Consider the following 57,671-nt stretch of genomic DNA (forward strand, 5'->3'; position numbering starts at 1 on the left):
ACGCCGGAGCACGCTCCCGCAGTACGTCGATCCCGCGTTCCAGGCGGGCGGTGAACTGCCCGGCGCCGGTGCCGATGCGCATGACACCCGCCTGCGCCCGCGCCACGACCCGGACCCGGTCGGCGGCCGCGAGCGCGGCCCGCGCCGCGTCGAGCACCCCGTGCCCGGCGGGGGTGAGCCGGACCCGTCGGGGTGAGCGGTCGAACAGCTGGACGCCGAGCTCGCGTTCCAGCCGCGCGATCTGCCTGCTGACCGCCGGCTGGGCGATATGCAGCCGCTCGGCGGCACGGCCGAAGTGCAGTTCGTCGGCGACCGTGACGAAGTACCGCAGTGCCCGTAGTTCCACCGGCCCTCCCTGCGACGATGCCGCCAGGTTATCGCAGCGCGTCGGCCCTGGCGCTGGTTCACCGCGGGCTGCCGTGCTGGAGTCCAGGCATGACAGTCGACCTCGGCCTGCTCGGCGCCCATCTGCGTGAGCATCAGGTGAACCCGGAAGTGGCGGCGGAAATGGAGCGGGCCGGATACGGCACGCTGTGGCTGGACGCCTCCCCGGCGGCCGACCTCGCCCTCGCGGAGCGGCTGCTCGACGTGACCACCCGGCTGGCCGTCGCGACGAGCGCGGTGAACGTCTGGACCGCCGACGCGGACACGGTCGCCGCCGCGTACCACCGGATCGAAGCCAAGCATCCCGGCCGGTTCCTGCTCGGGGTCGGGATCGGCCACCGCGAGGTTCACGCCGAGTACGCCTCACCGTACGACACGCTGGCGTCCTATCTGGACAGACTGGCCGGTGCGGGGGTCCCGGCCGGCCGCACGGTGGTGGCCGCGCTCGGGCCGAGGATGTTGCGCCTGGCCCGGGACCGCACCGCGGGAGCCGTTCCGTGCATGGTGCCTCCGGCGCACACCCGGCGGGCACGCTCGATCCTCGGCGCGGGCAGACTGCTGCTGCCCGGGCATTTCGCGCTCGCCGAGCCCGACGCCGGACGGGCTCGCGCGGTCGCCCGGTCCGCACCGCCGGGAACAGCACTGCGGGTCACCAACTACGCGAACAACCTCAGGCGGCTCGGCTTCACCGAGGACGACCTCTCCGGCGCGGGCAGCGACCGCCTCATCGACGCGCTCGTCGCCCACGGCGACCCGGCCACCACCGCGACGCGGCTGCTGGCCCACCGGGACGCCGGCGCGGACCACGTCGGCGTCTACCCCCTCGGTGACGACCCGGTCGGAACCCTTCGCACGGTCGCCGAAGCGGTGCCGCTTCCGGCTCGCCGGGTTACCGCGGACCGTTCCGGGTAACACCGGGGGCATGGACACGTTGCTCGGGATCTACCTCAACGACCAGCTGGCCATGGGACTGGTATGGCGTGAGCTGGCGCGCCGGGCCGCCCGCAACAACCGCGACACCGGGTTCGAGGCACCGTTGCGGGAGGTGGCGTCGGCGATCGCGGAGGACGTGGAAACCTACCGGGACATCATGCGCGCGGTGGCGGTGCGGGTGAACCCGGTCAAGGCAGGCGCCGCGGTCGTCGCCGAACGGCTGGGCCGGTTGAAGCCGAACGGCCGGCTGACCTCGTACTCGCCGTTGAGCCGGTTCTGGGAACTCGAGGCCCTGGTCATGGGGATCGAGGGCAAGAAGGTCCTGTGGACCACCCTGCGCGACGCGGCGGGGCTGGGTGCGCGGTTGCCCGAGGTGGACTTCGACCGGCTCATCACGCGTGCGGACCGGCAGCGTTCGCTGCTGGAGCCGGCACGGCTGCGCGCCGGCGAGGAGGCCTTCGCGGCTGCGGGCCGCTGACCGGCGCCCGGCCGTTGTCACCCGTGCAGGTGGTGGTTCCCGGGGGTGAAGCCGCGCCCGTGGCTGCCCGCGAGCGGAGGCTCTAGATTCGACGCAGCTGGCGAGGAGGCGGTGTGTCGTGCCGGAGGTACTGGTCGCCGGAGGCTGGGGACTGCTGGCCGGTTCCGCTCTGGTCGTCGGTGCTCTCGCCGGCTACCTCGCCCGGATCCCTGGCGTGGTCGTCGCGGGGGTGATGGCCTTCGGCAGCGGCGTGCTGCTGTCCGCGGTGTCGTTCGAGTTGATCGCCGAGGCCCACGAACGCGGTGGCCTGCTGCCGACCGCCGGGGGAGCGGTGGCCGGCGCCGTCGTGTACACGCTGGCGAACATCGCCCTGGCCCGCAGGGGCGCCCGCCATCGCAAGCGGTCCGGTGACCAGCAGCCCTCCGAATCCGAGCAGTCCGGTTCCGGAACCGCGATCGCGCTGGGGGCGCTGCTGGACGGGGTGCCCGAGTCGATCGTGATCGGCGCCAGCCTGCTCGGCGGTGGCGGGGTCAGCGTCGTCACGGTGGCCGCGGTGTTCGTCAGCAACGTCCCGGAAGGGCTGTCGAGCGCGTCCGGGATGCGCAACGCCGGCCGGAGCCGCCGGTACGTCTTCACCCTGTGGGGCGGCATCGCGGTGGCGAGCGCGCTGGCGGCGATGGCGGGCTACGGCGTGCTCGGCGGCGCGCCCGGCGAGGTCCTCGCGGCGATCACCGCACTCGCGGGCGGTGCGATCCTGGCCATGGTCGCCGACACCATGATCCCCGAGGCGTTCTCCGACGCCCGGCTGTGGACCGGGCTGATCACCGTCACCGGCTTCCTGACCGCCTTCTGGCTGTCCAGTCTCCAGGCGTGAGGGCCAGCGGCTACCTCGGCGGCGTGGTGCCGGCCATGCCGACCCGGCCGCGAGTCACTCCAGGACGGCGAGCAGGTCGACGATCGCGTCCCGGACGGCGTTCGGGTGTTCCTGCGGAATGGCGTGCCCGATGCCCTCGACGACGATGACGTCGCCTCGCGGGACGGCGGCCATGAGTTCGGCCGCCGTCCGGTTGAACAGCGGGCGGACCTTGGCGGTGCCCCGGTCCAGGCGCCCGGCCTGCAGGCAGACGGTCGGCACGTCGGGTGTCCCGGCGGCCTGGAGGCGGCGCAGCAGCGGCAGGCTGGGCACGATCTGCCTGGCCTCCCGCCTGCCCGCCCGCATGGCCCGGACGCACGCGTGGTCGCGCAGCAGGATGGCGCGGTCCTCTGCGCTGATGTCCGGGGAGAACCCCTGGGGCAGGGTCGCCCGCTCGATCAGCCGGGTCGCACCGATCCTCGCCAGCCCCGCGTGGAGCCGGAACGAGGCCGCGACCACGCGCGCGAGCGCGGGGGACATGACCTCGGCGAGCGTCGCGTCGACGAAAACCAGGCCGGCGACGCGCCGCGGATGGTGGTGGGCGAAAGTCCGCAGGATCGGCCCGCCCCAGCTGTGGCCGACGAGGACCACGGGTTCGGTCTCGCCCAGCGCGTCGAGCAGGGCGGCCAGGTCGCCTGCGAGGTGGTCGAGTGAGCGGTCGTCGTCGGCGTCATCGCTGCCGCCGTAGCCGGCGCGGTCGTAGCTGAGCGTGCGGGCGCGCTCGCTGATCTGCCGCTGGGTGTGCACCCATTCCGCGGCGGGCGCGCTCATGCCTGCCTCGAAGACGACGAGCGGACCGGGTGCGTCACCGGCCACGACCGCACGCAGGCGCCGTCCGCCGGGAAGCTCGACCAGCCGCTCGGTCAGGCCGGCGCCCGGGTCGAGCCGCGGGGGCACGCCGCGGGGGAATCCGTTGACTGCCATGATGATCGGCCTTTCACTGGTGCCAGCAGGGCGGGTGGGCGTCGGCCCACAGGCCGGCGCGTTCGAGCTGGGCGGCGAGCGCGAGCAGCGGGCCGTCGTGCCGGGGACGCCCGACGAGCTGCACCCCGACGGGCAGCCCGCCGCTGTCCTGGTGCGACGGGAGCGCGACGGCCGGGGCCCCGGTGAAGTTCGCCCACGGCGTGTGACAGGACCAGGCCAGCATCCGGTCGGGAACCTGCTCGACACCGTCCGAGAGATAGTGGCCGATCGGCACGGCCGGACCGTTGGTCGTCGGCGTCAGTGCGACGTCGAACCCGGCGAGTGCGTCGAGGAAGGTGCTGGCGTACTGGGCGAGGGCCGCCTGCCCGAGTTCGACGTCGGTGCCGGAGCGCGTCCGGCCGGCCGCGAGCAGATACCGCGTGTACGGCATGAGCAGGTCCTGTCGCCCGGGCGGGACGAGAGCGGGAACCATGGCCGCGGTGCGCACCTCGAACCACAGCACGATCGCCCGCCGCACCGGCTCGGTGTAGCGGGCCGGGATCGGGATCTCCTGTACGTCGTGCCCGAGTTCGCGGAGCAGGTTCGCGGCGCGCTCGGCGGCCCGGACCGCCTCCGGATGCGGGTCGATCCCGTCCATCCCGGTCTCTGTCCACATCGCGATCCGCAGCCCCCCGGACGGGCTGCGCCGGATCGTGTCGGCGAAGCTCTGCCCGGGATGCCAGCCGTGCAGATCGCCCGGCCACGGCTGAGCCATGACGTCCAGCAGCAAGGCCGCGTCGGGCACCGTACGCGCGATCGGTGTCTCGATGCCGGGGCTGAAGAAGGACGTCACCGGGGCCAGGCTCACCAGTCCCCGGCTCGGCTTCACCGCGACGAGATGGCAGGTGGCGGCAGGCGTCCGGCCCGAGCCGGCACCGTCGCTTCCGTGCGCGACGGGCAGCATCCCGGCCGCCACGGCGGTGGCCGCACCGCCGCTGGAGCCGCTCGAGTACCGGCTCGGGTCGTACGGCGTGACCGCGGGCCGGCCGGTGACGTTGTTCTCGGTGAAACAGGTGACGCCGAACTCCGGCACGTTGGTCTTGCCGACGACGACCGCGCCGGCCCGCCGCAGCAGCCCCACGGTCCACGCGTCCTGGGCGGGCACGTGGTCGTCGAGCGCGGCCGAGCCCGACGTGGTCCGGATACCCGCGGTCGCGTTGAGGTCCTTGATACCGAGGGGCAGCCCGAGCAGCGGTGACCGGTCGCCGCGGGCGAGCAGCCGATCGGCGCGGGCGGCTTCGCCGATGGCGAGTTCCGGGGTGACGGTGACGAAGGCGCCGAGCGCGCCGTCGAGTTCGCCGATGCGGGTCAGGTAGTGCCGCGTCAGTTCGAGCGAGGAGATCTCCCCGCTGCGTAACGCACGCAGCTGCTCGGCCGCGGACAGTTCGTGTGGCTCGGTCATGGGACGACCAGCGTCCTGGTGAGCAACCGGTACGCGGACAGCGCGATGAGGTCGAGATCCTCGGACGTGATCGGCCGCCGCGCGATCATCTGGCGGTGCATCAGCGGACCCTCCAGCAGATCACCGGGAAGGTACGGATTGACCGGCTCGGTGATCTCACCGCGTCGCACGGCACGGTCGATCGCCGCCGCGAGAATCCGCCGCCTCCTGCTCGCCATGGCCTGGAACGCCGCGTCGGCCTCGGGGTCGCGGCGCAGGTCTGCCAGCAGGCCCAGCAGCCCGTCCATCCACGGCGCCGACCACGACGTCGCCAGGCCGTCCAGGTTCGCCCGCAGATCGTGGTAGAGCGAGCCGGTGTCCGTCTCCGGGATCGGCGGCAGATGCTGGGCCAGCGCCGCCGTGACCAGTTGTGCCTTGGTCTGCCATCGCCGGTAGACGTCGCTGCGGTGGGCGTTCGCCTCGGCAGCGACCCGGGCCATGGTGAGCGCGTCGTAGCCGGAACTGGTCAGCAGCAGCCATGTCGCGGAGAGCAGCCGCTGCTCGAGTTCCGGATCGCGTGGGCGTCCTGCCATGGCACCGTCCCTAGTTACGCATCAGCTTGTAGCGATATACGCTAGCCCGACGGTGCTGCGACGGCAAGCACGTCTTTCGTGTTCGCACCGAATATCGGGGTCCCAGGTGGACTCGCGCCCATCACGGTCAGCGCGACAGGGTGTCGTCGAAAACCGGGACGGCATCGCTGGCCCCGGCTGGCAGCGGCGGCGGATGGAGAACTTCCTCAACATCGTTGCCGGCGGTCCGGACCCCGGCCCCTGCATGGCTTCTACAGCGATGGCTTCCCGAACAACCTTCTGACCCGCGGCATCTAGTTGTACTGACCACGGAGGTTGAGTCTGGGGCGACACGGGATCGGATGATCTTGGTATGAGGGAGGGCCTCCGAGTTCGGTGTGGATTGCGACGTCTACCCCGAACCGCCGGAGGCCCTCATGCCCCACCGTAATGCTCCGTTGACCGAGGCGGGCAGGCTGCGCCTGGCTCGCTGTGTCGTTGAGGACGGGTGGTCACCCGGACGTGCCGCGGAGCGGTTCCAGGTCGCGGTCACCACAGCCCGACGCTGGGCCCAGCGGTATCGCGCCGAGGGCGAGGCGGGTATGGCCGACCGGTCCAGCCGCCCGCACCACAGCCCGCGACGGACCCCGACCCGCACCGAACGACGGATCATCAAACTCCGCGTGGTGCGCCGTTGGGGACCAGCGCGTATCGCCGGCCTGCTGGGCCTGCACGCCTCTACTGTGCATCGCGTCCTGCCGGTATCGGCCAGCCGGTCGGCTGGAAGCACCCGCCGACAGGACGGGCACGAACCAGCGGCTCGGCTGGCTAGTCCTGCATGACGCGGTTTTCCCATGCCCAGGCGGCGATCCCGACCCGGTTGCGTACCCCGAGTTTCGTCTGGATCCCGGACAGGTGGCTCTTGACGGTGCTCAGCGAGATGAACAGCCCGGCGGCGATCTCGGCGTTGGTGAGGCCCCTGGCGATGGCCCGGACGACCTCGAGTTCCCGTTTGGACAGTGGCCGGGCCGGTGCGCCGGCGGCCGGTTCCGCGTGGGTTTCGGTCAGGTGGCGGAGCAGCCGCATGGTGATCGACGGGGAGACCAGGGAGTCGCCGGCGTTCGCCGCCCGGACGGCTTCGGCGAGCAGGGCGGGGCCGGCGTCCTTGAGGACGAAGCCTGCCGCGCCGCCGCGGAGTGCGCCGTAGACGTACTCGTCGAGGTCGAAGGTGGTGACAACGACCACCCGCAGCGGGTCCCGCACGCCGGGGCCGGCCAGCGCCCTGGTGACCTCGATGCCGTCGAGGCGGGGCATGCGGATGTCCACGAGGCACACGTCCGGGCGAATCCGGCGGGCCAGCTCGACCGCCTCGACGCCGTCCGACGCTTCCGCGACCACGCTGATGTCGGGCTCGCCGGACAGGACGAGCCGCAGGCCGCTGCGGACCATGGCCTGGTCGTCGGCCAGCAGCACGCTGATCGTCACCGGCGCTCCTCGATGGGCAGGGTCGCGTGCACCGTCCAGCCGGCGCCGGTGCGGGGACCGGCCCGCAGTGTGCCACCGAGCGCCTCGACGCGTTCACGCATGCCGACCAGGCCGTATCCGCCGCGGCGGTGGTACCTGGCCGGGGCCGGCGGGGCGTCGTCGGTCACCGCGACGGTGACGGCGTGCCGGTCCTGGGTGACCTCGACGGTGACCGAGCCCGCGTGCGCGGCGTGCCGGGCGATGTTGGTCAGCGACTCCTGGACGATCCGGTAGACGGTGCTGGTCACCTCTTGCGGCCAGCCGGGTTCGCCATCGGGCAGCCACAGCTTCACCGGTGGACCGGTGAAGCGGGCGACCAGTTCGCCGAGCTGCTCCGGTCCGGGGGTGGCGGGTGCCGCGTCCTCGGCGTCACGCAGCAGGCCGACGACGCGGCGCATCGCGGTCAGCGCTTCGGAGCTGGCGGTCTCGATGCCGTCCAGCGACTCGTCGAGCTGGTCCGGGTCCCTGCGCCGGACGATCCGGGCGGCCTGTGCGTGGAGCACGATGCCGGTGATGTGGTGGGCGACGATGTCGTGCAGTTCCCTGGCCAGCTCCAGCCGCTCGTCGCGGCGTACCTGTTCGGCCACCACGCGACGGCGGAGGTCGAGCAGCCGCAGGCCAAGCCCGGTCCCGATGGCGGCGAGCCAGGCCATGCTGTTCAGCACCGCGACGGTCGTGCCCGTGCCGGTGAGCCAGGTGCCGGCGACCACGGCGAGCCCGCCGGCCGCGGCAGCGACCGCCCACGGAGGCGGGAGGGTTCTGGTCGCGGAGCCGACGAGCACGGACAGGCCCAACGCCGTGGCGGGGCTGGGCTCGGCGGGAAGATGGCCGATCTGGGCGACGAGAACGGTGATGGCCGCGATGCCCAGTCCCGCGGCCACGGCCCAGACCCGGTGCCGGGCGGTCACGGCGAGTCCGGCCACGACAGCTCCGGTGACGCAGCCGAACACCCAGTAACCACCGCCCCAGGTGTCCGCGATCGCGTACGCCGTGACGGCGAGCACCGCGGCGAACACGACACCGAGAACGGCGTTGACCGCGATGCCGACCGGACGGTCTCGCATGGACAGGGTGTTCAGGTTAAGCATCCTTCCCGCCGGCCAGCCGTGGCCACAACCCGATCACGAGTGCGGCGAGCCAGCCGACACTGTTCAGCATCGCCACGGCCGTGGCGCCGTCGGTGAGCCAGGTGCCGGCAACTATGGCAAGGCCGCCGGCCGCGACGGCGGTGGCCCCGGGGGCGCCGAGGGTTCTGATCGCGGAGCCGACGAGGACGGACAGGCCCAGCGCCGTGCCGGGGCCTGGCTCGGCCGGAAGCCCGGCGACCGAGGCGACCGGGATCGCGGTCGCCGCGACCACCAGGCCCGCCGGCGCCGCCCACATCCGGTGCCGCCACGTCATGGCGAGCACACACACCACCGCTCCCGTGGTGCAGCCGAACACCCAGTAGCCGCCGCCCCAGCTGTCCGCGAGCAGGTACGCCGTGACGGCGAGCGCCATGGCGAACACGACACCCATACCGACGTCGACGGGCCGGGTGGCGATCTTCGCGCTGTTCATGCGGGTCAGGCTAGGAAGCATCGTCCACGCGGAGAATCGGTCAAAAGTACGGTAGTCGCGGGCATGAACCGTTCTTCTGTCCGATGAGGGCACCGCGGGCAGCCGCACAGGATGAGCCCCATGCCATTTCACGTCCTGCGTCGCGGCCTGGCCGTCGCGACCGTGCTGCTCACCGCCGGGATCGCCGCTCCACGCGCGGCCGCGGCCGAGACCGCCGCGCCGTACCTGCCAGCGCCCACCGGTGCGCACCCGGTCGGCACCACATCCCTGTACCTGAAGGACGTTTCCCGCCCAGATCCCTGGGTGCCTTCGGCGAACGCGCGGGAGGTGATGGTCTCCCTCTGGTACCCGGCGACGTCAGCGGGATCGCAGCGGGCGCGGTACCTGACACCGAAGGAGTCGGAGCTGCTCCTGACCAGCTCGGAGATCACCAGCGTGCCGCCGGACATCCTGAGCAGGACCCGGACCAACGCGTACACCGATGCGGAGCCGGCGGGCGGCAGGCGGCCGCTCGTGGTGCTCTCGCCTGGGTTCCCCTGGCCGCGCAGCTCGCTCACCGCGCTGGCCGAGGAACTCGCGAGCCACGGTCACCTGGTGGCCGCGATCGACCACACCTACGAGAACCACGGCATGACCTTCCCCGACGGGCGGGTCGTCACCTGCGCCGCGTGCGGGCGGCCCGATGCCGGCGACTTCGAGAAGACGGTCGTGCAGAGCCGGGCACGTGACGTCCCCTTCGTGCTCGACGAACTGACCAGGAAATATCCGACGCGGATCGACCGGTCCCGGATCGCGATGGCGGGTATGTCCATGGGCGGCGCGAGCGTCGGCGAGACCATGCTGGCCGACCCGCGGGTGCGGGCCGGGATCAACCTCGACGGCAGGATGTTCAAGGACCTGCCCGGGAGCGGCCTGTCGCGGCCGTTCCTGATATTCGGCGCCGAAGGTGCCGAAGCCTCCTGGGACCGCAACTGGCCACACCTGACCGGGTGGAAGCGGCGGCTCACGGTGGCCGGGTCGATACACCCGTCCTTCACCGACTACGACATGTTGACCCGGCAGATCGGCGTCCCCTTCGGCGGCAAGCTCGCGGGAACCCGCTCCGTGGAGATCACCCGCCGCTACGTCCGCGCCTTCCTCGACCTGCACCTGCGCGGCGGACCACAGCCCCTGCTGGACCGGCCGTCGCGGCGGTACCCCGAAGTCAGGTTCTGCGCACCGGAGACCTGCCGATGAGAAAGGAACCGCCGATGACTCCGGTGCTGCGAGCCGACAACCTGACCAAGCGGTACGGCAAGCGCGCGGCCCTGACCGGCTGCACGCTGAGTGTTCCCCGTGGCCGGGTCATCGGCCTGGTCGGTCCCAACGGGGCAGGCAAGTCCACCCTGCTGCAGCTGGCCTGTGGGCTGATCACACCGACCGCGGGCACGCTCACCGTGCTCGGATCCCGGCCCGCCGCGAACGCGACCCATCTGGCCAAGGTCGGCTTCGTCGCCCAGGACACCCCCGTCTACGCCTCGCTGACCGTCGCCGACCACCTCCGCATGGGCGCCCGGCTCAACCCGTCCTGGGACGCGGACCTCGCGCACAGGCGGCTCGCGGAGACCGGCCTGGATCCCACCCAGAAGGCCGGCCGGCTCTCCGGCGGGCAGCGCGCCCAGCTCGCCATGACCGTCGCCGCCGCGAAACGGCCGGAGCTGCTCATCTTCGACGAACCGGCGGCCGCCCTCGATCCGCTGGCGCGCAAAGGGTTCCTGCAGAACCTGGTGGCGTTCATCGCCGAGCTCGGCGCCAGCGCCGTGCTTTCCTCGCACCTTCTCGCCGACGTCGAACGGGTCTGCGACTACCTCATCGTGCTGTGCGCATCCCGCATCCAGCTCGCCGGCGACGTCAACCACCTGCTCGCCACCCACCACCGCCTGGTCACACACGGCGGGCTACCACCGGGGGTCGAGGTCATCTCCACCGAACACGGCACCGCGATCGTCCGGGCCGACGGTCCACTTCCCGCCGGCCCATGGAGGGTCGAGCCCATCCGGCTCGAGGAACTGGTTCTGGGCTACCTGACCCGGGCGGCCGCGCGATGATCTGGATGAGCTGGCGGCAGTTCCGTGCCCAGGCACTGGTCGCCGCGGCGGGCCTGGTCGTGATCGCGGCCGGACTGGTCGTCCTGGGAATGGACATCCGCGACACCTACGACAGCTATCTCGCGCGGTGCCAGGGCGACTGTGCCGACGCGATGAGACAGTTCACGAACGAGTACCGGAACCTGCTCCTGTTCCTCGACGCCGGGTTCATCCTCGTCCCCGGACTGCTCGGGATGTTCTGGGGCGCGCCACTGGTCGCGCGGGAACTGGAGAGCGGCACACACCGGCTGGTGTGGAACCAGAGCGTCCCCCGGCGCCGGTGGCTGGTGGTCAAGCTGCTGTTCGCCGGGCTGGCCGCGATGGCCGCGGCCGGCGTGGTCAGCCTTCTGCTGACGTGGGCGGCCGGCCCGGCCGACCAGATGGCGAACGACCGGTTCGAGGCCATCGTGTTCAGCGCACGCCACGTCGCACCCGTTGCCTACGCGGCCTTCGCCGTCGTGCTCGGCGCGGTCATCGGGCTGCTGATCCGCCGCACCCTGCCGGCCATGGCCCTCACCCTCCTGGTCTTCATCGCGATCCAGGTCGCGGTGCCGAACCTGGTGCGCCCGTATCTGATGCCGCCGATCACCATCTCGACACCGATGACCAGCGAGGCGATCAACGAGCTACGCAACCTCGGCGGCCTGACGGACCGGCCGACGATCGGCGGCCTGACCATTCCGGACGCCTGGGTGACCGACACCAGCGAACTGCTCACCGCCGACGGCCGGCCACTCGACGTCGCCCAGTTCAACAAATGCATCGAGCCGGGCGGGTCCCACGATTCGCGGCGGGAGGGCGGCGGGACGTTCGGCGCGGCGGCACAGTGCCTCGGCGACCTCGACCTGCACGTCACAGCGTCCTACCAACCGAACCACCGCTACTGGCCGTTCCAGTGGCTCGAGTCGGCGATCTACCTCACCCTCAGTGCCCTGCTCGCGGTACTCGGCAGATGGCGGATCCAGCGCCGTATCACCTAGTGACCTGCACCGGAAGTCCGGAGCACAAGTCGGCGGGTCCAGGTTTCCGCTGGCAAGGCCCCTCGCCGGGGCGCCCGTGCGTCACGCGGTGTGCCGAGACGCATAGAGTCGCGGTATGCCGGGCGCTGAGCGGGTTGACATGGACGTGTGGCGGGGGCTGACCGCGGAGGAGGTGTCGCTGCGGGTCGCCGAGGGCAGGACCAACGACGTGCCGAGCCGGGCGAGCCGGAGTGCCTGGGACATCGTCCGGGGCAACGTGTTCACCCGGATCAACGCGCTGCTGGGCATCCTGTTCCTGATCATTCTGTCCACGGGCTACCTGCTGGACGGGCTGTTCGGCCTGCTCATCGTGGCGAACAGCCTGACCGGCATGGTGCAGGAACTGCGGGCGAAGCGGACCCTGGACCAGCTGTCCATCGTCGGGCAGGCGAAGCCGAGGGTCCGCCGGGACGGCGAGAGCCGGGAGGTCGCGCCGAACGAGGTGGTGGCCGACGACGTCATCGAGATGGGCGCGGGCGACCAGATCGTGGTCGATGGCGAGGCGCTCGCGGGCGAGGCACTGGAGGTGGACGAGTCGCTGCTGACCGGCGAGTCGGACCCGATCGTGAAGCAACCGGGTGACGCGGTGCTGTCCGGTAGTTTCGTGGTCGCCGGTACCGGCGTCTACCGGGCCACCAGGGTGGGGCGTGAGGCGTACGCGGCGCAGCTCGCCGAGGAGGCGAGCAAGTTCACCCTGGTCAACTCCGAGCTGCGTAACGGCATCGACAAGATCCTCAAGCTCATCACCTATCTGCTGATCCCCGCGGGTGCGCTGTCGATCTACAACCAGCTCTCCGGAAACCAGGAGTTGCCCGAGGCGCTGCGTGGCATGGTGGCGGCGTTGGTGCCGATGGTGCCGGAGGGACTTGTACTGCTCACCTCGATCGCGTTCGCGGTCGGCGTGATCCGGCTCGGTAAGCGGCAGTGCCTGGTCAACGAACTGCCGGCGATCGAGGGACTGGCCCGGGTGGACGTGGTGTGCGCCGACAAGACGGGCACGCTCACCGAGAACGCGATGCGGGTGGCCGAGGTGCGTTCCCTCGGCGACGGGCAGCGTAGTCCCGAGCAGGTGCTGGCGGCGCTGGCGGCTGCCGACGAGCGGCCGAACGCGAGTCTGCAGGCGATCGCCGAGGCCTGTCCGGACGCCCCCGGGTGGCGGGTCACGGCGGTGGCGCCGTTCTCCTCGGCGCGCAAGTGGAGCGGCGCGAGCTTCGCAGGCGAGGGCAACTGGGTGCTCGGCGCGCCGGACGTGCTGCTGGCCGCCGGCAGCGCGGAGCGCGCCGAGGCCGAGCGGATCGGCTCGGCGGGTCTGCGGGTGCTGCTGCTCGGCCACAGCGAACACCCCGTCGACGCGCCGGATGCGCCTGGCGAGGTCACCCCGGCGGCGCTGGTCGTGCTGGAGCAGCGGATCCGTCCGGACGCCAGGGACACCCTGGACTACTTCGCCGCGCAGGATGTGACGGTGAAGGTGATCTCCGGGGACAACGCGGTCTCGGTCGGCGCGGTCGCGAGAACGCTGGAACTGCCCCAGGCCGGCAATCCGGTGGACGCGCGGACGCTGCCGGAGGACCGCGAACAGCTGGCGGAAACCCTGCGGACCGCTTCGGTGTTCGGCCGGGTCACCCCCGCGCAGAAGCGGTCGATGGTCGGTGCGCTGCAGTCACGGGGGCACACCGTGGCGATGACCGGTGACGGCGTGAACGACGTACTCGCGCTCAAGGACGCCGACATCGGCGTGGCGATGGGAGCGGGCAGCCCGGCGACCCGGTCGGTGGCGCAGATCGTGTTGCTGGACAACAAGTTCGCCACTCTGCCGCACGTGGTGGGCGAGGGCAGGCGGGTGATCGGCAACATCGAGCGGGTCGCCAACCTGTTTCTCACCAAGACGGTGTACTCGGTGCTGCTGGCGCTGCTGGTCGGGATTCCGGGGCTGATCGGCTTCGACGCACTGCCGTACCCGTTCCTGCCCCGCCACGTGACGATCGTCGGCTGGTTCACCATCGGCGTGCCGGCGTTCGTGCTGTCCCTGGCGCCGAACAACGAACGGGCGCGAACGGGATTCGTCGGCAGAGTGATGCGGATGGCGATCCCGGCGGGGATCGTGATCTCGGTGGCGAGTTTCGTGTCGTACCTGCTCGTCTACGACGGCCACCTGTCCAGCCAGACCGAGCAGGTGCAGGCCAGCACGACGGCCCTGATCACCCTGATCGCCATCGCACTCTGGGTGCTCGCCATCGTCGCCCGTCCCTACACCTGGTGGCGCCTGGCGCTGCTGGCGGTCATGGTCGCGCTGTCCGCCCTGATGTTCGTGGTACCGCTGACCCAGGAGCTGTTCCTGCTCGACCCCGGCAACACCGCGTTCACCCTCACCGGCCTCACCTGCGCCGCCGTCGGCATCGCCCTGGTCGAACTGGCCCACCGCCTGACGAGCAAGCGCCGGACCCCGCTGAACGCACCGGCGCACGTGGCCTGATCCTCGGTTGACTGGCGTCAGGGTGGGTGTGGCATGCCCAGGTACCGTACGGCCTGGTTGTGTCGTCGTGTGGTGCCGATCATGGAGAAAACACCATGATCGGATAAATGGACGATGAAGCACACTAGGCGCGGCTTCGGTGCGATCGCCATCGCGAGCGGTCTGGTACTCGGGAGCACGAGCACCGCGGCCGCGACCAGGCAAGCGCCCGTGAAGACGACGGGTGACGTGGTCGTCGCCCAGTTCACCGGTGACGCTGTGGCTCTGGACGGGCTGCCTTACCGCAACGATTACTGCTGGGTCCTCACCTTCCGCCGGGGCCTGGTTGTCCGAGCGCACGCCTATCTGGACATGGTGGCGGTCGGTGAGCTTGTCGACAGGGTAGGCCGGCCGTCGTGATCCTGGGGTTGCTGACCTCGGCCAAATGAGTTGCCGGGACGACCGGTGCAGGCAAAGATGTCGCTGCTCCGATGCAAGGTCGAGGATGGGCGGGATCGTGTTTGTCGTGAACTTGGCTGAACGGCCGGATCTACTGGAGCCGGCGCTCGCGCTGGGTGACATCGGGGCCGAGTTCATGCGGCACGACCAGATCGGTGCGCTGACAAGGGCTCGCCGGCTCGCCGCCCGCTGGCCCGAGTACTTCCTGGTCGTTCTCGACGGCGACGTTCCTGTCGCCCGGGCGGTGAGCGTGCCGCTCGTCTTTCCCGACGCCGAGCGGCCGGAGCTCCCGGATCAGGGCTGGGACGGGATCATCATCTGGGCGATCGAGGACGCACTGGATGAACGACCCCCGACGTGTGTGGCGGCGCTCGACGTGCAGGTCGCCAGTGACCGGCGAGGCGAAGGGATCGCCGCGCAAGCGCTGACGTTCCTGCGGCAGTCGGTTCGCGAGCGTGGTCTGAGCCGGCTTGTCATCCCGGTTCGCCCGACGACGAAGGATCAGCTCCCGTCGTTGCCGATGGAGCGGTTTCTCGCCAGGCGGCGTCCGGACGGGGCATCGGCCGACCCGTGGGTTCGTGTTCATGAACGTCTGGGCGGGCAATTCGTCAAGGTGGCGCCGTTTTCCATGACCATCGTCGGCTCTCTCGCCCAGTGGCAGTCGTGGACAGGCAGCTCGCTGGATGACGGGGCGAACGTGGTCGACGGCGCTTTGGTGCCGGTGCTGGCGTCGACGGAGTTGGATGTCGGTGTCTATGTGGAACCGAACGTCTGGATGGAGCACGCGGTTGGCCGGCCGGAAGCAGCTGATGATGGGTCATGAGTCCGATCTGTCACGTTCGTTGCGGGGAAGCTGACAGAGTGTTAGCGGGTCCGCAGGCCGTTGTTCCTGATGACGGCCGCGTACTGGCGTGCGCTCAGTTTCGGTGTCCGGCGCTGGGTCGGGTAGTCGATGTGAACGAGGCCGAACCGTTTGGCGTAGCCCTCGGCCCATTCGAAGTTGTCCAGCAGTGACCAGTAGAAGTAGCCACGCAGGTCGACGCCGCGGGTGATGGCCTCGTGTGCCGCCGCCAGATGGCTCAGCAGGAAGTTCACCCGGTCGTGGTCGTCGACCGCGCCGTCGGGGCCGACCACGTCGGGGTAGGCGGCGCCGTTCTCGGTGACGTACAGCGGCAGCCCCGGGTAGCGGTGGTGCAGGTCGAGCAGCAGCGCGGTGAGCTGGCCGGGGTTGGTCTCCCAGCCGGAGTCGGTGCGCGGCAGCCCGCGGGCGGGGAAGGAGGTGTGCTCGGCGCCGACCCACTCCGAGGGCGGGCCGGAGTTCTCGTCGGGGTGCCCGGACACGTGGTGGTCGCGGTAGTAGTTGACGCCCAGCATGTCCAGCGGGGCGGCGATGGTGGCCAGGTCGTCCGCGCCGATCAGCTCGCCGAGCCCGTAGGGGGCGAGGTCGGCCAGTACGTCCGCGGGGTAGTGCCCGCGCAGCAGCGGTTCGAGGAAGATCCGGTTCTGCAGGCCGTCCACCCGTCGCGCGGCCTCGACGTCGGCGGGGTCGGCGGGGTCGGCCGGGTGCACGGGGAACAGGTTGAGCGTGATGCCCGCGGTGTGCCTGCCGTGGGCCCGGATCGCCTGCGTGGCCAGGCCGTGCCCGAGCAGCAGGTGGTGGGTGGCGGCGACGGCCGCGGCCGGCTCGGTGCGTCCCGGTGCGTGCCTGCCGGAGGCGTAGCCGGCGAAGGCGGTGCACCACGGCTCGTTCAGCGTCGTCCAGGTGTGCACCCGGTCGGCGAGGGCGCCTGCGACGGCGTCGGCGTAGTCGGCGAACCGGTACGCCGTCTCCCGTGCCGCCCAGCCGCCCCGGTCCTCCAGCGACTGCGGCAGATCCCAGTGGTAGAGCGTCGGCCACGGGGTGATGCCGTGTTCCAGCAGGGTGTCCACGAGGCGCCGGTAGAAGTCCAGTCCGGCCTGATTCGGTGCCGACGGGTCGGTGCCGATCCGGGGCCAGGCGACCGAGAACCGGTAGGCACCCAGCCCCAGCTCCGCCATCAGGGCGACGTCGGACTCCATGCGACGGTAGTGGTCGGCTGCCGGTTCCCCGGTGTCGCCGCCGCGGACGGCACCGGGGCGGGCGCAGAAGGTGTCCCAGATGGACGGAACCCGCCCGTCGGCGGCGACGGAGCCCTCCACCTGGAACGCCGCCGTCGCCGCGCCCCACAGGAAACCCTCGGGGAAGCGCAGCGCCGGCCCGGTGGCGAGTTCACGGGGAATGGTCGACATGGATCACCCTTTCACAGCACCCTGCATGATCCCGGCCACGATCTGGCGGCCGAGGAGAAGGAAGACGATCAAGATGGGAATGGTCGCCAGCGTCGTGCCGGCCAGGACCAGCGAGTAGTCGACGTAGTAGCCGCTCTGCAGCTTCTCCAGCGCCAGCTGGACGGTCGGGTTGCCCGCGTCCAGCACGATCAGCGGCCAGAGGAAGTCGTTCCACGACGTCATGAACGTGAACATCGCCAGCACCGCCGCCGCGGGCCGGACCGCGGGAAGGCAGACGTGCCAGAAGATGCGGATCATGCTGCACCCGTCGATCCTGGCGGCCTCGATCAGCTCGTACGGCAGTGCGTCCACTGTGTACTGACGCATCCAGAACACGCCGAAGGCGGTGACCAGGTTCGGCACGATGACCGCGGCCAGCCCGCCTGCCCAGCCGAGTTCGGACATGGCGATGAACAGCGGGATCACGCCGAGCTGGGTCGGCACGGCCAGCGTCACCACGATGAACACGAACAGTGGATCACGGCCGCGGAAGCGCAGCTTGGCGAACGCGAACCCGGCCAGCGCGGAGAACAGCACGGTGGTCAGCGTGACCGTGCCCGCCACGACGACGCTGTTGCCCAGCGCCTTCCAGAACGGCACCGAGTCGAACACCCTGGCCGCGTTGGCGAGGAAGTTCCCGCCGGGCAGCAGCGGCGGCACGCCCTCGGCGAGGATGCCGCTGTCCCTGCTGGCGACCAGGAACGACCAGTAGAAGGGAAACAGCGACCCCAGCACGAACGCGATCAGCGTGGCGTAGCCGAAGAACCCGGGCCGGCCGCGTGCCCTCATCGTGGACCTCCGCCGGTGCCGGCGAGGCGGCGGGTGATCAGGAAGTTGACGAACGCGAACACCAGGATGATCACGAACAGCACCCAGGCGATCGCCGAGGCGTACCCGAGTTCGAAGTTCTCGAAGCCGGACTGGTACAGGTACAGCGTCACGGTCTGGAACTGGCTGGTGGAACCGCCGTTGTTCGAGCCCTGCATGGTGTCGAACAGCTTGGGTTCGGTGAAGATCTGCAGGCCGCCGATGGTCGAGGTGATCACCACGAAGATCAGCGTCGGCCGCAGCAGCGGCAGCGTGACGCTGACGAACCGGCGCACCGGTCCCGCGCCGTCGACGACGGCGGCCTCGTTGATCTCCTTCGGGATGGCCTGCATGGCCGCGAGCACGATCAGCGCGTTGTAGCCGGTCCACCGCCAGTTGACCATCACGGCGATCGCCAGGTGACTGGCGAACCGGTCGGCCTGCCAGTCGACCCGGTCCAGCCCGAGCAGTTCGAGTACCGAGTTGACCAGCCCGTACTGCGGGCCGAACAGGTTGGCGAAGATGATGCCGAGCGCGACCAGGCTGGCGGCGTAGGGCAGCAGGATCCCCACCCGCCAGCCCGTCGGGCCGCGCAGCCTGGTGTTGAGCAGTGCGGCCAGCAGCACGGCGATGACGATCTGCGGGCCGCTGGACAGCACGAAGATCGACAGGGTGTTGACCAGTGCGTTCCAGAACCGGTCGTCACCGAAGAGGCGGACGTAGTTGCCGAATCCGGCGAAGCCGGGCTGGTCGTCGCCGATCTCCCAGTCGAACAGCGACACGTAGCCGGTGTAGAGCAGGGGAAACAACCCGACCAGGCCGAACACCAGGAAGAACGGCGCGATGTAGAGATAGGGCGAGATCTTGACGTCCCATGTGGACAGTCGCTGGCGGAGGGTCGGCCTGGCCATCTGGGGTTACCGGACGATGGTCTTCGCCGTGGTGACCAGTTGCTGCCAGCCCGCCTCCGGCGAGGTGCCCTGCTCGACGGCCTGCAGTGCGGGAGCCGCGGCGTTCTCCTGGATCTGACCGTCACCGGGGCCCTTGTACTGCGGCTGCTTGACCTTGCGGGCCTGGGCGACGAACAGTTCGCCGATCCGGGCGCCGCCGAAGTACGGGTCGGTCTGGCCGAGCAGCTGCGGGGACTCCAGCGCCTTGGTCTGGCTGGGGAAGTTGCCCTTCGCCACGAACGCCTTGAGCTGCTGCTCGGGCGCGGTCAGCCAGGCAGCCAGCTCGGCCGCCTCCTTCGGGTGCTTGCTCTGGGTGGGCACGGTCAGGTACGAGCCGCCCCAGTTGCCGCCGCCACCGGGGAAGGCGTCGGTGACGGCCCACTTGCCGGCGTTCTCCGGGCCGCTGTGCTCCTTGATCACCCCGAGCATCCAGGCCGGGCAGACCTTGGTGGCGAACGCGCCCTGCTTGAACCCGGTGTTCCACTCGTTGCTGAACGGGCTGAGTTTGGCGGACTGCCCCTGCGTGACCGCCGCGGTGACCTGGTTCCAGCTGTCGCGGATGGCGGCGTTGTTCTCCAGGGTCAGCTTGTCGTCCCGGCCGACGTAGCCCAGTTCGAGCTGGTTGACCATGGAGTTGAAGTTCTGCGAGGCGGAGTCGAACCACGCCTTGCCGCCGGAGCGGGCGACGTAGTCGCGGCCCGCGGCGAAATAGGACTCCCAGGTGGCGAACAGCGGCTTCACGCTCTGCGGGTCCGCCGGCATGCCGGCGGCCTCCAGCAGGTCCTTGCGGTAGCACATGGCCAGCGGGCCGCTGTCGGTGCCGTAACCGATCAGCTTGCCGTCCTTGCTCCTGGCCGCCTCGTACTTCCACGGCAGCCACCGGTCGGCCGTGACGCCGGCCGGGCCGATCTGGGACAGGTCGTTGAACCGGGACGCCTTGTCCAGCACGTTGGACAGGTGGCCCTCCTCGACCGCCTCGATGTCGGCCAGGCCGGAACCGGCGCCGAGCTTGGCGATGAGGTTCTGGTGGTGCGGGCCGCCCTTGCCGGTCTTGCGGTGGGTGATCTTGATGCCGGGGTGGGCTGACTCGTACTCGCGCAGCAGGTCCTCGTAGCCGAACTCGGTGAAGGTGGCGATGGTCAGCTCGATCGGCCCGGACTGCCCGGCCGGCTGTTCCCCGCCGGAGGCGCCGCAGGCGCCGGCGAGCAGCCCCGCGGCCGCCAGCAGTGCGCCGAGTGCGAGGCGGTGTCGTCGGTGTCGTCCTGGTCTGCCCGGTGTTCCCACTGATCGGTTTCGCACGTGAAGCCCCTCGGGTCGGAGACGGACTGTATGGGAGCGCTCCCAGATTGGGCGAGTCTGTCCCTCGGCCGGGTGAGTGTCAAGAAGCCGTTTCTGGAGCGTTACCAGCGCTCAGGCGGATTCGCGGACGACCAGCTCGGTGGGCAGCACGACCGGATCGAGGACGGTGCCCGGCTCGCGGATCCGCGCGACGAGCAGCCGCGCGAGCTCGCGGCCCATCCGCTGGACGGGCTGGCTGACGCTGGTCAGCGCGGGGTCGGTGTGCTGCGCGACCGCCGAGTCGTCGAAGCCGATCACCGCGACGTCGTCGGGTACCCGGCGGCCGGCGGCCCGCAACGCCCGCAGCGCGCCCGCGGCCATCAGGTCGCTCGCGGCGAACACGGCGTCGACCGCGGGATCGGCGGCGAGCAGCTCCCGCATCGCCACCTCGCCGCTGGCCTGCCCGAAGTCTCCCTGTGCCACCAGCCGGGCCCCGCCGCGCCTGCCGCGCAACGCCCGGCGGTAGCCCTCCAGCCGGTCGATGCCCGGTGCCATGTCCTGCGGGCCGGTGATCGTGGCGATCCGGCGCCTGCCCTGCCGGTGCAGGTACTCGGTCGCCGACTTCGCGCCGGCCAGGTTGTCCGCGTCGACGTAGGGCACGCCGCCCAGGTCGGAGATCGGCCGTCCGCCGAGGACCACCGGCGAACCCGCCGCCGCGAGGTTGCGCGGCAGCGGGTCGTCGCCGTGCAGCGAGATCAGGACGACGCCGTCGACGTGGCCGTTGCGGACCAGCTGCTCCACCCGGTCGTGCTGGCGGGCCGTGCTGGCCATCATCAGGTTGAGCTGCAGCGGAGTAGCCGACAGCTCCTGGCTGATGCCGCGCACGAGACTGCCGAAGAACGGCTCGCTGAACACCCTCGCCTCGGACTCGGACACCACCAGCAGCACCGTGTCGCTGCGCCGGGTCACCAGGCTGCGGGCAGCCTGGTTGGGCACGTACCCGAGCTTGCGGATCGCCTCCTGGACGGCCTTGAGCGCGCGCGGGCTGACCTCCAGGGATCCGTTGACCACGCGAGAAACCGTGCCGCGGGAGACACCGGCCTCCGCGGCCACCTGCTCCAGCGTGGGGCGCCTGGCGCGGCCCGTGCTCGTCATGCCGGCAAGCATACTGGGAACCCTCCCAGGAACGCGGCGGCGCGGTCCTGTGGCAGGTTCGGCGAGCCCGCTCAGCCCGCGTGGCGCGGGGTGCCCACCGTGCTCTGCCTGATGACCAGTTCGGCGGGCACGAGCGCGGCGGGCTCGGGCCGGGTGCCGTTGATCTGGTCCAGGAGCAGGTCGATGCTGCGTCGTCCGACGGTGTCGAAATCCTGGCGGACGGTGGTCAGCGGCGGGGTGAAGTAGGCGGATTCGGGGATGTCGTCGAACCCGGCGATGAGGACGTCGTGCGGGACCCGGACGCCGCGTTCGTGGAACGCGCGCAGCACGCCGAGGGCCATCTGGTCGTTGGCGACGAACACCGCACGCACGTCGGAGCGTTCGGCGAGCACCTGCCCCTGGGCGTAGCCGGAGGCCGGGCTCCAGTCGCCGCGCAGTAGTTCCGGCTCGGCGGCACCGGCGTCGCGCAGGACCGACCGCCAGCCGTCGACCCGGCTCTGCGCCTCCAGCCAGTCGGCGGGCCCGGCGACGTGCCAGACCGTGGGTGCTCCCTGGTCGAGCAGGTGCCGGGTGACCAGGCGGGCGCCCCCGGCCTGGTCGACGCACACGACCGGGCGGCCGTCGCCGTCGCCGCCCTCGACCACCACCATCGGCAGGCCGGACGGCGCGCCACGCAGTGCCTCGACCGTCGCGCGGCGCGGCGCGATGATGACGATTCCCTCGACGAACTGCCGGGAGAGCCGTTCCAGCGCTTGCTGGACGGCCTCGCCGTCGCGGTCCTTGGCGCTGGCGATGCTCACGAAGTAGCCGGCCCGCCGGGCGGCCTGCTCGATGCCGGACAGCGTGCTGGCCGGCCCGTACAGCGTGGTGTCGAAGCTGACCACGCCGATGACCTTCGACCGCCGGGTGACCAGCGTACGGGCGGCGGAGTTGGGCCGGTAGTCCAGTTCCTCGATGGCCGCGACCACGCGGGTCCTGGTCGCCCGTGACACCGAGGGGTGATCGTTGAGCACCCGCGACACCGTCTGGTGCGAGACCCCGGCGAGCCGTGCGACGTCCGCCATCACGGCGGGCCGCCGTGCCGGGCTGGTCTTCCGGTTCAATCCTGCCTCCGCGGTGACCTCCGTCTGGGAACGGATGTCAACGCTAACACCGCGCGGTGACTTCGGCTTTCCGACACTCTTGACCGCAGGGATGTTATCGCTAACATTGGCCACCACGTTCCATCCCGGCCGGACCTGTCCGGCCGGTCGATGTGAACGCTAACCCCGGACGGAAGGGATCGACGGTGTCAGCCATACCCGCGCAACCGCTGGTGGTGGGTGTCGACTTCGGCACGCTGTCCGGCCGCGCCGTCGTCGTCCGGGTCCGCGACGGCGCGGAACTCGGGACCGCGGTGTGGGAGTACCGGCACGGGGTGATCGACCGCAGGCTGCCCGCCACCGGCGAGTCCCTCCCGCCGGGCTGGGCACTGCAGGTGCCCGAGGACTACGTCGACGTGCTGGCCCACGCCGTGCCCGGCGCGATCCGCGCCGCCGGGGCCGATCCGGCGGACGTGGTCGGCATCGGCACCGACTTCACCGCCTGCACCATGGTTCCGGTCACCGCGGACGGCACGCCGCTGTGCGAGTTGCCGGAGTTCGCGGGCAACCCGCACGCCTACGTGAAGCTGTGGCGCCATCACGCGGCACAGCCGCAGGCCGACCGGATCAACGACCTGGCCCGGTCGCGCGGGGAGAGCTGGCTGGCCCGCTACGGCGGCATGATCTCCTCGGAGTGGGAGTTCGCCAAGGCGCTGCAGATCTTCGAGGAGGCTCCGGAGGTCTACGCCGCGATGCGGCACTGGGTCGAGCTGGCCGACTGGATCGTCTGGCGGCTCACCGGCCGTTACGTCCGCAACGCCTGCACCGCCGGGTACAAGGGAATCCTGCAGGACGGGCGGTATCCGAGCGCGGAGTTCCTCGGCGCACTGGCACCCGGGTTCGAGTCCTTTGTGGATACCAAGCTCGCCCATCCGCTCGGCGCGCTCGGCTCGCCCGCGGGCACGCTGACCGCCGGGGCCGCCGCGCTGACCGGGCTGCGGCCGGGGATCGCGGTCGCGGTCGGCAACGTCGACGCGCACGTCACCGCACCGGCCGCGCAGGCGGTGGAGCCGGGCCAGATGGTCGCCATCATGGGCACCTCGACCTGTCATGTCATGAACGGCGCGGCACTGCGTGAGGTGCCGGGCATGTGCGGGGTCGTCGACGGCGGCATCGTGGCAGGCCTGTGGGGTTACGAGGCCGGGCAGAGCGGCGTCGGCGACATCTTCGGCTGGTTCGCCGAACACGGCGTCCCGCCCGCCTACCACGACCGGGCCCGCGTCCGCGGCATCTCGGTGCACGAGCTGCTCACCGAGCTCGCGGCGCGGCAGCGGATCGGGGAGCACGGCCTGCTCGCGCTCGACTGGCACAGCGGCAACCGCTCGGTGCTGGTCGACCACGAACTGTCCGGGGTGATCGCCGGGCAGACGCTGGCCACCCGCGCCGAGGACACCTACCGGGCCCTGCTGGAGGCGACGGCGTTCGGCACCCGGATGATCATCGACGCCTTCACCGGCGCGGGGCTGCCGGTGACCGAGCTGATCATCGCAGGCGGGCTGCTCAAGAACCCGCTGCTGATGCAGATCTACGCCGACGTCACCGGGCTGCCGCTGTCGGTCATCGGATCGGCGCAGGGCCCGGCACTCGGCTCGGCCATCCACGCCGCGGTCGCCGCCGGGTGCTACGCCGACGTCGGTACCGCGGCGAAGGCGATGGGCTCGGTACACCGGGCCGCCTACCGGCCGGTGCCGGCCAACGTCGAGGCATACCAGGAGCTCTACGCGGACTACGTCGCGCTGCACGACCACTTCGGCCGCGGTGGCGACGACGTGCTGCACCGGCTGGCGGCGCGGCGGAAGGGACGGCCGTAGATGTCACTCACCGACGAGATCGCCACCACCGTGGCGCAGCTGCGCCGCACCGTCGCCGACCTGCACGGCGAACTGACCCGCAACGAGCTGGTGATCTGGACGGCGGGCAACGTGTCCGCGCGGGTACCGGGCCGCGACCTGATGGTCATCAAGCCGTCCGGCGTCGCCTACGACGAGCTGTCCGCCGACTCGATGGTGGTGACCGACCTGCACGGCTCACTGGTGCACGGCGAGTTCGCGCCGTCCTCGGACACCGCGGCACACGCCTACGTCTACCGGCACATGCCCGAGGTCGGGGGAGTGGTGCACACCCACTCGACCTACGCCACCGCGTGGGCGGCGCGCGGGGAGCCGATCCCGTGCGTGCTCACCATGATCGCCGACGAGTTCGGCGGCGACATCCCGGTCGGGCCGTTCGCGCTCATCGGCGACGACTCGATCGGCCGCGGCATCGTCGAGACCCTGCGGTCCAGCCGCTCGCCCGCGGTGCTGATGCGCAACCACGGGCCGTTCACCGTCGGGCGGACGGCACGCGACGCGGTGAAGGCGGCGGTGATGGTGGAGGACGTGGCCCGCACCGTCCACATCGCACACCAGCTCGGCCGGCCGCCCGCGCTGGCCGCCGACGACGTGGACCGCCTCTACGCCCGCTACCAGAACGTCTACGGCCAGCAATGAGGGAGAACATGACGGCAGGTAAACCGCAGGTCTGGTTCCTCACCGGCAGCCAGGCGCTCTACGGCGAGCAGGCGCTGGCCGTGGTCGCCGACCAGTCGGCGCGGATCCGGCGCATGCTCGCCGAGACCGGCCGCGTCCCGGCGGAGATCGTCGAGAAGCCCGTGCTCACCGACGCGCGGGCCATCCGCGCGGTCCTGGCGGCCGCCAACGCCGATCCGGCCTGTGTCGGGGTGATCGCGTGGATGCACACGTTCTCCCCGGCCAAGATGTGGATCGCCGGGCTGGACGCGCTGCGCAAACCGTTGCTGCACCTGCACACCCAGCTCAACGAGGCGCTGCCGTGGCGGACCATCGACATGGACTTCATGAACCTCAACCAGGCCGCGCACGGTGACCGCGAGTTCGGGCACATCCAGACCAGGGTCGGCACGGCCCGCAAGACCGTGGCCGGCCACGTCGCCGACCCGGCCGTCGTCGCCCGTATCGAGGCGTGGGCCCGTGCCGCGATCGGCGCCGATCACCTGCGCACGCTGCGGCTGGCGCGGTTCGGCGACAACATGCGCGACGTCGCGGTGACCGAGGGGGACAAGGTCGAGGCCGAGCTGCGGTTCGGCGTCTCGGTGAACACCTACGGCGTGGGCGACCTGGTCGAACGGGTCGACGGCGCCGCGGGCGAGCGGGTGGACCTGCTCGTCGAGCAGTACGCCGAGGACTACGCGCTGGCGCCCGGGCTGGAACGCGGGGGAGCCAGGCACGAGGCGCTGCGGTACGCGGCGCGGATCGAACTGGGTCTGCGGAGTTTCCTCACCGATGGCGGATTCGGCGCGTTCACCACCAACTTCGAGGATCTCGGCGGCCTGCGCCAGCTCCCCGGGCTGGCCGTGCAGCGGCTGATGGGCGACGGGTACGGCTTCGGCGGCGAGGGGGACTGGAAGACCTCCGCGCTGCTGGCCGCGGTCAAGGCGATGGGCGCGGGAACCGGCCGGGGCACGTCGTTCATGGAGGACTACACCTACCACTTCGGCCCCGGTGAGCCGAAGATCCTCGGCGCCCACATGCTGGAGGTCTGCCCGAGCATCGCGGCGGCGACGCCGTCGTGCGAGATCCATCCGCTGGCCATCGGCGGCCGGGAGGACCCGGTGCGGCTGGTCTTCGACGCCGCGCCCGGCCCCGGCGTCGTGGTCGGGCTGGCCGATCTCGGTGACCGGTTCCGCCTGGTCGCCAACGAGGTCGAGGTCGTCGCGCCGGACGAGCCGCTGCCGAACCTGCCGGTGGCCAGGGCGGTCTGGAAGCCCGCTCCCACGCTGGCCACCTCGGCGGAGTCGTGGATCACCGCGGGCGCGCCCCACCACACGGTGCTCACCCAGGCCGTGGGGGTCGAGGCCGTCCGGGACCTCGCCCACCTGCTCGGTGTCGAGCTGCTGGTCATCGACGACACGACGACGACGGCCGGGTTCGCCGACCGCATTCGCTGGAACCAGGCCTACTACCGCCTCGCCCGAGGCTTCTGAAAGGCCGATCGAGAAAGGGTGAAACGATGAGGTTTCCCAGAACGGCCGTCGTCGCCGGTGCGGCGATGCTGGTACTCGCGGGCTGCGGGTCGGCGGAGAAGACCGTCGACCAGCAGGCCGGCGCCGCGGGCGCGGGCTCGCTGGTGGGCGTGACCATGCCGACCAGGGCGTCGGAACGCTGGATCCACGACGGCAACAACATCAAGAAGGGGCTGGAGGACCTCGGCTACCAGGTCGACCTGCAGTACGCCGAGAACGACATCCCCACGCAGGCCAACCAGATCGAGAACCAGATCACCAAGGGCGCGAAGCTGCTCGTGGTCGCCCCGATCGACGGAACGGCGCTGACCAGCCAGCTGCAGCAGGCCGAGGACGGCAACATCCCGGTCATCTCCTACGACCGGCTGATCCGCAACAGCCCCAGCGTCGACTACTACGCCACCTTCGACAACTTCAAGGTCGGCGTCGAGCAGGCGAACTCGCTGCTCAAGGGCCTGGGCACCGGGCCGGGGCCGTTCAACATCGAGCTGTTCGGCGGCTCGCCCGACGACAACAACGCGACGTTCTTCTTCAACGGCGCGATGTCGGTGCTCAAACCGCTGATGGACAGCGGGAAGCTGGTCGTGCCCAGCGGGCAGACCGACTTCGCGCCCACCGCCATCCTGCGCTGGGACCCGGCGACCGCGCAGCGGCGCATGGAGGACCTGATCACCAAGACCTACACCGGCGGCAGGAAGGTCAACGGCATCCTCTCGCCCTACGACGGCCTGTCCATCGGCATCCTGTCCGCGCTGAGGAGCAGCGGCTACGGCACCCCGGCCCAGCCGTATCCGATCGTCACCGGCCAGGACGCCGAGGTGGCGTCGGTCAAGTCGATCATCGCGGGGGAGCAGTACTCCACGGTCTTCAAGGACACCCGCCAGCTCGCCGGGGTGACGGTGAAGATGGCCGACGCGGTACTCAAGGGCGGCCAGCCGGAGGTCAACAACACCACCGACTACAACAACGGCAACAAGGTCGTGCCCGCTCATCTGCTGCAGCCGGTGACCGTGGACAGGAACAACTACCAGGCCGCGCTCGTCGACTCCGGCTACTACACGGCGGATCAGCTGAAATGACCGGCACGCTGCTGCGGATGCGGGGGATCACCAAGGGTTTCCCCGGGGTCACCGCACTCGCCGACGTGGACCTCGCCGTGCGGCGCGGTGAGGTCCACGGGATCTGCGGTGAGAACGGCGCGGGCAAGTCGACGCTGATGAAGATCCTGTCCGGGGTGTACCCGCACGGGTCCTACGACGGCGAGATCGAGTTCGACGGCGAACCGTGCGCGTTCGGCTCGATCCGCGACAGCGAGCGCCGCGGGATCGTGATCATCCACCAGGAACTCGCGCTGTGCCCGCAGTTGTCGGTCGCGGAGAACATCTTCCTCGGCAACGAGCGGGCCCGGCGCGGCCTCGTCGACTGGAACCGCACCAACCACGAGGCGGCGGAGCTGCTGCGCCGGGTCGGGTTGCGGGAGTCGCCGGTGACCCCGGTCGCCGACCTCGGCGTCGGCAAGCAGCAGCTCGTCGAGATCGCCAAGGCACTGTCGAAGAAGGTCCGGCTGCTGGTGCTCGACGAGCCGACCGCGGCGCTCAACGACGAGGACTCCGCGCACCTGCTCGACCTGCTGCGCGGCCTGCGCGACGACGGCGTCACCTCGGTGATCATCTCGCACAAGCTCGGCGAGGTCACCGCCATCGCCGACACGGTCACCATCCTGCGCGACGGCCGGACCGTCGGGACGCTGGCCGGCGGCGAGCTCACCGAGCAGCGGATCATCACCGGCATGGTCGGCCGCGACCTCGACCACCGGTTCCCCGAACGGGAACCCGACATCGGCCCGGAGGTACTGCGGATCGAGGACTGGACCGTGCACAGCCCCACCCAGCCCGGCCGGGTGGTGGTCGACAACGTCAGCATGACCCTGCGGCGCGGCGAGATCGTCGGGCTCGCCGGGCTGATGGGAGCGGGCCGCACCGAACTCGCGATGAGCGTGTTCGGCCGCTCCTACGGCACCGGCATCTCCGGGCGGCTGGTCAAGGACGGCAGGGAGATCACCGTCCGCTCGGTCGGCGACGCCATCCGGCACGGGATCGCCTACGCCACCGAGGACCGCAAACGGTACGGGCTCAACCTCATCGACGACATCGCCCGCAACGTCTCGCTGGCCAATCTGTCCACAGTGGCCAGACGGGGCTGGGTGAACAGGTACGAGGAACACCGGGTGGCCGAGGGATTCCGGGACTCCCTGCGGATCAAGGCACCCGGGGTGGCCAGCGTGGCCGGGCAGCTGTCCGGCGGCAACCAGCAGAAGGTGGTGCTGGCCAAGTGGATCTTCACCGACCCGGACGTGCTGATCCTCGACGAGCCGACCCGCGGGATCGACGTCGGGGCGAAGTACGAGATCTACACGATCATCAACAAGCTGGCCGCGCAGGGCAAGGCGATCCTGGTGATCTCCTCGGAGCTGCCGGAACTGCTCGGCCTGTGTGACCGGATCTACGCGCTGTCCGCGGGGCGGCTGACCGGCGAGGTCGGCAGGGAGCGGGCGGACCAGGAACTTCTCATGCGGTACATGACCGCACAGGACAACGGAACGGGAGCAGCACGATGACGTCCACGGAGGAGGCGGCCCCGCCCCGCGCCGGCACCGCGTCCGCGGCCAAGCCGGGCCGACGGCTTCCGATCAACCCGCGGCAGAGCGGCATCTTCGTCGCGTTCGCCCTGATCGTGGTGCTGTTCGAGGTGCTGACCGGCGGAGCCCTGCTGGAACCGCAGAACATCTCCAACATCATCGTGCAGAACTCCTACGTGCTGATTCTGGCGGTCGGGATGATGCTGGTCATCATCTCCGGGCACATCGACCTGTCGGCCGGCTCGCTGGTCGCCGTGACCGGCGCGGTCGCCGCCGTGCTGATGGTCGATCTCCAGGTCCCCTGGCCGCTCGCGGTGCTCGCCACGCTGGGTGTCGGCGCCGCGGTCGGTGCCTGGCAGGGATACTGGGTCGCCTACTTCGGGATCCCGGCGTTCATCGTCACGCTCGCCGGGATGCTCGTGTTCCGCGCGCTGTCGCTGACGGTGCTGGGAAACCAGGGCATCGGGCCGTTCCCGGACGCGATCCGGACCCTGTCCAACGGGTTCACCGGCGGCTACCTCGGCAACGTCGGCCTCGGCCCGCTCGGCGGCGCGGACCTGTTCAGCCTGCTCGCCGGTGTCGCCACGGTCGCCGGGATCGCGGTCACCCGGTGGCGGCAGCGCATCGCGCGGCTCGGCTACGGCCAGCAGGTCGACCCGTATCCGCTGTTCCTGCTCAAGATCGCCGCGGCCGGGATCCTGGTGCTGGCGATCGTCGTCCAGCTGGCCCGGTTCCGGAACCTGCCGTGGGTGCTGATCCTGCTCGCGGTCCTGGTGCTGGGTTACTCGCTGGTGGCGGGCAGGTCGGTGTTCGGCCGGCACGTCTACGCCATCGGCGGCAACCTGCAGGCGGCGACGCTGTCCGGCGTCAAGGTCAAGGCGGTCACCTTCTGGGTCTTCGTGAACATGGGCGTGCTCGCCGCACTGGCCGGGGTGATCTTCGCGGGCAGGCTCAACCAGGCCGGCCCGACCGCCGGGATCAACTTCGAACTGGACGCGATCGCGGCCGCGTTCATCGGCGGTGCGGCGGTGCAGGGCGGTGTGGGCCGGATCGTCGGCGCGATCACCGGCGGCCTGATCATGGCCGTCATCAACAACGGCATGTCCCTGATCGGGGCACCCAGCGAGCAGGTCATGCTGGTCAAAGGCCTGGTCCTGCTCGCCGCCGTCGCCTACGACGTCTGGACCAAACGCCGCGCAGGCGTCGCGGCCCGGACGTAGGCCACCGTCACGGCGTGCTCCTTCGTGAGCGCGGGCCGGACGCTGATGTACCGCTACCCGCCGTCCTAGCCGGTCCGCTGAGTGGACCGGACCCTTCGCCGGACCGGGTTCCACGCGGAAACTGTTGGTATGAAACGAAGAATCACCCTGCCGCTCGTCGCACTGCTGTCGGCGACCGGCCCGCCGTGCACGCGAGCCAGGACCGGCCGGTACCGCACCGCACGGCGGACCGTGCAGAGCGGGTGACCGCGCTGTGGGTGGACCCGCTGACCGCCGACGACCTGGTGTACACCAATTCGCCCTGGGACGAAGCCGCCAGGGACATGGGGGTTGCCATTCAGCAGTGAGGCCCTGTCCTCGTGAGTGAGAACAGGGCCGCTGACCTGGGAAAACAGGTGGTGCGCGATACTGGGATCGAACCACTGACCTCTACCGTGTCAACGTAGCCGCTACCCGGTCGCTGACCTGCGAAAACTGGGATCCAGCAGGTCAGGGCGGTACGGTCGAACGACGCTCACTGCCGTTCGCGGCGGTCCAGCGTAGGTCGGTCCTCCCAGATTCCTCCCAGGTCGCGCTCCCAGCGGAAGCGACAGCCGATGGCTGCCCGAACGTCCCCGCACGACCTACCCTGTCGTTGGCGGTCGTGTCCAGAGGGGTAACGCCTCTGCCATTGCCGGACTGGGTCGGATCGGTAGTACTGTACGACGTGGTTCTGCCGCGTGATCTGCCTTCTATAGATAGCATCGTTTTGCCGCAGGTTCTGCCGGTCTTCCACCTGTCTGTTGACAGCAACTTGGTCGGTAACATTGATATGGCCAGGTTTGGACTGTTCGATGGCGAGATTACCGGCAGTTCTCTGCTGGAGGATTATAGTTTTTCTCGCACTGTGACAAGGTTCGAGATGTTCCTCGTCGGCAACTTGTATTCTCGATTGATCAAATGCTTGGCAGTCCATTTCCGGTGTGCTCACTCTGACTTCGGGGGTTGAACATCTTCGATCTTCGAGGGGAGGGATATTAAAGACCTGTTGGTGAACGCCGCAACAAGGTCATCAAGTGTCGTGAAACTCCGTTCAACGATTACGTTCCGGCGCCTCTTGGTGGAGTATTGTTGACCCTGCAGATGATCCGAGTCGATCAGGGTTTGATTGTTATTTGTAACGACACTTGATGTGTGGGCTGGTTGAAGTCATTTACTTAGTCAAACCGGAGGTTTCAATGGTGGCAATTTTGAAGCAGCGGGTAACCGTTTCTCGGCAGCCCGCAGTGGTTATCCTATGGGTTGGGGTTCAGTAGCTTTTGCTGCCATTCTTTCGCCTGCTCGGCATCGGATAGGCTGACCCGCTCTGCTATCTGCTGCCACGATGTTCCCTTGCGCACTTCTTGTGCGACAAGTGCAGCATCCGATTGATTTGCCATGATTCGGCACATTTCGATTAGCCGTTTCCATCGGTCGATCACCTCTGCGGGGAAGTCTGTTGGACGATGTCGCAGGGATAAGGTTGTAAGTGCGACAAGCTGGTTGCCCTCAAACTGTGACACTGCTTCTCGGTCGGCAAAAGTGAGAAGCCACTCGTCAATTATCGGATCCTGGTTTTGCTCGTTTGAGATCATGTGCCAATTGTTCGCGGCCACGTTGGTGCTGTCAATCGGAACGTGCTGGCCGTGGATGTTGTTCCTAAGAGAGGGTGGTTGACGTTCCGTGCTGTGTTGAAATGGCGACGCTGGCTCATAGGTCCGTATCTTCGTACGATCACAGGTCGATGCCCTCGTGTCGAGGTGCTGCCGTCCGGGCCACCGTCGCGGACCTTGATGTGGATGGTGTCCACATACAGGATCGGGTAGACCTCGTCCACGGGCCGGTTCTGCCAGGTGCGGATCTCATCAGCGACCACGTCGCTGACGTTGGCGATGGCCGGCGACGCACTGGGCTCGCTCTGGACCCGGGCCCGGGCAGCGGCGCGCCGCGTTGTTGCCCGGCCGCCACCGAGGGCCGCCCGGTCGAAGAGCTGGCGACAGTGATCACGTGTGTGCTGATGCCCCCGGCCTCGACGGCTGTACGACCGGCACAGCGGTTCGCCCCGCCACCGGCGGCCAAGCATACCCCGCCACCACTCGCGCGGTCCGACCGTAACCATATTGCCTCTTGCCAGGCGAATCTCCTCGTCGCCGCCGTCCGTCTTGCGGCTCTGATGACTTACAAGGCAGCTCCAAGTGCGTCGGCCACAGTGGCGTATGTCCGGATACCGTCGCGGCCGATTCCCAGGGTTACGAGTGTGAGTGCGAGGTCCGGGCGAATGCCACGCAGGATGCTGGTGGCGCCGAGCAGCCGGGCCGCGTCGCTTACCCGGATGAGGTAGCCGTTGGCCGCGGTGTCCACCCACCGCTGTCCCGTCGGCGTCTTCGTCCGTCTCTTCTTGCCCCGCTGCATGTCGTTGTTCTGTGGCGAGACGATGACCGTGTGGTCGAACTCGTCACAGGAGGGCACGTCCGCGCACCATCAGGCAGTACTGGCCACGCCCTGGCTTTGTCAGGGCTGCTCCCATCCTCTCCGACACCACCCGCCCGGATCAGGCTGCCTTCAGCTACACCGCGCGGCTGCGCCAGGACAGCGGCGAAGGTTTCTCGCCTCCACTCGAACCCACAGCGCCTCACGGCGCGCAAACCGATCACGGGATAGACCCCACCCCGGGTGGCTTGATGACCTGGGACGGCGAAAATCCCGGTGGGTTTCGCCGATGTTTTCTCCTGGGCGGGGCGGCGTTGGGGGTGGATGATGCCCTGTGCCGGGCGGCCGCCTGGCCTGTCGGTTTTGGGGAGGCCCGCATGCGGCTTACCACGGTGCTTGCCAGACCTTTCGTGCGTGGTGGGGTTGTGCCGTGGCCTGTCGCGGTGTTGGCGGGCATGCTGGGATTGCTCCTGCTGTTGACCAGTGGACGTTACGGCTATCACGGGGACGAGCTGTACTTCCTCTCGGCTGGGCGGCATCTGGACTGGTCGTATGTGGACCAGCCGCCGCTCACGCCACTGCTCGCGCGGCTCATGGATACCTTGTTTCCCGGTTCTGTGGTTGCGTTGCGGGTGCCCGCTGTCGCTTGTGCGGTCGCCGGCGTCCTGTTCGCGGCAGTTACGGCCAAGGAACTGGGAGGTTCACTACGTGCCCAGGTACTGACCGCCGCGGCTGTTGCTGGGGCGCCGGGGGTGGCGGCAGGTGGGCATGTGCTTACGACCAGTGTCGTCGACACCTTTCTGTGGATTGTCTGCACCTGGTTGCTGGTTCGGTGGGGCCGACGCCGTGACGACCGTTTGTTGTTGTGGCTCGGGTTGGTGACGGCGGTAGCCTTACAGGTGAAGTACCTGATTGTCTTCTTCTGGGTGGTCGCGGGTGCGGCGATAATCGTCGCCGGGCCCCGGGGGTTGTTGCGCCGCAAGACGTTCTGGTTGGGCGCCTGTATCGCGGCTGTTACGTCGGCGCCTGCGCTGTGGTGGCAGGCGCGGCACGGGTGGCCGCAACTGGAGATGGGTGAGGCGCTGGTGGCGCAGGCCGATCCCGGTGGTGGCGGCGTGGTCGGCTACCTGGTGGAGGTGGTGGTTCCCCTCGGCGTGCTTGGCGTGTTGCTACTGGGTGGCGGGCTGTGTCGCGCTTTTCGATCTCCGGAACTCCGCTTCCTTGGCTGCACGTTCGCAGGGCTTCTACTGGTTTTCTGGTTCACCTTCGGGCATGGCTACTACATGACGGGGATGTACGCCGGGTTGGTGGCGATCGGCGCAGTCGGCTCGGACCACGTTTCCGGTCGCTGGCTGCCGTGGGTCGCGTGGCCCGCCGGCGTGCTGTCGATCGCGATGCTTGTCATGGCACTTCCGATCAGGCCGGTCGAGAGCCTGGCGGGTGAGGACCCTGACCAGAACGCGATGAACTTCGAGAGTGTCGGCTGGCCCCAGCTTGCCGACACCGTGGCCACCGTTCACGGCGCCGACGCCGGCGCGACGATTGTCGCTCACGACTATTGGGTGGCCAGCGCTCTTGCCCGCTATGGGCCCGAACGTGGTTTGCCCACGGCGTACAGCCCGCACCGTGGCTACTGGTACTTCGGCATGCCATCGGAGGATGCGACGACCGTGGTGTACGTGGGCGGTTCAGAGGCCCAGTTGCGCCGGTACTTCACCGATGTCCGCCATGCCGGTGTGGTGGACAACGGGCTCGGGATCGAAAACTCGGCGCAGGGCACGACGATCTGGTTGTGCCGCGGTCCGCGACAGCCGTGGTCCGCGCTGTGGCCGGAACTTCGCTATCTGTAGGCACATCGGTGATTCTGCCGCCGAATCCACATGGACCCGGAACCCCCGGCCCGTTGATCCTACGGGTACCGGGCGGGTCGTTCCGGGCCGAAGGAGGGGCAGCGGTGAGTGAAGAGGACAGGTACCTCGGGTATCTCCGGCGCGCCACCGCCGAATTACAGGACGTACGCGAACAGTTGCGTGCCGTGGAGAACCGGCGTAGGGAGCCGATCGCCATCGTGGGAATGAGCTGCCGGTATCCCGGTGGGCTCGACACACCGGAAGACCTGTGGGCGGCCGTCGCCGACGGGCGTGACCTGATCTCGGAGTTCCCGCGGGACCGGGGCTGGGACGTCGCGGGCGTATACGACCCGGTGCCCGGAACGCCTGGTCGGACCTATTCGCGGCACGGCGGCTTCCTGACGCATGCCGCATCGTTCGACGCGGACCACTTCGGCATCAGCCCGAGGGAGGCCGCGTCGATGGACCCGCAGCACCGGCTGCTGCTGGAGTGCGCGGCGGAGGCGTTCGAGCGCGCCGGGCTGACCGAGGAGTTGTTGCGGGGCAGCAGAACGGGCGTGTTCACCGGGGTCATGAGCAATGACTGGCCCGGCCAGCTCGGCTACCTCGCGTCTGGGCGGGTGGCGTACGCGTTCGGGCTGGAAGGTCCCACACTCACCGTTGACACGGCCTGCTCCTCTTCGCTGGTCGCGTTGCACCTGGCCGTTCAGGCCCTGCGTAACGACGAATGCTCGCTCGCGGTTCTGGGTGGCGCCACGGTGATCGTCCGCCCGGACATGTTCGTCGAGTTCAGCAGGCAGCGCGGGCTGTCGCCCGACGGCCGGTGCAAGTCGTTCGCCGCGGCGGCGGACGGTACCGGGTTCGCCGAGGGCGCCGGTGTGCTGCTTGTCGAGCGGTTGTCCGACGCGGTGCGGAACGGCCGCACCGTGCTGGCGGTCGTGCGGGGGTCCGCGGTCAACTCCGACGGACGGTCCAACGGGCTCACCGCGCCCAACGGCCCATCGCAGCAACGAGTCATTCGGCAGGCGCTGACCAACGCCGGCCTCGAACCGTCGGATGTGGACGTCCTGGAGGCACATGGCACCGGTACCACGCTCGGTGATCCGATCGAGGCGCAGGCGATCATCGCGACCTACGGCGTGGACCGTCCGGCGGACCGGCCGGCGCTGCTCGGCTCGGTCAAATCGAACATCGGGCACACGCAGGCGGCCGCCGGGGTGGCCGGGGTGATGAAGATGGTGCTGGCAATGCGGCACGGGGTCGTCCCACGCACGCTGCATGTCGACGCCCCATCGGACCAGGTGGACTGGTCGGAAGGTGCGGTCCGCCTGCTGACCGAACAGACTTCGTGGCCGGACACCGGAAGGCAACGCCGAGCGGCGGTGTCGTCGTTCGGGCTCAGCGGCACCAACGCACACGTTGTCCTGGAACAGGCGCCCGCCGTGCGAGACGAACCGGCTACTCAGGACACCACGACGTTGCCGCTCATGCTTTCCGCGCGCACGCACGAGGCTGTGCGCGCCTACGCGGGTAATCTCAAGTCCTATATGGACACACATTCCGAGGTGTCCGCCGCCGAGATCGCCGTGGCGCTCTCACGACGCGCCACACTGCCGCACCGTGCCGCGGTGCTGGGCGGCGGGCGCGCCGAACTCACCGCCGGGCTGGCCGCGCTGGCAGCGGGTGAGCGGGTGCCCGGCGTGGTGACAGGGCGGGAGAACCACGGGCACCAGGCGCTGATGTTCACCGGCCAGGGCGCGCAGCGGGCAAGGATGGGCAAGGAGCTGTACACGGCGTTCCCCGTGTTCGCCGAGGCGTTCGACGAGGTGTGCGCGGCGCTCGGCGAGCACGCGGATCGCTCGGTGCGGTCGGTGGCCTTCGCGCGGCAGGAGACGGCGGACGCCCGTCTGCTGGACCGGACCGACTACACCCAGATGGCCACGTTCGCACTCGAGGTCGCGCTGTACCGGCTGGTGACGAGCTGGGGTGTCCGGCCGGACTTCCTCATCGGCCACTCGGTCGGCGAGCTGACCGCCGCGCATGTCGCGGGCGTGCTCTCCCTGCCTGACGCGGCACGGGTCGTGGCGGTTCGCGGCGCACTGATGCGTGACCTGCCCGCCGGTGGTGCGATGGTGGCGGTCGCCGCGCCGGAGGAGTGGACCCGCGAACGGGTCGCCGGACTCGACGTTGACGTCGCGGCGGTCAACGGGCCCGCCGCGGTCGTGTTGTCGGGGGCGGCTGCGCTGGTCGACGAGGCAGCCGCGGCCTGTCGCGCGCACGGTGTGCGCACTCGGCCGCTTCGGGTCTCGCATGCCTTCCACTCCGCGCTCGTCGAGCCGATGCTGCCCGCCTACGCGGAGGTGCTGGGCTCGGTAACCCTTGCCCCACCCCGAATTCCGATTGTATCCACGGTGACCGGCGCTCGACTCGACGAGAAGCAGGCGTGCTCGGTGGACTACTGGCTCGGGCAGGCCCGGCACACCGTTCGGTTCGACGCCGGTGTGCGATGCCTGCGCGAACAGAACGTGAGCCGGTTCCTCGAACTCGGTCCGGACAGTGGGCTGGCGATCGCGGCCCGCGAGGTTATCGCCGGTGAACCGGCGGTGTCGGTTGCGGCGTTGCGCGGGGGACGACCGGAGCTCGAGACCCTCACGGGTGCGCTCGCGGCGTTCCACACGTACGGCGCGACCGTCCACTGGAACACCGTGTTCGCCGGTCGGCAGGGCCGGGCGCCGGGCCTACCCACGACGGCGTTCCAGCGACAGCGGTACTGGCTCGACGGTGTGGCGGCGGCCAACGACGTCGCCGGTCTCGGCCTGGATCCGATGCGGCACCCGTTGTTGCGTGCCGTCACCGAGCTTCCCGGCACCGGCGACCTCGTGCTGACCGGGCGGCTGTCGCTCGACACCCACGGGTGGCTCGCGGATCACCGGGTATGGGACGTCGCGGTGTTGCCTGGTGCGGCAATCGTCGAGGCCGTCGTCGCGGCGGGCGAACGGGCGGGTCGAACTCGCGTGCGCGAGCTGATTCTGCGGTCGCCGCTGGTGCTACCGGAACAGGCCGGGGTGGATCTGTCCGTGGTCGTCGCCCCGCCGGACGCGGACGGCGACCGCGCGGTCGCCGTGCACTCCAGGGCGGCAGGCAGACCGGGGGAGTGGGCGTGTCACGCCACCGGTCTGCTGACCGACGAGGACGTGACCGGTGAGCCGGGGGGTGCGTGGCCACCGCCCGGTGCGGAGCCGGTGGCGATCGACGACGCGTACGAGCGGATGGCCGCCGCCGGGTACGGCTACGGTCCCGCGTTCCGGCGACTCGACCAGGTGTGGCGGCTGGGCGACGACGTCTACGCCGAGGTATCGCTCCCCGACGGGCAGGATGTCGATGCGTTCGTCGTGCACCCGGTGCTGCTGGACGCCGCGCTGCAGGCCGCGGCCGTCGCGAACCAGGCCGACGGTGATGGTGCGGCCAGGTTGCCCTTCTCCTGGGAGGGGGTCTCGGTGCACTCCACCGGCGCACGCGCGCTGAGGGTGCGGATGACGCCGTCCGACGGTGGCACGGTGTCGATAACCGCGTCCGATCCGGCGGGTACACCGGTGCTGACCGTGACCGGCCTGGCCCTGCGGGCCGTGTCTCCGGAGCAGGTCATCGCGCCCGGCGACGACTCCTTGTTCGCGGTCGACTGGGTGGCTCCCGAATTCACACCCCGTGCCGTCGGCGAGGAGCTGCGCGGCCGGTGGGCCGTCGTGGGTGAGGACGCCGTGAACGCGACCGGCGCTCTGCGGTCGGCGTGGGGCGACGGCTACTGGTACTCCGACATCACGGCGCTGCGGGCGGCGGCCCCGACCCTCGCGGCACCGCTGGCGACGGTCGTGGTCTGTTCGCCGCGGGGGAGCGGTGACGTCCCGGAACGGGTGCTGGCCACCGCGGGGGAGACGCTGGAGCTGGTGCGGTCGTGGCTGGCGGACGAGCTGCTCGCCGATGCCCGGCTGGTTGTCGTCACCGAGGGCGCGACGGAAGTGCACGGCCCGGTCACCGACCTGGCGGGCGCCGCGTTGTGGGGCATGCTGCGGTCAGCGCAGACCGAGCACCCCGGGCGGTTCGTCCTCGTCGATGTCGACGGAACCGAGGAGTCCAGCCGTGTGCTTCCCGCGGTGGCCGTCGTCGATGAGCCACAGCTCGCCATCAGGCGCGGTGAGCTGCTCGTGCCGCGGCTGGCTCACGTCCAGAGCCCGGCGCCGGTGCCGATGCGGCTCGACCCGGACGGCACGGTGCTGATCACGGGCGGGACGGGCGCGCTCGGCACAGCCGTGGCCAGGCACCTGGTGGCCGAGTACGGCGCCAGGAGACTGCTGTTGCTCAGCCGGCGCGGTGTGCTGGCCGACGATGTCCGCGCGGAGCTGGCCGCTCACGGTGCGCACGTCGACGTCGTGGCGTGCGACGCGGCCGACCGCGCGGCCCTGGCGGGAGTGCTCACCACGATCCCGGAGGAGCATCCACTGACGGCCGTCGTGCACGCGGCCGGCGTGCTTTCCAACGGCCTTGTCGAGAAGCTGGCCCCCCGTCAGCTCGCCGAGGTGTTCCGGGCGAAGGTCGACGCGGCGTGGCATCTCCACGAGCTGACCCGCGACGTGGCGCCGGATCTGTTCGTCCTGTTCTCGTCGCTGTCCGGCACGATCGGTGCACCCGGGCAAGCCAACTACGCGGCAGCCAACGGATTCCTGGACGGTCTGGCCTGCGCCGCCACGGCCGGCCTGCCGGTCCGATCGATTGCCTGGGGCGCTTGGGAAGGCGAGGGCATGGCCGGGACGGCCGATCACGAGTGGGCGGCGCAGGCCGGGATCGGTGTCCTGTCCGTCAAGGACAGTCTGACCCTGTTCGACCGCGCACTGGCCGCGGACCGGCCCACGGTGGTCGCTGCCCGGCTGGAACTCACCGGGTTGCGCGCCGAGACCGTGCGCCGCGACCAGGTGCCGCTGCTGTTGCGCGGGCTCGTGCGCAAGCCGAGGCCGAGGGTGGCCGCTTCCGATGCGGCGACGGCACTGCGTGGCCGGCTGGCCGAACTGTCCGAGACGGACCGTTCGCGGCACGTGCTGGACATCGTACGCGAGCACCTGGGCGCCATCCTCGGCCACGGCGGGGCGGCGGGTGTCGACCCGGACCGCGGATTCCTCGATCTCGGGCTCGACTCCCTGATGGCCGTGGAACTGCGGAACCGGCTGGACGCGGCCACCGGACTGCGGCTGCCCTCCACGCTGGTCTTCGACCATCCGACACCGCAGGGCGTCGCGAACCACCTGTTGTCGAAGTTGTCGCCGGGGCTGGTCGCCGACCCCGGCGCGACCGAGGACGCCGCGATCCGGCGGGCGCTCGGCGCGGTGCCGATCGACCGGCTTCGCGCGTCCGGGCTGCTGGACGTGGTGCTGGGTCTGGCGGACGACCCGGCAGGCCAGTTGCCCGACGAAGGCGCCGAGCACGACATCAGACAGATGGCGGTCGCGGATCTCGTGCGCCGGGCGCGCGAGATGAGCGCCAGCTGACCGCGCGGCTCGTACCCGAAGGGACGGAACACGACATGCAGCACGACTCCGGCACACCCCCGTGTGGTCTGTCCGCCACGGGCGAGCGCGCGTTGCGCGCCAGGGCGGGTCGCCTGCTCGGCCGGCTCACCACCGAGCGGGACTGGCGTCCCGTGGACATCGGCTGGTCGCTGGCCGCCGCCGGATCCGTCGGTGCCACGCGGGCCGCTCTCACCGCGGAAGGCCAGGACGGCTTTCTCGCCGGACTGCGGGCGCTGGCCGCTGGTGAGGACACCTCCTCGCTGGTGACCGGTGACGTGCACGACGGCCGGGTGGCCTTCGTGTTCCCCGGCAACGGTTCGCAGTGGCAAGGCATGGCGGTCGAGCTGCTCGGCTCGTCGCCGGTGTTCCTGACGCGGATGACCGAGTGCGCGGAAGCGTTCCGCCCGTACCTGCCGTGGCCGCTGCTCGACGTGTTGCGTGGTGCGCCGGGCCTGCCGCTGCTCGACCGTACCGACGTGGTGCAGCCGGCGCTGTTCTCGACGATGGTGTCGCTCACGGCCCTGTGGAGTGCCCACGGCGTCACACCCGCCGCGGTCCTCGGGCACAGCCTCGGGGAGATCGCCGCTGCCGTCGTCGCCGGCGCACTGTCACTCGAGGACGGTGCGCGGGTGGTCGCGACGTGGAGCCAGGCCATGCACACCATGGCCGACCGGGCAGAGATGGTGTCGATTCTCGCGTCGCGGGAGGAGGTCGCGGAGTGGCTCACGCCGTACGGTGACCAGCTGGAGATCGCGGTGGTGAACGGACCCCGCTCCGTGGTGATCTCCGGCGAACCCGGTGCCGCGCGGCGACTTCTCGGCGAACTGACCGCGGCCGGTGTGCGTGCGAGGTCGAGTGCGAACGTGCCTGCCCACTGCGCGGGCATCGACCGTATCATGCCAAGGCTGCGGCACGCGCTCGACGACCTGAGGCCCCAGCGGCCACGACTTGCTTTCTACTCCTCGGTTCTTGGTGGGCTTCTGCCCGCCGACGTGCCGCTGAACGGCGACTACTGGTGCCGGAACCTGCGTCAGGAAGTCCACTTCGGACGGGCTACCGCGGCCACCATCGTGGACGGGCACGATGTCCTGCTGGAGGTCAGCGTGCACCCCGTGCTGACCGCGGCCATCCAGCAGACAGCGGACGCGGCGGGTGCCGACACCACTGTCCTTGGCTCGCTGCGCCGCGACGACGCGGGCACGGGGCGGGTCATGCGTACGCTGGGTGAGCTGTACGTCGCAGGCGCCGACCTGAACTGGGACACCGTCTACGCGGGTCATGAGCCTCGGCTCGTGCCCCTGCCCGACGGTGACGACGACGATGGCATCGGTGTCACCACGGAGCCGTCTGCCCGGGAGCGGCTGGCCCGGCTGCCCGAGGCAGACTTGCGGGCCGCGGTGCTGGACCTCGTCCGCCGCGAGGTGGCCGCTCGGCTCGGATTGGCGGACCCGGTGCCGGCCGAGGCCCGCTTCGCCGACCTCGGTTTCGATTCGGCGGCGGCACTGGAGGTCGGTGCACGCGTCGGCAGGCTGACAGGCGTGCGGCTGCCCGTGACAAGCCTCTTCGACCACCCGACACCGAGCGAGCTGGCGGAGTTCGTCTGTCTGATGGTGGCCGACGCTGGCCGGGCGCCGGTCGCCGAGGTCACGGTGCTGGACGGCACGGTGGAAGACCCGCGGGAAGACCCAGTGGTCATCGTGGGCATCGGCTGCCGCTACCCCGGTGACGTGCGTGGCCCGGACAACCTGTGGCGCCTCGTCGCCGACGGGGTGGACGCCGTCGGGGACCTTCCTGTCAACCGGGGCTGGGACATCGCGGATGCCTTCGACGACGTCAGCAGGAGGCCCGGCACGTTCTACCAACGGGAGGGCGGGTTCCTGCACGACGCGGACCTGTTCGACGCCGGCTTCTTCGGCATCAGCCCGCGAGAAGCGCTCGCGATGGAGCCCCAGCAGCGGCTGCTCCTGGAGACGTCGTGGGAGGCGTTCGAACACGCGGGCATCGTCCCGAACACGCTGCGTGGCAGCAGGACCGGCGTGTTCGTTGGTGCCATGACCGTGGACTACGCCGTCGGTGCGGCACGCAGGCCGGAGCTGGAAGGTTACGTGCTGACCGGAAGCACCGGCAGCGTGCTGTCCGGCCGGCTGTCCTATCACTACGGCTTCGCTGGGCCATCGGTCACGGTCGACACCGCGTGCTCCTCGTCGCTGGTGGCACTGCATCTCGCGGTACGGGCCGTGCGACGCGGTGAGTGCGACCTGGCTGTCGCGGCCGGTGCCGGGGTGTCGCCGACGCTCGGTGTCTTCGTGGAGTTCTCCCGGCTCGGCAGCCTGGCACCGGACGGCCGGTGCAAGGCGTTCTCCTCGGAGGCGGACGGCTTCGGCATCGCCGAGGGCGTCGGCGTACTGGTCATCGAGCGTCTTTCCGCCGCTCGACGGCAGGGGCACGAGGTGCTGGCCATCGTCCGTGGCACCGCGATCAACTCCGACGGTGCGTCCAACGGCCTCACCGCACCCAGCGGTCCCGCTCAGCAGCGAGTGATCCGGTCCGCGCTCGTGGACTCCGGGTTCGAACCGTCTGATGTGGACGTGGTGGAGGCACACGGCACCGGAACGCGGCTCGGCGACCCGATCGAGGCCCAGGCGATCATCGCGACGTACGGGCAGGACCGGGAACGGCCGTTGTGGCTGGGGTCGGTGAAGTCGAACCTCGGGCACACGCAGGCGGCGGCGGGCATCACCGGTGTCATCAAGATGGTCGAGGCGATTCGTCACGGTGTGCTGCCGAAGACGTTGCACGCCGGTGAGCCGACCGAGCACGTGGACTGGTCGGCGGGCTCTGTGTCGCTGCTGACCGAGCGGATGGAGTGGCCCGCGACCGGCCGGCCGCGGCGGGCCGGCGTGTCGTCGTTCGGGATCAGTGGCACCAACGCGCACGTGGTGCTCGAACAGGCGCCGGAGGCACCGGTCGCCGAAGTGGCAGGGGGCGTGCCACTGGTCCTGTCCGCCCGCGACGATGCCGTGTTACGCACCCAAGCGGCGAATCTGGCGACCTTCCTCACCGAGCGGCCGGATGTTCCGCTTGGTGACGTCGCGGCGGAACTGGCCGTTACGCGAGAGGCGATGGTCGAGCGGGCGGCCGTGGTCGAGACCGGACGCGACGGTGCCGTGTGCGCGTTGCGAGCCATCGCGGCGGGTGAACCACACCCCGGTGTCGTGCCGGGGACGGCCTCCGGCGGTGGCGCTGTCTTCGTGTTTCCCGGCCAGGGAACGCAATGGGACGGTATGGGCGCGGAACTCCTGCGTTCGTCGCCGGTGTTCGCGGCGGCGGTCGCCGAGTGCGACGAGGCACTCGCTCCGTGGACGGGCTTCTCCGTGACCGATGTGCTGACCGGCGTACCGGGTGCACCCGACCTGGAGCGCGTCGACGTGGTGCAGCCAACCCTGTGGGCGATGATGGTGTCCCTCGCCCAGGTGTGGCGGCATCACGGGGTGGACCCCGTGGCGGTGGTGGGGCACTCACAGGGTGAGATCGCCGCGGCCTGTGTCGCCGGTGCGCTGTCTCTTTCGGACGGTGCGAAGGTGATCGCCCTACGCAGCCGGCTACTGCGGTCGGTGGCTGGATCCGGTGGTATGGCCTTGGTCGCCGCCAGTGCGGAGATTGTCGCGGAACGGTTGCCGGAGTCGGTCTCGGTGGCGGCCCTCAACGGTCCGCTGTCGACGGTCGTGTCCGGAGACGCTCCGGCGATCAAGGAGTTCGTCGGCAAGTGCGTCTCCGACGGGCTGCGGGCACGGACTATTCCCGTCAACTACGCGTCGCACTCCGAACAGGTGGCGCGGATACGTGACGAACTGGTGGCGGAGCTGGCCGGTATCGAACCGCGGGCCGCCACCGTGCCGTTCTACTCGACCGTCACCGCCGACCGGATCGACACCACCGAACTCGATGCCCCGTACTGGTACCGGAACCTGCGTGAGCCGGTGCGCTTCGCCGACGTGACCCGGCGCCTGCTGGCACAGGGGCACCGGAAGTTCGTCGAGTGCGGCACCCACCCGGTCCTGGCCGTGCCGGTTCAGGAGAGTGCCGAACAGGTGGGAGTCGGCGCGGTGGTCGTGCCGACCTTGCGCCGGGACCACGGCGAGATTACCGGCGCACTCGCTCAGGCGTGGGTTCACGGTGTTCCCGTCGACTGGCGGTGCGACCGACCCACACACCGCGTGGGGCTGCCCACGTACCCGTTCCAGCGGACCCGTTTCTGGGTCGAGCCCGCCGCCGGAACCGGTGACGTGACCGCATTGGGGCTCACCGCGACCCGGCACCCACTGCTCGGAGCCGCGACCGAGCTGGCCGACGGCGGTGTGCTGTTGTCCGGCCGGTTGTCGGTCCGGGATCAGCCGTGGCTTGCCGACCATGTTGCGGCCGGCACGGTTCTCTTTCCCGGTACGGGCTTTGTCGAACTCGCCGCGCGAGCGGGCCGCGAGGTCGGTTGCCCGCTGGTCGAGGAGCTGACGCTGGAGTCGCCGCTCGTGATCGACGGCGAGGTGCGGTTGCAGGTCCGGGTCGATGAAGAGCACACCGTCGCGGTGTACGCGGTGGGTGCGGACGGCAAGTGGCAGCGGCACGCCACGGGGACGCTCGGGTCCGTCTCGCGGCAACCTGATCAGCTCGCCGCATGGCCGCCGGAGGGGGCTACCCGGGTGCCGGTGGACGAGCTGTACGACTCGCTCGCGGCACGCGGTCATGACTACGGGCCGGCCTTCCGTGGTCTGCGGGCGGCCTGGCGGCGTGGTGACGCAGTGTTCGTGGAGGCGGCGTTACCCGAGCGGGCAGACGGCTTCCTCGTGCATCCGGCGCTGGCGGACGCCGTGCTGCATGGCCTGTTCGCCGGTGACTTCTTCGACGGTGACGGGACGTGGCTGCCGTTCTCGTGGCGCGGGGTCACCGTCGCCGCTTCGGAGGCAACACAGGTGCGGGCCCGCCTCGCACCGGACGGCTCCGGCGGCGTGCGGGTGACCGTGGTGGACACCGCCGCGAATCCGGTCCTGTCCGTCGACTCGGTCGTCGCACGCCCGCTGCCCGCCATGAGACCGCACCCCGACGCGCTGTACACGGTGGACTGGGCGCCGATCGTGCCTCGACCCGCCGCGGATCTCACCTGGACGGTTCTGGGACCGGATCCGTTCGGCCTGGCCACAGCTCTCGGCATCACCGGCGAACTCACGTCCTCACCGGATGTCGTGCTGCTGCCATGGGCCGGGGCGGCCACCACCGACGAGATCGGCGCGGACCTGCTGGCACTGTTGGACCAGGCACGGTCCTGGCTCGGCGCCGGTCATCCCGCGCACACCCGGCTCGTCGTGCTCACCCGTGGCGCCGTGGCGGTGGACGGGGATCTACCGTCCCTTACCGTCGCGCCGGACTGGGGCTTCCTGCGTGCCGCTCGCGAGGAGCACCCCGGCCGGTTCGTGTTGGGTGACCTGGGCGGCGACGTCGACGCCACCGCGTTGCGTGCCGCGGTCGCGTCGGGCGAGCCGGAGTTCGCCATCCGGGCCGGTGCGATCCACGTGCCCCGGCTGACCCGGCTCGCCGGAGTCGCCGCCGAGGATGCCGCGATCGTCCCGCCGGACGGCGACCTGCCGTGGCGGCTCGAAGTCACCGGCGCCGGCGGCACATTGGCGGACCTCGTCGCGGTCCCGTGCCAGGAGGTGACTCGCGAGCTGGCACCGGGCGAGGTCCGGGTCGAGCTCCGCGCCGCTGGGGTGAACTTCCGGGATGTGGCGATCGGGTTGAACATGGTGCCCGACCAGACCGGGATCGGCTCCGAGGGTGCGGGGGTCGTCGTCGACGTCGGGTCCGAGGTCACCGATCTGACCCCCGGCGATCGGGTGATGGGGCTGATCGACGGCTCGTTCGGGCCGCTGGCGATCGTCGACCGGAGATGCGTGGTCCGGATGCCGCCCGGCTGGTCGTTCGCCCGCGGTGCGTCGGTGCCCGGTGCTTACCTGACGGCGCTGTACGCGTTGCGGGACGTGGCCGGGTTGTCCGCGGGCGAGACCGTGCTGGTGCACGCCGCCGCGGGTGGGGTCGGCATGGCCGCCGTGCGGTTGGCTCGGGCACTCGGTGCACGCGTGCTGGCGACGGCCAGTGAGGCCAAGTGGGACGCGGTGGAAGTCGAGCCCGAGTGCCTCAGCTCGTCCCGATCGGGTGTGTTCGAGGCCAAGTTCCGCGATCGGACCGTCGACGTGGTGCTCAATTCGCTGACGGGCGAGCTGGTGGACGCATCGCTGCGACTACTCCGGCCAGGGGGCCGGTTCGTCGAGCTTGGCAAGACCGATGTGCGTGACCCCGTGCGGATGGCGGATATCCACCGCGGAGTCCGCTACGACGTGGTCGACCTGAGCCGTGCCGAGCCGGATCTCGTGCGGCGATTGCTGGTCGAGCTGGTGGATATGTTCGAACGCGGGGTGCTGGCTCCGCTGCCCGTCCGGTGCTGGGACGTGCGCAGGGCGCGGGAGGCGTTCCGGTTCATGAGCCGGGCCCGGCACGTCGGCAAGATCGTGCTCACCGTCCCCCGTGCGTGGGACCCGGCGGGCACCGTGTTGATCACGGGTGCCACCGGTGTCGTCGGCAGCGCGGTGGCGCGGCACCTGGTGGTCGCCAGGGGTGCCCGGCACGTGGTGCTCACGGGCAGGCGGGGCGCGGCCGCGCCCGGCATGGCCGATCTGGTCGCCGAGCTGACCGGGCACGGCGCCACCGTAGCCGTCGAGGCCTGCGATGTGGCCGAGCGGGACGAGGTGGCGGCGGTGCTGGCGGGGATCCCGGCGGCACACCCGCTCACGGCCGTCGTTCACGCGGCTGGCGTGCTCTCCGACGCGGTTCTGGACACCATGACCGGCGAGCAGATCACCGAGGTGCTACGTCCCAAGGTGTCCGGCGCCCTGGTGTTGCATGAGCTCACCGCGGACCTGGACCTCGCCGGGTTCGTGCTGTTCTCCTCGGTCGCCGGGGTGACCGGCAGCGCGGGCCAGGCCAACTACGCGGCGGCGAGCACGTTCCTCGACGCACTCGCCCACCACCGGCAGGCGGCGGGTGCGGTGGCGACCTCGGTGGCGTGGGGCCTGTGGGCGGAACGCAGTGACATGACCGCGGGCGCCGACCTGACCCGGCTCGCCCGCGGCGGCGTTCTGCCGATGCCGACCGACCTCGCGTTGCGGCTGTTCGACACGGTGTCGTCCGCCTGCGGACCGCACATCGTCGCCACCCGCGTCGACATGAACGGACTACGCGCGCAGGCGGAGAGCGGCACGTTGTCCCCGTTGTGGCGGGCACTGGTCCGCGTCCCGGCACCGCAGGCGGCGGCTGAACCCGGTGAGCGACTGGCCGACCGGCTCGCCGTACTCCCCGTCGCCGAGCGGCGCAGGATGATGCTCGATACGGTCCGGTCCCACACCGCCACCGTGCTCGGGCACACGTCGGCGGCCGCGGTCCACGCGGAGCGCGGGTTCACCGACCTCGGATTCGACTCGCTGACGGCTGTGGAGCTGCGCAACCGGCTTAACACGGCGACCGGGCTGCGGCTGCCGTCCACGCTCGTCTTCGACTTCCCGAACCCGCTCGCGCTCGCCAGGCACGTGCTGGCAGAGTTGACCGGCGGCACCGAAGAAGCGTCCGAAGTGGACGGCCGGTCGCCGGATGACCTCGCGGACCTTGGCGCCATCGACACGATGAGCGTCACGGACCTCCTCAAACTGGCGTCCGACTCGGCGCCGTGACCAGTCACGAGGATCGGAACGTTCGATGACAACATCCCATGAGGAGATCGTTGCCGCGCTGCGCACGTCCCTGAAGGAGACCGAACGGCTGCGCGCCGAGAACCGCAGGCTCCTCGACCGGGCCGGCGAGCCGATCGCGATCGTCGGGATGGCCTGTCGCCTGCCTGGCGGTGTGGGTACGCCCGACGAGTTCTGGACGCTGCTGTCCGAGGGGCGGGACGCGATCTCGCCCTTCCCTGAAGACCGTGGCTGGGACGTCGCCGGCCAGTTCGACCCCGATCCGGACCGGCCGGGGCGCACGTACGTGACCGGCGGTGGGTTCCTGGACGACGCCGCCGGTTTCGACGCGCGGTTCTTCGGCATCGCACCGCGTGAGGCGCTGGCCATGGACCCGCAGCAGCGGCTGCTGCTCGAATCGTCGTGGGAGGCGCTGGAGCACGCCGGCATCGACGCCACGACGTTGCGTGGCAGCCGGACGGGTGTCTACTTCGGAGTGTTGCCCGCGGAGTACCTGGCCGACCCGATGGGGACACCGGCGGACGTGCAGGGCTTCGCGGCGACCGGAGGTTCGCTCGGTGTCGCCTCCGGCCGTCTCGCCTACGTTCTGGGCCTCGAAGGGCCCGCCTTGACGGTGGACACCGCGTGTTCGTCGTCGCTCGTGGCACTGCACCTCGCGGTCCAGGCGCTGCGGCGGGGGGAGTGCGGCCTTGCCGTGACCGGTGGCGCGACGGTGCTGTCGAGTCCCGCGACCATCGTCACCTTTTCCCGGCAGCGGGCGTTCGCACCGGACGGGCGTTCGAAGGCGTTCGGCGCGGGCGCGGATGGTTTCGGCCCGGCCGAGGGGGCGGGCGTGCTCGTGCTGGAACGGTTGTCCGACGCGCGCCGCAACGGGCATCGCGTGCTGGCCCTGGTGCGTGGCACCGCCGTCAACTCCGACGGTGCCAGCAGTGGCCTGACTACTCCGAACGGGCCGTCGCAGCAGCGGGTTATTCGTGCCGCGCTCGCGGATGCGGGTCTGTCTCCATCCGATGTGGACGCGGTGGAGGCCCATGGCACCGGTACGACGCTGGGTGACCCGATCGAGGCGCAGGCGATTCTGGCCACCTACGGACAGGATCGCACGGATCCGTTGTGGCTGGGGTCGGTGAAGTCCAACATCGGCCACACGGTCGCGGCGGCCGGGGTCGCCGGGGTGCTGAAGATGGTCCTCGCGATGCGGCACGGGGCTTTGCCGAGGACATTGCACGCGGACTCCCCGACGCCACACGTCGACTGGTCCGGCGGTGCGGTCCGGTTGCTGTCGGAGGGCAGGGAGTGGCCGACGGGGGCGCGGCCGCGCCGTGCCGGTGTGTCCTCCTTCGGTTTCAGTGGCACGAACGCGCATGTGGTGATCGAGGAGGCACCGGCCTCACCCGCGCCGGATGACGTGGTGGTGCCGGGGCCGCAGGCGTTCGTGGTGTCCGGTGCGGACGATTCGGGGTTGCGGGCGCAGGCCGCTCGACTGCGGGACTTCGCCGCTGACCCACGGGTGCCGGTTGGCGGGGTCGCCGCGGCTTCGGCGCGCCGGGCCGCCCTGTCACACCGGGCCGTCGTGGTGGCCTCGGACCGGGCCGAGCTGCTGGCCGGGTTGTCGGCGGTGGCGGACGGTTGCCCGGACATCGCCGGTCTGGTGCGGACCGGGCCGGCCGGGGTTGTGTTCGTGTTTCCTGGTCAGGGTTCGCAGTGGGTCGGGATGGCGTCGGAGTTGCTGGCGTCCTCACCGGTGTTCGCGGCGCGGCTGGCCGAGTGTGACGCGGCGCTGGCTTCGGTTGTCGACTGGTCGTTGGTGGACGTGCTCGCTGACACCGAGGCGTTGGCGCGGGTTGAGGTTGTTCAGCCGGTGTTGTGGGCGGTGTTGGTGTCGTTGGCGGAGCTGTGGCGGTGGCATGGGGTCGAGCCGGTCGCCGTGGTGGGGCATTCGCAGGGTGAGATCGCTGCCGCGTGTGTCGCGGGTGCGTTGTCTTTGACCGATGCCGCGCGGATCGTGGTGACGCGGAGTCAGGTCATCGCGCGGTCGCTGGCCGGCCGTGGCGGGATGGCTTCTGTTCCCTCGCCCGCCGCTGAGGTTCGGGGTCTGTTGGGGTCCGGTGTCGAGGTCGCCGCGGTGAACGGCCCCGCGGCGACGGTGGTGTCCGGTGAGCCGGATGCCGTGCGAGAGGTCGCGGAACTCACCGGTGGGAAGGTGATATCCGTTGATTACGCGTCGCATTCGGCTCAGGTGGAGTCGGTGCGGGAGGAGCTACTGGATCTGCTCGGCGAGGTCGTGCCGGGGGAGCTGACCGTCCCGATGTTCTCGACCGTGACCGGTGGGTTCATCGACGGTGCGGCGTTGACCGCAGAGTACTGGTACGACAACCTGCGCCGGCCCGTCCGGTTCGACGAGGCTGTCCGCTACTTCGACGGGCACGTGTTCGTCGAATGCTCACCGCATCCGGTGCTGGTGCCAGGGATCGATGGGTCTGCGGTCGGGTCGTTGCGGCGGGACGACGGTGGGCTGCGCCGGTTCCTCACCTCACTGGCCGAGGCGCACGTGGCCGGCCTGCCGATCGACTGGCGAGCCCAGGGCCGCCCGGTGGACCTGCCGACCTACGCCTTCCAGCACCAGCGGTTCTGGCTCGGCGGCCCGGCACGGAAGGGGGACGCCACCGAACTGGGGTTGTCCGCGCCGGAACACCCGTTGCTCGGCGCGTCGGTCGCTCACCCGGACACCGGCGGACACGTGTTCACCGCCATGATCGGCCCGGCCACCCAGGACTGGCTCGCCGACCACTCCGTGCGTGAGGTCATCACGTTGCCGGGCACGGCGTTTCTGGAGCTGGCGCTCCACGCGGGCAGCGCCCTCGACTGTGGTCTCGTCGAGGAACTGGTACTGCACACCCCGCTCACCTTCGTGGCGCGTGGCAACGCCCGGCTACAGTTGTCCGTCGGCGCCGCGGATGGAACGGGCCGCCGCCGGTTCACCGTGTACGCATTCGACGAGACCGAGTGGACCACACACGCCTCGGGCGTGCTCGCCGCCGGCATGCCACCCGGCAAGGTGCTGACCGAGTGGCCACCCCCGGGCGCCACCGAGGCCGGCGACCCGTACCAGCGGCTCGACGACCTCGGCTACCACTACGGGCCCGCGTTCCAGGGCCTTCGCCGGGTGTGGCGACGTGGCGCGGACGTCTTCGCCGAGGTCGCGTTGCCCGCGGCGGTCACGAGCGACGGCTACGGCATCCAGCCCGCCCTCCTCGACGCGGCCCTGCACGCACTCGTCGGCGAGACCGTCGAGTTGCCGTTCTCCTGGCGGAACGTCGCGTTGCACCGCACCGGAGCCACCGCTCTGCGAGTGCACCTGGCACCCGCCGGCGACGGCTGGTCCGTCGTCGCCTCCGACACCGCGGGCAGTCCCGTCCTCACCGCCGACTCCCTTGTCCTGCGCCCGATGGGCGGCCCTGCCGACCGACCCTACCTGCTGCGCCCCGAGCCACTCACCGTGCCCGAGCCCGAACCGGCCCCGGACGCCGTTGTGGTCACCCCGGACACCGCCGAGGACGCGTTGCGGATGCTGCGGGAATGGCTGGCCGACGAACGCGACACGTCGCCCCGGCTCGTGGTCGTCACCAGGAACGCCGCCGCCGACCCGGAGCAGGCCGCGATCCTCGGGCTCGGCCGGTCAGCGAGCACCGAGCATCCCGGCCGGATCGTGCTCGTGGACACCGATGCGCCGGCGTCCGTGCCGGTGGCCGAGGTGCTCTCGACGGGGGAGCGCGAGGTGTGGGTGTACGACGGTGCGCTCACCGCGCCCCGGCTGCGCCAGCTCGAGTCCGAAGTGCACGAGTTGCCGTGGCGAGCGGACGACTGTGTGCTGATCACCGGCGGCACCGGCACGATCGGGCTCGCCGTGGCCCGGCACCTGGCCGAGGTCCACGGGGTGCGCGACCTGGTGCTGGTGAGCCGACGCGGTCCGGACGCGACGGGTGACGTGCCGGCTGGCGCCACGGTGCTCGCGTGTGACGTGACCGACCGGGACGCGCTCGCCGCCGTACTCCGCGACCACCCCGTCACCGCCGTGGTGCACGCGGCCGCCGTGCTCGACGACGGTGTGATCGAAGCACTCACCCCTGACCGGCTCGCTGCCGTGCGCGCGCCGAAGGTCCTCGCCGCGCAGCACCTCGACGAGCTCACCCGCGACCGGGAGATGACCGCGTTCGTGCTCTTCTCCTCGGTTGCCGGGATCTTCGGCGCCCCGGGCCAGGGCAGTTACGCGGCGGCGAACGCCGCACTGGACGCCATCGCCGTGGCCCGGCGTGCCGCCGGACTGCCCGCGACCTCGATCGCGTGGGGTCTGTGGGCCGAGGACAGCGCGATGACCGGCCACCGCACCGGCACCGACCGGGCGAGGCAAACCAGGTTCGGCATCAGCAGTCTGGCCACCCAGGACGCGTTGGCGCTGTTCGACACCTGCGTGCGGACCGGTGCCGCCACTCCCGTTGCGCTCCGCCTCGACCGGCCCGCCGTAAGGGAACTGGCGTCGGCGGGCGAACTCCCCGCCGCACTGCGCGGAACCGTGCCGATGCCGGTCCCTCGTGCGGTCGTCGCCGACGAGGCCGTCGCGGAGCTGCCCGCCGAGGAACGGCTGGACGTCGTGCTGCGGGCCGTGCGTGACCTCGTCGCGAGCGTTCTCGGACACGGCTCGGCCGATGCGGTCGACACCAGGACAGCGTTCAAGGACATGGGTTTCGACTCGCTCACCGCCGTCGAACTGCGCAACCGAGTGGGATCCCGGTTCGACCTGCGGCTCCCGGCGACGCTGGTCTTCGACCACCCGACCCCGCAGGCGGTCGCCGAGTACCTGGTCGCCAAACTGTCCGGCTCGGTGGCACCGGCCGCCGTGACCACCGGGTCCGCCGCCCGCGACGACGACCCGATCGTGATCGTCGGCATGAGCTGCCGCTACCCGGGCGGGGTCGACACGCCGGAGGACCTGTGGCGGCTGGTCGCGGGTGGTGGCGACGCGATCACCGGCTTTCCCGGAGACCGAGGCTGGGACCTGGCCAACCTGTTCGACGACGATCCCGAGAAGCCCGGCCGCAGTTACGTGCGGGAGGGCGGGTTCCTGCTCGACGCGACCCGGTTCGACGCGGAGTTCTTCGGCATCTCACCCCGGGAGGCCGCGGCCATGGACCCGCAGCAGCGGGTCCTGCTGGAGGTCGCGTGGGAGGCGTTCGAGCGCGCGGGCATCGCCCCGGACGCGGTGCGAGGCAGCCGGACCGGAGTGTTCGCCGGGGTCATGAACAGTGGCTACGGCATGTCGCGGCTCACCGCACCCGAAGGGGCAGGGGAGTACGAGGGGTACCTCGCCAGCGGGTTCGCGGTCAGCGTCGCGTCGGGGCGGATCGCGTACGCGCTCGGCCTCGAGGGACCGGCGCTGACGGTGGACACGGCGTGCTCGTCGTCGCTGGTCGCCGTGCACCTCGCGGCGGCAGCCCTGCGTCGTGGTGAGTGTTCCCTCGCGTTGGCCGGTGGGGCCACGGTCATGTCGGAGCCCATGCTGTTCGTGGAGTTCAGCAGGCAACGTGGGCTGGCGCCGGATGGGCGGTGCAAGTCGTTCGCGGGTGCGGCCGACGGCACCGGCTGGGCCGAGGGTGCCGGGATGCTGTTACTGGAACGGCTGTCGGACGCGCGGCGCAACGGGCACCGGGTACTGGCCGTCGTGCGGGGCACGGCGATGAACTCCGATGGCGCGTCGAACGGTCTCGCCTCGCCGAACGGGCCGGCGCAGCAGCGGGTGATCCGGGCCGCGCTGGCGGACGCCGGGTTGACACCATCCGAGGTGGACGTGGTGGAGGCCCACGGGACCGGGACCACGCTGGGTGATCCCATCGAGGCGCAGGCGTTGCTGGCCACCTACGGGCAGGACCGGGAGCGGCCGCTGCTGCTGGGGTCGTTCAAGTCGAACGTCGGGCACACACAGGCGGCGGCCGGTGTCGGCGGGATCATCAAGATGGTCGAGGCCATGCGGCAGGGCGAGGTGCCCCGGACTCTGCATGTGGACGAGCCGACGCCGAACGTCGACTGGTCCTCGGGCGCGGTCGAGTTGTCGACCGAGCATGTGGCCTGGCCCGAGACGGGCCGTCCGCGCCGGGCGGGCGTATCCGCGTTCGGGGTGAGCGGCACCAACGCGCATGTCGTCGTGGAGCAGGGCGAATCTGTCGACGCCGTAGCCGGCCGGGACGAGCCGTCGGTGGTGCCGTGGGTGGTGAGTGCCGGTAGCGCTTCGGCGCTGGACGCTCAGGTGGCACGGCTGACCGAGTATGTCGCGGCCCATCCGGAGCTTTTCGCCGGGGACATCGGGTTCTCGCTGGCGACGACGCGTGCTCGGCTGCCGTACCGGGCCGTGCTGGTTGGCGAGACCCTGGTTCGGGGCAACGGAAGTGCTCCTCGGCGGCCGGTCATGGTTTTTCCCGGGCAGGGTTCGCAATGGGTCGGGATGGCGGTGGAGCTGGCGGCGGCGTCACCGGTTTTCGCGTCGCGGCTGGCCGAGTGTGACGAGGCGTTGTCGTCCTACGTGGACTGGTCGCTGATGGACGCGGCGGCCGATCCCGATGCGCTGGCCAGGGTCGAGGTCGTTCAGCCGGTGTTGTGGGCGGTGCTGGTTTCGCTCGCCGCGTTGTGGCGGTCGTACGGGGTCGAACCGGCGGCCGTGGTGGGACATTCGCAGGGCGAGATCGCAGCCGCCTGCGTAGCGGGGGCGCTGTCGCTGACCGATGCCGCGCGGATCGTGGTGACCCGGAGTCGGATCATCGCGCGGTCGCTGGCCGGCCGCGGCGGGATGGCATCGATTCCCCTGCCGGACTCGGAGGTGCGGGGCCTGCTGGGACCCCACGTCGAGGTCGCCGCGGTGAACGGCCCCGCGGCAACGGTGGTGTCCGGTGATCCTGACGCGGTGCGCGAGGTCGCGGAACGCACCGGCGGGAAGGTGATTTCCGTTGACTACGCGTCGCATTCGGTTCAGGTGGAGTCGGTGCGGGAGGAGTTGCTGGACCTGCTCGGCGAGGTCGTGCCGGGTGCGTTGAGCATCCCGATGTTCTCGACCGTGACCGGCGGATTCGTAGCGGGTGCGGAGCTTTCGGCAACGTACTGGTACGAGAACCTGCGGCGGCCGGTTCGGTTCGACGAGGCGGTCGATACCTTTGACGGACATGTGTTCGTGGAGTGCTCCCCGCATCCGGTGCTGGTGCCGGGGATCGACGGGTTCGCGGTCGGGTCGTTGCGGCGGGATGACGGCGGGCCGCAACGGTTCCTGACGTCCCTGGCCGAGGCGCATGTGGCCGGTGTCCCCGTCGACTGGCGGATCGCGGGCCGGGTGGTGGACCTGCCGACGTATGCCTTCCAGCGTGAGCACTTCTGGCTCGCCGCCCCCGAACCGGCCGGCGAAGCCTCCACGGTGGACGGCTGGCGGTACGCCATCGACTGGCGGGCCGTACCGTCGGCCGTGGCACCCAGGTTGAGTGGAACCTGGCTCGTCGTGGGCGATGCCGAGACACCAGCCGCCGCCGCGCTGGCAACCGCAGGCGCCCACGTGGTGACGTCCCCGGCCGACGCGACGGACGGCCTCGCGGGCGTGCTGTCCCTCGTCGCACTCACCGACCCGGACCCACTCGCCGCCACGCTGGCCCTGATCCAGGCGGGGATCGACGCACCACTGTGGACGGTCACTCGCGAAGCGGTCGCGGTGGACGCGCCGCGGCCCGACCAGGCCGCGGTCTGGGGCCTTGGCGTCACCGCCGCACTCGAACACCCCGACCGCTGGGGCGGCCTGGTGGATCTCCCCGGCGACGCCGACGAGACCACCTACCGAATGCTGGCGGCGGTGCTCGCGAACGGCAGCGAGGACCAGGTGGCGATTCGCGGCACCGGGGTGCTCGCCAGGCGGCTCGTGCGGGCCCGGCGTGCCGGCGGACGGAACTGGCGGCCGCGGGGCACGGTCCTGATCACCGGCGGCACCGGCCACGTCGGCGCCGTCGTCGCGCGCCGGTTCGCCCGTGACGGCGCCGAACACCTCGTGCTGACCGGGCGCAGGGGACCCGACGCGCCCGGTGCGAGGGAACTCGCCGCCGAACTGACCGAACTCGGCACCCGGGTCACGCTCGTCGCCTGTGACGCCGCCGACCGGGCCGCGCTCGCGGACCTGGTCACCCGGATCGAGGCGGAAGACCCCATCCGGACCGTCGTGCACGCGGCGGGCGTGCCGCACTGGCGGGACCTGACGGACCTGACGCCCGAAGACGTTACCGAGGTGTTCGCTGGCAAGGCGCTCGGCGCCGCGCACCTCGACGAACTGTTCGACCACGACCTCGACGCGTTCGTCCTGATCTCGTCGAACGCCGGGGTGTGGGGTGGCGCCGGGCAGGGCGCCTACGCCGCCGCGAACGCCGCACTCGACGCCATCGCCGCCCGCCGGCGAGCGGGCGGACGGCACGCCGTCTCGCTGGCCTGGGGCGCCTGGGCGGGCAGCGACCACGCACCCGCCGGTGTGAGCGCCCGGTTCACCCGCCTCGGGCTCAACCCGATGGCCGCCGAGGACGCGATGACCGCCTGCTACCAGGCACTCGCCGACGACGAGACGTTCCTGTCGGTCGCGGACGTGGACTGGCACAGCTTCGCACCACTGTTCACCGCCACCAGACCCAGCCCGCTGCTGTCGGAGATCCCCGAGGTGCGGCGCGCGCTGACGGCCGTGCCCGGCGGGCCGGCACCGACGGGCCTCGCCGACCGGCGGGCCATCCGCGAGCTGGTACTCGACACGGTGGCCGCCGTGCTCGGGCACACCGACGCGCGCCGGGTCACCGACCGCACCTTCAAGGAACTGGGTTTCGACTCGCTCACCGCCGTGGACGTGCGCAACCGGCTGTCCGCCGCGACCGGCCTGAACCTGCCGTCGAGCCTCGTGTTCGACCACCCGACGCCGGACGCGCTGATCGCCCATCTGCACACCAGGATCCACGGCGGCACCGCACCGGCGCAGGTCGCGACCACCCGTACCGTCGCGGACGACGACCCGGTCGTCATCGTCGGGATGAGCTGTCGCTACCCCGGCGGCGTGCGGTCACCCGAGGACCTGTGGCGGGTGGTGACCGACGAGGTCGACGCGGTCGGCGACTTCCCGGCCGACCGCGGCTGGGATCTCGACGGGATCTACCACCCCGATCCCGACCACCCCGGCACGACCTACACCAGGCGCGGTGGCTTCCTCGACGACGTCGCCGGCTTCGACGCCGCGTTCTTCCGGATCTCGCCCCGCGAGGCGCTGGTGATGGACCCGAAGCAGCGGATCCTGCTGGAGAGCTCGTGGGAGGCACTGGAACGCGCGGGCATCGACCCGACCGCGTTGCGTGGCAGCAGCACGGGGGTGTTCGTCGGCTCCAGCAGCCAGGAGTACGGCCCACGACTCGGTGACGTGCCCGCCGACCTGGAAGGTCACGTCGCCACCGGCAATCTGGACGCGGTGCTTTCGGGCCGGGTCGCCTACGAACTGGGGCTGGAGGGGCCTGCGCTGACCGTGGACACGGCGTGCTCGTCGTCGCTCGTGGCCATGCACCTGGCGATGCGGTCGTTGCGGGCGGGGGAATGTTCGCTCGCGCTCGCCAGTGGCGTCGCGGTCCTGGCGAACCCCGGGATCTTCGTGGAGTTCAGCCGCCTGCGGGGGCTGGCCGTCG

General features: G+C 70.6%; 34 protein-coding genes and 2 pseudogenes (2 of these 36 cut by a window edge). 20 read left to right on the forward strand and 16 right to left on the reverse strand.

Annotation, left to right across the window (positions count from 1 at the left end; all coding sequences use genetic code 11):
* Window positions 1–346 carry the start of a LysR family transcriptional regulator gene (locus EWH70_RS26230; protein WP_130478195.1) on the reverse strand. Its footprint begins 503 nt before the window's first position, so 346 of the gene's 849 nt are visible here — the first part of the coding sequence; it begins with the start codon at window positions 344–346; its stop codon lies beyond the left edge, outside the window.
* 89 nt (window positions 347–435) lie between these two features.
* Between EWH70_RS26230 and EWH70_RS26235 the strand changes: the two genes are divergently transcribed.
* The 3 genes from EWH70_RS26235 (at window position 436) to EWH70_RS26245 (ending at window position 2,669) form a co-directional block, all read left to right on the forward strand.
* On the forward strand, window positions 436–1,296 hold the full coding sequence (locus EWH70_RS26235) for a TIGR03620 family F420-dependent LLM class oxidoreductase (protein ID WP_130478196.1): 861 nt from the start codon (window positions 436–438) through the stop codon (window positions 1,294–1,296).
* A 10-nt stretch (window positions 1,297–1,306) separates the two neighbouring features.
* A complete protein-coding gene (locus tag EWH70_RS26240) occupies window positions 1,307–1,795 on the forward strand; it encodes a hypothetical protein (protein ID WP_130478197.1) in 489 nt (162 codons plus the stop codon).
* Window positions 1,796–1,913: 118 nt separating this feature from the next.
* On the forward strand, window positions 1,914–2,669 hold the full coding sequence (locus tag EWH70_RS26245) for a ZIP family metal transporter (protein WP_130478198.1): 756 nt from the start codon (window positions 1,914–1,916) through the stop codon (window positions 2,667–2,669).
* A gap of 54 nt (window positions 2,670–2,723) precedes the next feature.
* Here the strand turns inward: EWH70_RS26245 and EWH70_RS26250 are convergent, their stop codons facing one another.
* From EWH70_RS26250 to EWH70_RS26260, 3 genes are read right to left on the reverse strand one after another with little or no spacing between them, the layout of a single operon-like run.
* Window positions 2,724–3,632 (reverse strand): alpha/beta fold hydrolase, encoded by a 909-nt coding sequence (locus EWH70_RS26250; protein ID WP_130478199.1) that lies wholly within the window; start codon window positions 3,630–3,632, stop codon window positions 2,724–2,726.
* Window positions 3,633–3,645: 13 nt separating this feature from the next.
* Window positions 3,646–5,073, reverse strand: coding sequence for an amidase (locus EWH70_RS26255; protein ID WP_130478200.1), 1,428 nt, complete (start codon window positions 5,071–5,073; stop codon window positions 3,646–3,648).
* On the reverse strand, window positions 5,070–5,645 hold the full coding sequence (locus tag EWH70_RS26260; RefSeq protein ID WP_130478201.1) for a TetR/AcrR family transcriptional regulator: 576 nt from the start codon (window positions 5,643–5,645) through the stop codon (window positions 5,070–5,072). The genes EWH70_RS26255 and EWH70_RS26260 overlap by 4 nt, the downstream gene beginning before the upstream one ends.
* Window positions 5,646–6,061: 416 nt before the next feature.
* Between EWH70_RS26260 and EWH70_RS26265 the strand changes: the two are divergent.
* Window positions 6,062–6,382 (forward strand): annotated as a pseudogene (locus EWH70_RS26265) (helix-turn-helix domain-containing protein); the annotation flags it as partial.
* Between the two features lie 70 nt (window positions 6,383–6,452).
* Here the strand turns inward: EWH70_RS26265 and EWH70_RS26270 are convergent.
* From EWH70_RS26270 to EWH70_RS26280, 3 genes are read right to left on the reverse strand one after another with little or no spacing between them, the layout of a single operon-like run.
* Window positions 6,453–7,109, reverse strand: coding sequence for a response regulator (locus EWH70_RS26270; protein WP_130478202.1), 657 nt, complete (start codon window positions 7,107–7,109; stop codon window positions 6,453–6,455).
* A complete protein-coding gene (locus tag EWH70_RS26275; protein ID WP_240687240.1) occupies window positions 7,106–8,212 on the reverse strand; it encodes a sensor histidine kinase in 1,107 nt (368 codons plus the stop codon). Before EWH70_RS26275 ends, EWH70_RS26270 begins: the two co-directional genes overlap by 4 nt.
* Window positions 8,213–8,228: 16 nt before the next feature.
* Window positions 8,229–8,708 (reverse strand): metal transporter, encoded by a 480-nt coding sequence (locus EWH70_RS26280; protein WP_130478204.1) that lies wholly within the window; start codon window positions 8,706–8,708, stop codon window positions 8,229–8,231.
* Window positions 8,709–8,828: 120 nt separating this feature from the next.
* Here EWH70_RS26280 and EWH70_RS26285 point away from each other — a divergent pair, with 120 nt between their 5' ends.
* The 6 genes from EWH70_RS26285 to EWH70_RS26310 all read left to right on the forward strand — a co-directional run bounded on the left by EWH70_RS26285 (window position 8,829) and on the right by EWH70_RS26310 (window position 15,587).
* Window positions 8,829–9,944 (forward strand): alpha/beta hydrolase family protein, encoded by a 1,116-nt coding sequence (locus EWH70_RS26285; protein WP_130478205.1) that lies wholly within the window; start codon window positions 8,829–8,831, stop codon window positions 9,942–9,944.
* A gap of 14 nt (window positions 9,945–9,958) precedes the next feature.
* On the forward strand, window positions 9,959–10,795 hold the full coding sequence (locus tag EWH70_RS26290; protein ID WP_130478206.1) for an ABC transporter ATP-binding protein: 837 nt from the start codon (window positions 9,959–9,961) through the stop codon (window positions 10,793–10,795).
* A gap of 5 nt (window positions 10,796–10,800) precedes the next feature.
* Entirely contained in the window at window positions 10,801–11,814 is a 1,014-nt protein-coding gene (locus EWH70_RS26295; RefSeq protein ID WP_240687241.1) for an ABC transporter permease subunit, read from the forward strand.
* Between the two features lie 115 nt (window positions 11,815–11,929).
* Window positions 11,930–14,326: an HAD-IC family P-type ATPase gene (locus EWH70_RS26300; RefSeq protein WP_130478208.1), complete on the forward strand. Its 2,397-nt coding sequence runs from the start codon at window positions 11,930–11,932 to the stop codon at window positions 14,324–14,326.
* A 210-nt stretch (window positions 14,327–14,536) separates the two neighbouring features.
* A complete protein-coding gene (locus EWH70_RS26305; RefSeq protein WP_130478209.1) occupies window positions 14,537–14,725 on the forward strand; it encodes a nuclear transport factor 2 family protein in 189 nt (62 codons plus the stop codon).
* Between the two features lie 85 nt (window positions 14,726–14,810).
* On the forward strand, window positions 14,811–15,587 hold the full coding sequence (locus EWH70_RS26310) for a Long-chain-fatty-acid--CoA ligase (protein ID WP_240687242.1): 777 nt from the start codon (window positions 14,811–14,813) through the stop codon (window positions 15,585–15,587).
* Window positions 15,588–15,628: 41 nt separating this feature from the next.
* Here EWH70_RS26310 and EWH70_RS26315 read toward each other — a convergent pair whose 3' ends face one another.
* The 6 genes from EWH70_RS26315 to EWH70_RS26340 form a co-directional block, all read right to left on the reverse strand.
* Entirely contained in the window at window positions 15,629–17,032 is a 1,404-nt protein-coding gene (locus EWH70_RS26315) for a GH1 family beta-glucosidase (protein WP_130478210.1), read from the reverse strand.
* A 3-nt stretch (window positions 17,033–17,035) separates the two neighbouring features.
* Window positions 17,036–17,860, reverse strand: a complete 825-nt coding sequence (locus EWH70_RS26320; protein ID WP_130478211.1) for a carbohydrate ABC transporter permease — start codon at window positions 17,858–17,860, stop codon at window positions 17,036–17,038.
* Window positions 17,857–18,789, reverse strand: coding sequence for a carbohydrate ABC transporter permease (locus tag EWH70_RS26325; RefSeq protein ID WP_130478212.1), 933 nt, complete (start codon window positions 18,787–18,789; stop codon window positions 17,857–17,859). Before EWH70_RS26325 ends, EWH70_RS26320 begins: the two co-directional genes overlap by 4 nt.
* A 6-nt stretch (window positions 18,790–18,795) precedes the next feature.
* Window positions 18,796–20,127, reverse strand: a complete 1,332-nt coding sequence (locus tag EWH70_RS26330) for an ABC transporter substrate-binding protein (protein ID WP_420809093.1) — start codon at window positions 20,125–20,127, stop codon at window positions 18,796–18,798.
* 111 nt (window positions 20,128–20,238) lie between these two features.
* Window positions 20,239–21,261, reverse strand: coding sequence for a LacI family DNA-binding transcriptional regulator (locus EWH70_RS26335; protein WP_130478213.1), 1,023 nt, complete (start codon window positions 21,259–21,261; stop codon window positions 20,239–20,241).
* Between the two features lie 71 nt (window positions 21,262–21,332).
* Window positions 21,333–22,364: a LacI family DNA-binding transcriptional regulator gene (locus tag EWH70_RS26340; protein ID WP_420809094.1), complete on the reverse strand. Its 1,032-nt coding sequence runs from the start codon at window positions 22,362–22,364 to the stop codon at window positions 21,333–21,335.
* A gap of 194 nt (window positions 22,365–22,558) precedes the next feature.
* Here EWH70_RS26340 and araB point away from each other — a divergent pair, with 194 nt between their 5' ends.
* Genes araB through mmsB form a run of 6 tightly spaced genes read left to right on the forward strand, consistent with a single transcriptional unit; the run spans window position 22,559 to window position 30,300 of the window.
* Window positions 22,559–24,214 (forward strand): ribulokinase, encoded by a 1,656-nt coding sequence (gene araB, locus EWH70_RS26345; protein ID WP_130478277.1) that lies wholly within the window; start codon window positions 22,559–22,561, stop codon window positions 24,212–24,214.
* Complete coding sequence (locus tag EWH70_RS26350) at window positions 24,215–24,892, forward strand: L-ribulose-5-phosphate 4-epimerase (RefSeq protein WP_130478214.1); 678 nt, start codon at window positions 24,215–24,217, stop codon at window positions 24,890–24,892.
* 8 nt (window positions 24,893–24,900) lie between these two features.
* A complete protein-coding gene (gene araA, locus EWH70_RS26355) occupies window positions 24,901–26,403 on the forward strand; it encodes an L-arabinose isomerase (protein WP_130478215.1) in 1,503 nt (500 codons plus the stop codon).
* A 26-nt stretch (window positions 26,404–26,429) separates the two neighbouring features.
* Entirely contained in the window at window positions 26,430–27,521 is a 1,092-nt protein-coding gene (gene chvE, locus EWH70_RS26360; protein ID WP_130478216.1) for a multiple monosaccharide ABC transporter substrate-binding protein, read from the forward strand.
* Window positions 27,518–29,059 carry a multiple monosaccharide ABC transporter ATP-binding protein gene (mmsA, locus tag EWH70_RS26365; RefSeq protein WP_130478217.1) on the forward strand — a complete coding sequence of 514 codons (1,542 nt, stop codon included), beginning with the start codon at window positions 27,518–27,520 and terminating at the stop codon, window positions 29,057–29,059. The genes chvE and mmsA overlap by 4 nt, the downstream gene beginning before the upstream one ends.
* A complete protein-coding gene (mmsB, locus tag EWH70_RS26370) occupies window positions 29,056–30,300 on the forward strand; it encodes a multiple monosaccharide ABC transporter permease (RefSeq protein ID WP_130478218.1) in 1,245 nt (414 codons plus the stop codon). The genes mmsA and mmsB overlap by 4 nt, the downstream gene beginning before the upstream one ends.
* 1,274 nt (window positions 30,301–31,574) lie before the next feature.
* Here mmsB and EWH70_RS26375 read toward each other — a convergent pair.
* The 3 genes and pseudogenes from EWH70_RS26375 to EWH70_RS26385 form a co-directional block, all read right to left on the reverse strand.
* A complete protein-coding gene (locus tag EWH70_RS26375; protein WP_130478219.1) occupies window positions 31,575–31,913 on the reverse strand; it encodes a hypothetical protein in 339 nt (112 codons plus the stop codon).
* 179 nt (window positions 31,914–32,092) lie between these two features.
* Window positions 32,093–32,212: pseudogene (locus EWH70_RS36315) on the reverse strand (transposase); the annotation flags it as partial.
* Window positions 32,213–32,496: 284 nt separating this feature from the next.
* Window positions 32,497–32,787, reverse strand: a complete 291-nt coding sequence (locus tag EWH70_RS26385; protein WP_130478221.1) for an STAS domain-containing protein — start codon at window positions 32,785–32,787, stop codon at window positions 32,497–32,499.
* Between the two features lie 212 nt (window positions 32,788–32,999).
* On the opposite strand from EWH70_RS26385, the gene EWH70_RS26390 reads away from it, so the two are divergent.
* The 4 genes in view from EWH70_RS26390 to EWH70_RS36320 are tightly spaced (at most 53 nt apart) and all read left to right on the forward strand, a layout consistent with a single transcriptional unit that may run on beyond the window.
* Window positions 33,000–34,598, forward strand: coding sequence for an ArnT family glycosyltransferase (locus EWH70_RS26390; protein WP_240687243.1), 1,599 nt, complete (start codon window positions 33,000–33,002; stop codon window positions 34,596–34,598).
* A gap of 53 nt (window positions 34,599–34,651) precedes the next feature.
* Window positions 34,652–40,135 (forward strand): type I polyketide synthase, encoded by a 5,484-nt coding sequence (locus EWH70_RS26395; RefSeq protein WP_476692394.1) that lies wholly within the window; start codon window positions 34,652–34,654, stop codon window positions 40,133–40,135.
* A gap of 35 nt (window positions 40,136–40,170) precedes the next feature.
* Window positions 40,171–47,928, forward strand: coding sequence for a type I polyketide synthase (locus EWH70_RS26400; RefSeq protein WP_130478223.1), 7,758 nt, complete (start codon window positions 40,171–40,173; stop codon window positions 47,926–47,928).
* A gap of 25 nt (window positions 47,929–47,953) precedes the next feature.
* A protein-coding gene (locus EWH70_RS36320; protein WP_240687244.1) for a type I polyketide synthase crosses the window boundary here: on the forward strand, window positions 47,954–57,671 show its 5' portion. 9,233 nt of this gene lie beyond the right edge of the window; 9,718 of the gene's 18,951 nt are visible here — the first part of the coding sequence; it begins with the start codon at window positions 47,954–47,956; its stop codon lies beyond the right edge, outside the window.

Source organism: Amycolatopsis suaedae (assembly GCF_004214935.1).
Taxonomy (GTDB): domain Bacteria; phylum Actinomycetota; class Actinomycetes; order Mycobacteriales; family Pseudonocardiaceae; genus Amycolatopsis; species Amycolatopsis suaedae.

Bases quoted from the DNA above. Each gene is read 5' to 3' on its own strand.
- chvE (WP_130478216.1), top strand. From the start codon at position 26,430: ATGAGGTTTCCCAGAACGGCCGTCGTCGCCGGTGCGGCGATGCTGGTA.
- araA (WP_130478215.1), top strand. From the start codon at position 24,901: ATGACGGCAGGTAAACCGCAGGTCTGGTTCCTCACCGGCAGCCAGGCG.
- EWH70_RS26240 (WP_130478197.1), top strand. From the start codon at position 1,307: ATGGACACGTTGCTCGGGATCTACCTCAACGACCAGCTGGCCATGGGA.
- EWH70_RS26375 (WP_130478219.1), bottom strand. From the start codon at position 31,913: ATGATCTCAAACGAGCAAAACCAGGATCCGATAATTGACGAGTGGCTT.
- EWH70_RS26235 (WP_130478196.1), top strand. From the start codon at position 436: ATGACAGTCGACCTCGGCCTGCTCGGCGCCCATCTGCGTGAGCATCAG.
- EWH70_RS26250 (WP_130478199.1), bottom strand. From the start codon at position 3,632: ATGGCAGTCAACGGATTCCCCCGCGGCGTGCCCCCGCGGCTCGACCCG.
- EWH70_RS26260 (WP_130478201.1), bottom strand. From the start codon at position 5,645: ATGGCAGGACGCCCACGCGATCCGGAACTCGAGCAGCGGCTGCTCTCC.
- EWH70_RS26350 (WP_130478214.1), top strand. From the start codon at position 24,215: ATGTCACTCACCGACGAGATCGCCACCACCGTGGCGCAGCTGCGCCGC.
- EWH70_RS26295 (WP_240687241.1), top strand. From the start codon at position 10,801: ATGAGCTGGCGGCAGTTCCGTGCCCAGGCACTGGTCGCCGCGGCGGGC.
- EWH70_RS26280 (WP_130478204.1), bottom strand. From the start codon at position 8,708: ATGAACAGCGCGAAGATCGCCACCCGGCCCGTCGACGTCGGTATGGGT.
- EWH70_RS26285 (WP_130478205.1), top strand. From the start codon at position 8,829: ATGCCATTTCACGTCCTGCGTCGCGGCCTGGCCGTCGCGACCGTGCTG.
- EWH70_RS26325 (WP_130478212.1), bottom strand. From the start codon at position 18,789: ATGGCCAGGCCGACCCTCCGCCAGCGACTGTCCACATGGGACGTCAAG.
- EWH70_RS26400 (WP_130478223.1), top strand. From the start codon at position 40,171: ATGCAGCACGACTCCGGCACACCCCCGTGTGGTCTGTCCGCCACGGGC.
- EWH70_RS26335 (WP_130478213.1), bottom strand. From the start codon at position 21,261: ATGACGAGCACGGGCCGCGCCAGGCGCCCCACGCTGGAGCAGGTGGCC.
- EWH70_RS26290 (WP_130478206.1), top strand. From the start codon at position 9,959: ATGACTCCGGTGCTGCGAGCCGACAACCTGACCAAGCGGTACGGCAAG.
- EWH70_RS26320 (WP_130478211.1), bottom strand. From the start codon at position 17,860: ATGAGGGCACGCGGCCGGCCCGGGTTCTTCGGCTACGCCACGCTGATC.
- EWH70_RS26275 (WP_240687240.1), bottom strand. From the start codon at position 8,212: ATGCGAGACCGTCCGGTCGGCATCGCGGTCAACGCCGTTCTCGGTGTC.
- EWH70_RS26390 (WP_240687243.1), top strand. From the start codon at position 33,000: ATGACCTGGGACGGCGAAAATCCCGGTGGGTTTCGCCGATGTTTTCTC.
- mmsB (WP_130478218.1), top strand. From the start codon at position 29,056: ATGACGTCCACGGAGGAGGCGGCCCCGCCCCGCGCCGGCACCGCGTCC.
- mmsA (WP_130478217.1), top strand. From the start codon at position 27,518: ATGACCGGCACGCTGCTGCGGATGCGGGGGATCACCAAGGGTTTCCCC.
- EWH70_RS26255 (WP_130478200.1), bottom strand. From the start codon at position 5,073: ATGACCGAGCCACACGAACTGTCCGCGGCCGAGCAGCTGCGTGCGTTA.
- EWH70_RS26300 (WP_130478208.1), top strand. From the start codon at position 11,930: ATGCCGGGCGCTGAGCGGGTTGACATGGACGTGTGGCGGGGGCTGACC.
- EWH70_RS26310 (WP_240687242.1), top strand. From the start codon at position 14,811: ATGGGCGGGATCGTGTTTGTCGTGAACTTGGCTGAACGGCCGGATCTA.
- EWH70_RS26315 (WP_130478210.1), bottom strand. From the start codon at position 17,032: ATGTCGACCATTCCCCGTGAACTCGCCACCGGGCCGGCGCTGCGCTTC.